The following is a 57,671-nucleotide window of genomic DNA, read 5'->3' as shown; positions in this document are numbered from 1 at the left end:
GGGGACAGTACGGTCCGCTGGGCGGGGAGAACCCGATCGGGTTCACCCCCAACGGAATCAGCGACACCCTCGAGCCGGCCGAGCCGTTCGTCGCCAACCCCGGCACCGTCAACTCCGACGGCTCGCCGAACAAGCCGAATGTCGGCATCGCCTACGCGGCGGGAACCGGCGGCGGTTACGGCCCCGTCGGTGTCAACGGATCGCGGGTGTTCCTGCCGTTCGGCCTGGACCCCAAGACCACCCCGGTGATGGGCTCCTACAAGGAGAACACCGTCGCCGCCAAAGCCACCTCGGCGTGGTACCAGTTGCCGCCGCGGACCTCCGACCGCCCACTGGTCACTGTCGCCGCCGCAGGTGCCATCTGGTTCTACGACGAAGAGGGCCAGTTCAACTACGGCCAGTCGCTGAAACTGCAGTGGGGTGTGGCGCGGCCCGACGGCAGCTTCCAGGCGCTGAACTCGGTGCAGCCCATCGACGTCATCGCCCAAAAGGCTTGGCGCAACCTGCGTTTCCCGCTGGCGTGGGCGCCGCCGGAGGCCAATGTGGCGCGCATCGTGGCCGACGATCCGAACCTGAGCGACGACCAGTGGTTCGGGTTCACCCCGCCGCGGGTGCCGGTGCTGCAGACCGCGCAGCAGTTCCTGGGTTCGCAGACCCCGATCCTGATGGACATCGCCACCGCCGCGAACTTCCCGTGCCAGCGGCCGTTCGCCGAACACCTCGGCGTCGCCGAACTGCCCGAGTACCGGATCCTGCCCAACCTCAAACAGGTTGTGGTGTCGTCGAATATGTGGCAGTCGGCCCGCGCGGGTGGCCCGTTCCTGTTCATCCAGGCGCTGCTGACGACCGCGACCATCCCGACCTACCTGCGTAACGACTGGTACCGGGACTGGGGCGCCCTGGAGCGCTACATCCGCCTGGTGCCCGCCGACCAGGCGCCGACCGCCGTCATCGACCAAGGCTCGGTGAAGGTGTTCGGCTGGAGCCGCAACGGACCGATCAGGGCTTTGCCGTGACAGGGGCGCCATGACACAGACTCTCGCCGCCAACGCCCGAGACGCGGCCCACGACGTCAAGGTCACCCGCTGGGTGGCCACGATCTCTGGCCTGGTGGGGTTCGTGCTGGCGGTATTGACGCCGCTGCTGCCGGTGGTGCAGACCACCGCCACGCTGAACTGGCCGCAAGGCGGGCAGTTCGGCAATGTCACCGCCCCGCTGATCTCACAGGCACCGGTGTCGCTGACCGCCACGATTCCGTGCGATGTCATCGGATCCATGCCGCCCCAGGGTGGTTTGGTGCTGGGCCTCGCGCCGGAGAAAGGCAAAGAGGCAGCGCTGAATTCGCTGTTCGTCAACGTCACCGCGCAGCGGGTCGACATCACCGACCGCAATGTGGTGATCGCCAGCGTGCCGCGCACGAAGCTCACCGGCTGCTCCCGCATCGAGATCAGCTCCAACGAGGCGGGGACGTTCGCAACCTTCGTGGGACTGACCGACCCCACGACCGGCAAGGAGATGCGCAGCGGGTTCCCCGACCCGAACCTGCGGCCCGCGATCGTGGGGGTTTTCACCGACCTGACCGGGCCGGCTCCCCCGGGCCTGACGTTCTCGGCCACCGTCGACACCCGGTTCTCCACCAAGCCGACAGCGCTGAAGCTGGCCGCGATGCTGCTGGCGATCGCCGCCACAGCCGTCGCGCTGGGCGCACTGTGGCGGCTGGACCGGCTCGACGGCCACCGCATGCACTCGTGGATTCCGCAGCGCTGGCGCACGTTCACCGCCGTCGACGCCACCGTGGTGACCGGGTTCCTGGTATGGCACGTCATCGGTGCGAACTCCTCGGACGACGGCTACATCCTCGGCATGGCCCGGGTGGCCGACCACGCCGGCTACATGTCGAACTACTTCCGCTGGTTCGGCAGTCCCGAGGACCCGTTCGGCTGGTTCTACAACGTGCTGGCCCTGATGACGCACGTCAGCGATGCCAGCATCTGGATGCGCCTGCCGGACCTGCTCTGTGCACTGCTGTGCTGGCTGCTGCTGTCGCGGGAAGTGTTGCCCCGCTTGGGTCCCGCCGTCGAGCGCAGCAGACCCGCACTGTGGGCGGCCGGCCTGGTGCTGATGGCGGCCTGGATGCCGTTCAACAACGGTCTTCGCCCCGAAGGTCAGATCGCCACCGGCGCCCTGATCACCTACGTGCTCATCGAACGCGCGATCATCTCCGGCCGGCTGACCCCGTTCGCGCTGGCGATCATCAGCGCCGCCTTCACCCTCGGCATCCAGCCCACCGGGCTGATCGCCGTGGCGGCGCTGATCGCCGGTGGCCGCCCGATTCTACGAATCCTGGTGCGCCGCCGCGCCATCGTGGGCACCTGGCCACTGGTACTTCCGCTGCTCGCCGCCGGCACGGTCATCCTGACTGTCGTCTTCGCCGATCAGACGCTGGCAACGGTGTTGGAAGCGACCAGGATTCGCACCGACATCGGGCCCAGCCAAGCTTGGTACACCGAGAACCTGCGCTACTACTACCTGATCCTGCCGACCGTCGACGGCTCGCTGTCGCGCCGGTTCGGCTTCCTGATCACCGCGCTGTCGCTGTTCGTCTCGATGTTCATCATGTTGCGCCGCAAGCGGGTTCCAGGCGTGGCCCGGGGACCGGTGTGGCGGCTGATCGGTGTCATCTTCGCGACGATGTTCTTCCTGATGTTCACCCCGACCAAGTGGGTGCATCACTTCGGCTTGTTCGCCGCGGTGGGTGCGGCGATGGCCGCGCTGGCCACCGTGCTGGTCTCGCCCAAGGTGCTGCGCTGGTCGCGCAACCGGATGACTGTGGTCACCGCGGTGCTCTTCGTGCTGGCACTGTGCTTCGCAACCACCAACGGCTGGTGGTACGTCTCGAGCTACGGTGTGCCGTTCAACAACGCGATGCCGCGGATCGCCGGAATCACGGTCAGCACAATCTTTTTCTTCCTGTTCGTCGTCTCCGCCCTCTACACGGTGTGGCTGCACTTCAACTCGCGTGACCACGGTGAGGGCCGCATTGCGCGCGCCGTCACCGCCGCGCCGATCCCGGTGGCGGCCGGACTCATGGTGGTGGTCTTCGTCGGCTCCATGACGGCGGGAATCGTGCGCCAGTACCCGACGTACTCCAACGCGTGGGCGAACCTGCGGTCGTTCTCCGGCGGCTGCGGTCTGGCCGATGACGTGCTCGTCGAACCCGACCCCAACGCGGGCTTCCTCAGCCCGCTGCCCGGCGATTACGGCCCGCTCGGCCCGTTGGGCGGCACCAAGCCCGTCGGCTTCACACCCAGCGGCGTGCCGGAACACATTGTCGCCGAATCGATTCGGATGACCAACCCACAGCCAGGCACCGACTACGACTGGGACCAGCCGATCAAGTTGGACACCCCCGGAGTCAACGGCTCGACGGTGCCGCTGCCATACGGCCTCGACCCCGCACGGGTGGCGCTGGCGGGCAGCTATGTCGTGGGGCCGCAGCAGGAAGCCACCCTCAACTCGGCCTGGTACACGTTGCCGCCCAACGACAGCGGCCATCCGCTGGTGGTCGTCACGGCCGCGGGCACCATCGCCGGCCGCAGCGTGCTCAACGGTCTGACCGACGGACAGCTCGTGGAGCTGGAGTACGGCAGGCTCGGTCCCGACGGTGCGCCGGTGCCTGCGGGCCGGGTGACGCCCTACGACCTCGGGCCCGCGCCGTCGTGGCGCAATCTGCGATTCGCCCGCTCGGAGATGCCCGCCGACGCCACCGTCGTACGCATCGTGGCCCAGGACCGCTCGCTGTCACAGGGCGACTGGATCGCCGTGACGCCGCCACGTGTTCCGGAGTTGCGCTCCGTCCAGGAGTACGTCGGGTCCACACAGCCGGTGTTGATGGACTGGGCCGTGGGCCTGGCCTTCCCTTGCCAGCAGCCGATGCTGCACGCCAACGGTGTCACCGAGGTGCCGAAGTTCCGCATCACACCGGACTACACCGCCAAGAAGCAGGACACCGACACCTGGGAGGACGGCCGCAACGGCGGTCTGCTCGGCATCAGCGACCTGTTACTGCGCCAGAACGTGATGGCCACCTACCTGTCCCACGACTGGGGCCGCGACTGGGGCTCGCTGCGTAAGTTCGCGACGATCGTCGACGCCGAGCCGGCACAGATCGAACTGGGCACCGCCACACACAGCGGCCTGTGGAAGCCGGGACGAATCAGGATCAAGGCTTAGTCGGATCAAGGCGTAGTCGGTTCAAGGCGTAGCGACGCCCGGAAGCCGTTCGCGGTGAAACAATCCCAAGATGGCTGACGACGCGGCAACCATCGACCCTTTGATGCACGGCCTGCGATCCAAAGGCCTCAAGAAGGGCTCGGTCTCCCTGGTCGGCGCGGTGGCGATCGGCCTTGCCGCCACCGCACCGGCCTACTCGCTGACCGGCGCGCTGGGTCATGGCGCGGCGGAGTCGGGTTACCAGTTGCCCATCGTGTTCATCATCGCGGTCATCCCGATGTACTTCGTCGCCCTGGCCTACAAGCACCTCACTGACGCCGCCCCGGACGCGGGCACGGTGTTCACCTGGGGATCCAAGGCGATCGCGCCGCACATCGGCTGGATCGGCGGCTACGCGCTGGTGCTCTCCAGCATCCTCGCCGGCGTCGGTGCCGCGGGAATACTGGTCAATGCCACCGCGGTCGTGCTCGGCATCGACGATCCGCCGTCCTGGTTCAACGTGCTGGTGGCCGCGGTGTTCATTCTGACGACGACCTGGCTGGTGGCGCGCGGCGCCGAGGAGTCGTCTCGGACCACGCTGATCCTGACCATCGTGCAGTACGGCGGCCTGGCACTGTTCGCGGGCATCATGATCATTGCCGCGTTCCGTGGCCACCAGAGCCCGACCGCCGAGCCGTTCTCCGTCGAATGGTTCAATCCCTTCGCCATCGCGAGCCCCGGTGCGTTGCTCGGCGGGTTCTTGGTCGCCATCTTCATCTTCTGGGGCTTCGACGCTTCACTGGCGATGTCCGAGGAGACTACCGGCACTCCTGAGCAGGCCGGCCGCAGCGGCGTGACGGCCATCATCATCACCGTCGTCACCTACGTCGTATTCAGCGTCGCCGCACTGGCTTTCGCGGGCATCGACGAAACCAGTCCGACAAGCCTGACCAATCCCACCAACATCGACGACGTCTTCACCACGCTGGCCGGTGCGGCCATCGGCACCCGGGGCGCGGTGATCGCCGCGCTGATCGTCGGTATCTCGGCGTTCTCGGCCACGATGTCCACGGTGATGCCGACGGCACGTGGCCTGCTGTCGATGGCGACGTACAAGGCGCTGCCGAACCGGTTCGCCTCGGTCGACGAGGTGAGCCAGACGCCGAAGTTCGCCACCTGGGTGATCGGCCTGACCAGCCTGGCCATCTACGGCGGGCTCACGCTGGTCAGCGAATCCATCGTGGAGGACTCCGTCTACAGCGTCGGCATCGCCATCATGACCTACTACTCGGTGGTCGCGGTGTCGTCGGTGGTGTACTTCTGGCGCAGCGCATTTCGATCGGTGAAGACCGCACTGGAGCAGGTCATCCTGCCGGGTATCGGTGCCCTGATCCTCATCCCGGTGGGCATCACCGAGGCCTATCACATGATCGACCCGGCGTACGGTTCGGGCGGCTCGGTGGCCGGTATCGGCACTGTGTTCGTCGTCGGAGTGCTCAGCCTGGCATTCGGCGTCGTGCTTATGATCCTGTGGAACATCAAGGCACCGGCATTCTTCCGCGGCGACACACTGCCCACCGAACGGACTTGACACCAGCGTCAAATACCTTGTGTCCGGAGCGTTTTCGTTCCGTTACCGAATGCCTAGCGCGAGCCCATGAACGCCACAGGCGGTACCCATCGGTACTTCATAACGTTGCAGAGGCAAGCAGAAGTACACAAAGGGAGACGACGATGAACTTCAAGCGCATGCTCTACACCTCGGCGGTGGCGACCGGTATCGGCGCGGCCGGCCTATTCGGACTCGGTATCGGCACCGCGAGCGCGGACCCCGGCCAGCCATGTGGCGGGCCGAATCCGGCTGCCTGCCAACAGGGTCCGGGCGGACCAGGCGGACAGAACAACTGGAATAACGGCCCCGGCGGCCCCGGCGGCCCGGGTGGCCCCGGCGGCCCCGGTCCGGTCGACTGGCAGAACCGCGGTATGGACCAGGGCCGCCAGGACCATCAGCCGTTCAACTTCAACGGCCAGTGGGTACAGCCGATGCAGGCCGGCGACGGCCACGGCTGGGGCTTCTGGTTCCTCGGCCAGTGGATCGGCCTGTAATCACCCGCCCGGTGACTGACGGTCGCGCAGCAGCTGTTCGGGCTGCAGCGACCACACCGTGTTGGGCGCCCCCGGCGCGGCGTGCGCGCAGTAGGCAGGCGCGCCCGTCTCACTGACGGCCGCCGCCCCCATCACCCCGCAGTTGGCGCCGATCACCACGATCGGCAGGTCCATTCGGCTCGACACCGCCGGTGGCGGGGGCGGTGCCGCCACGGGCGACTGGGTGGTGGCCGTGTTGTGCACGCCGTGGTGGCCGAACAGCAGGCTGATCCCGGCGGCCGCACCGGCCACAACGATCACCGCGCCCAGGATCGCCGGGATCAACCGGCGCCGCCGGGAGCGAGCCGACTCCGGTTTAGCGTGCCGGGCGCGGGAACCCACGGGCTTCTTCGCCCGGCCCGCCGTCGCTGACTGGGCAGTCAGCGCCACCGCACCGGACTCGAATTCGGCCGCCCCCAGACAACGACGCAGATCATGGGCGAAGTCGACGCACCGCGCATACCGGGCGTCGGCATTCTTGGCCAGCGCCTTGGCGAACACCGGGCCCAGCCCGGCGAGTTCCGGGCGCTTGGCGCCGATCGCGGGGGGATCCGAACTCAGATGCTGGCTGATGACGATGGCCGGGTTGGTGTGCTGAAACGGCGGCATACCGGTCAGCAGGTGATAGGCGGTGGCGGCCAGGGCGTACTGGTCGGCGTGACCGTCGATCTCCTCACCTTTGAGTTGTTCGGGGGCGGCGTAGGCCACCGTCCCTACCGTCATGTTGGTTCCGGTGAGCCCACTGGCCTGCCCCATCCAGCGGGCGATGCCGAAGTCGGCCAGAGCGACCCGCCGGTCGCCGGAGTCGGGATGACCCAGAAGAATGTTGGCGGGCTTGATGTCTCGGTGCAGCAGCCCACGACTGTGCGCGTAGTCGAGGGCCTCGGCCACCGCGGTGACGATGCGCACCACCTCGTCGGGCGGCATGCCGTAGGGGTAGCGGTCGGCGAGCAGATGCGAGGCGTCGGTGCCGTCGATGAACTCCATCGCGATCCACAGCTTGTCCTCGAACTCGCCGCGGTCGTAGATCGTCACGATGTGCGGATGCGACAGGGTGGCGACCATATCGGCTTCCAGGCTGAACCGCTGCCGGTACTCCTCGTCACGGCTGACCGCCGACCCGAGCACCTTCAACGCGTCGTGTCGGGGCAGTCGCGGGTGCTGGACGAGGTAGACCTCACCCATTCCGCCGGCACCCAAGGTCCGAACGATGGTGTAACCAGCAACAACCTGGCCGTCCGCTAACGGCATTGGGGCATCCTAGTCAGGCCGGCCGGTCATAGACGACACGGCTGCCCAGCACGAGGTCCTGCACCGAGCGCCGTTGCTTGTCGACGGCGACCCAGGCCAGCCCGATGGGAAACAGCACACACGCCACCGCCCGGACCGCGGCGACGGCCAGCGGCAGGCGGTCGGTGCGCCGCCCCAGGACACGCACGCCCAACAGCACCGCACCCACGGTCCGGCCGGACAGCGCCCAGCAGACGGTCAGGTACAGCACCGACACGACGAACGTGGCGGCGGTGGAGAAGATCAGGTTCGGCGCCGGGAACCGGAACGCCGCCGGGTTCACGATCAGGGTGATGAGCACCTGCCCGAGATAGAGCAGACCCATGGTGACGACGACGACCAACATGTCGACGAGGGCGGCCGCACCACGCGAGACGATGCCAGCGTTGGTCACTGCCCGTCCCGAGGATCCTGGTTGCGGCCCAGTACCCGGTCGACGAATCCGGCGACGACGTCGTCGGCCCTGGCGGTCTGGGTGCGGACGTCGGTCATCACCTCGGCGGTCACGGTGCCGGTGGACTCCCGGATGATCGCGGGCAGGTCGACCCCGTCGATGATCTGGTCGGCCAGCCCGATCAGATCAATCCGGGCGATGATGGCGTCGATATCGACGTCGGCCACGATCGCGTCGATGTCGACGCGCTCACGGACCAGGGCGGTCAGGTCGATCTGGTCGAGAACCAACTCGGCGATCCTGGTGACGGCCGCGACGGTGGCCCGGGTCGCTTCGACACGCGTGGTACGAAGCCACCCGCCGATCAGCGGCAGTTGTTCCCAGGGCACCCCGGCATCGTAGCCACGCACCTGGTCGGTCGGATCAGTTCATGTTCCAGGGTTCGCCGTAGGTGGTGACGCTGTCGCCGGCCTTGGAGATCAGCCGGGCGAACGGGCGCAGCAGCACACCGCCGGCCGCACCGGTGACGGTGCCGTGGGCGTTGGCCACCGCGACCGCGCCGTTCGGACCTTCGACGTCGACCGAGAAGGTGGCGACTTCCTGGATGCCCGGGCCGTTGCCCAGGTCGGCACTGATCGACACACCGGGGAACAGGTTCGGGGTGATGATCGAGCCCAGCGGGTTGAAACCGGTGGGTGAGAGGTTCACATCGTCGAGCAGGATGTTGGGGGTGGTGTAGCTGAAGTTGATACCCACACCCAGTGACCACGGGAAGCCCACCTGGTAGCCCAGCTCCAAGGTGCCCGCGAACTCGTCGGCACCGGAGCCCACGACGCTGTAGACAGCCTTGCCGGAGTGGAACCACTCACGGGTCAGCCGGTTGCGGTCCAAGGGGAACACGCCGTCCAGGAAGGTGTCCCACTGCTGGATCGTCAACGTACGGCCACCGCCGTCGACCAGGCTCAGCTGATTGTCCAGACCCGCGTTCGAGGTCCCCGTACCCACGAACAATGCCGCGACAGCGGCGATCATCGCTACCAGCAGCCGACCGAAAATCCTCATGTTCTCCCTTTGTGACGAGCGGTTCCTGGCAGTTGACTGTGAAATTCGTACCCGGAGGGTGTCACATCAGGAATCGCTTCGCCACAACCGCCCGGGCGTCCCGGCGGGGCGGACGGCAAGGCAGGCAACCGCTCAAACTGAGCGCCAGCTGCACCTTTGTTGTGATCGCAACCGAAAATCACACTGCTGAAAAAACTTTGACGCCATCATCGACGGCCAAGAATCGCAGCGATCCGATCTAGCCCTGGGCGGGTTGCTTGAGCCTGGCCAGCGCGGCGACGGACAGCCGCGCCAAGTCCTCGATCTCCGCAGGCGTCAGGGCCGCGTCGACGATCTCGGCCATCCGGCGGTTCGTCAGGCCCTCGACCTCGGTATAGCGGTCTTTCTTCGCCGGATCGACATCGACGTAGGGCGGCTGCCAGCCCATGAATGCGGCGTATTCGGGTCCTTTGTTGAGCAGGTGCGCCTCGACCGGGCTGATCCCGGAGATCGTCAGCGCATTGAAGTGCACGGCGGCCCGCAGCTCGCGCAGCACGAACATCACCTGGAACGCCCGCGCCGCGGGGTCGTCGGCAAGCGGCATGGCGCGCCAGCCGGCGTAGAGCGGCAGTCCCGGCTCCGGCGCTGCCGCGATCACCTTCTCGCCCAGCTCGGCGATCCGGTCCAGGCCCTCGGCTCCGGCCAGGTGCTCCCGGCCATACTCGGCAGCCTGCTCCCAATACAGTTGAGCGCTCTCGGGCGCGTCGCGTACGGCCACACCGGCCTGCCAGCACGCGCGGACGACGTTCGGCTCGAACACGGCGAACACCGCGTTGACGGTGGTGTCGGTGGCGCGGCCGAGTACCCCGCCGCGACCGGCGAAGTAGGCGGCGAACGGGTCCGGATAGCCGGCCTCCAGGCTCTTCTGCACGGTCTCCGGGCTGAGCATGAAGATGCTGACGGCTTCGCCGATGGCCGCCCCTGCGGTGCGGACGGCGGCGGTGTCGGTGTCGGTGTGCGGCATAGGTGGAGTGTAGGGATGTCGTCGCCGGGGCCGGGTCGCTATGGCTTCAGCGGGGCCGTCAGATCGTAGACGGTGGCCGAACCGACAGCCTTGGCTGCAAAGTTCGCCGCGACCCACGCAGTGATGTCGGCGTGCTGGTTTCCGCGGCCGGGTCCCTGCTGGCTGCCGGGAGAGGTGACGTAGTAACCGATCTCATGATTGGCGACATAAGCCTGAAACTGGGTGAGCGAGGGAACGGGGTCGTTCCCACCGAATCCACCGATCGCCATCACCGAGGTGTTGGTGGCGAGTTCCAGGGCGGCCGCTGCCGATGACCCGTTGACGGCTGCCGACCATTTCGTGTCGGTGCCCGCCAAGAGGCCGTCGAGCTGCGCATTGGACTCCTGGCCGCCGCGATCCGGCCGGTCACCGCCGTCGTGGGCCGGTTGCGCGGGACCCACCTGGGCCATCCCTCCGGTGTGCGGCACTTCGATGGTCGCTAAAGCATAAGCGGCCGAACCCATTCCGCTGGCAATGATGCCGAGGGTCAGTGCCGCGGCGGCGAGCCGTCCACGGTTCGCACGCGGCGCCGCAAGTAGCATGACGGCGGCGGCGACCCCTGCAATCACGACGACCCAGCGCATAACCGACGCCCAGTGCAGATTGCCGTCCAGCAGTCGCCAACTCCAGAGCGCCGTCAGCAGCACGTTCGCCGCCAGGCTGATTCGACCGAACAGCCGGTCGCGGGTGCGCCACATCTCGCCCCCACCGATGGCGGCGAGCGCGGCCACCGCAGGCACCACTGACAGGCAGTAGTAGGGGTGCGCCATCCCCTTCATGTAGCTCAGGACGAGCCCGTCGACCAGCAGCCAGCCACCGAACAACAGGGCCCCTCCCCGGAGCAGGTCGGTACGTGGCGCATGCGCACGCACCACGAGGACGAAGATCAGACCGAGCAGCGCGGCCGGAAGTAGCCAGCTCATCTCGATGCCGAATTCACCACTGAAAAGCCTTGTCAGACCAGGATTCTGGTGTCCGGAGCCGGTAATTCCGGCGGCACCGGAGTGCTGGTCGAAGCCGGCAGGAGGTCCGGCGTGAGCATCGGTGGCACCGGCGTTACCGCGGCCCAGGACCCGGGCCAGGCCGTTGTACCCGATTACCAGGTTCATGAAGTTGTTGTCCGTCGAGCCGGCCAAATACGGACGCGACGAGGCGGGCCACAGCAGCGTCACTGCGACGAACCAACCAGCAGACAGCAGGCAAGCGCCGACTGCGGCTGCCAGATGTGCCAGCCGGCGCCGAACCGACGTCGGTGCGACCAGCAGATAGGCCAGTCCGATCGCCGGCGCAACCATCAGGCCTTCCAGCATCTTGGCCAGGAAGGCAAACCCGAGGGCGGAACCGGCCAACATCATCCACTTGAGGCTGCCGCGTTCGAGGGCCCGCACCCCGCAGTAGGCGGCTGCCAGCATCAGCAGGACCATCACCGCGTCCGGGTTGTTGTAGCGAAACATCAACGCCACCACGGGTGTCAACGCGAACGCCGCACCCGCCAAGAAACCTGCACCGGTCCCCGCGATACGGCGCACTGCGCCATATAGCAGGGCAACCGCAGCCACCGCCATCAGCGCTTCGGGTACCAGCATGCTGGCGCTACTGAATCCGAAGATCTGCCCGGACAGGCCCATCACCCATTGGGACACCGGTGGCTTGTCGACCGTGATGAAGTTGCCGGGATCGACCGACCCGAACAACAGTGCTTCCCAGTTCTTGGAACCAGCCTGCGCGGCACCGGCATAGAACGCATTGCCCATGCCGTTGATGGTGATGTTAAAGAGATAGGTGACGGCAGTGGCGATCAGCAAGCCAGCCAGGCCGATGCGCCGCCACGCGGTGCGCGAGAGCCTGAACCGGTGTGGTTTCGGCATATCGGCAACACTGTGTGGGCCTTCAAGAACTGCGGTCATACCGTCTATTTCGACAGCCGAAGAATGGTCGAGGCTTGGTTTTTCTTGTGCGTGGCCTATGAGCCGAAGGACACCTCAGCGTCAGGTCCATGCAGCCGCTCGGCGAGCCAGGGCAGTGAATCGGCGAACGCGCGCTGCGCGAACTGCCAGGTGTGATAGCCGACGTAAATCCTTAGGGTGCAGTCGATGTGCACCGCCACCGCCGCCGCACACAGGTCCGGGAGGGCACCCTTTTCCCGGAACTGATCCTCGTCACCATGACCGCCGTATCCCACCGGAGCCAGCCGGTCGTCGTGCCGATCCGGGAGATCCTTGGTCTTGTCGTCGGGCGGTTCCTGCGAGTCGTTGAACAGGCCCGCGACGCCGGCATACGGTCCATGTCTGGTCATCACCGTGCGGGTGTCGAAGGCATCCCACATCGCGGGGTTGCCGCCGTAGAGGCGTTCGATGGTCTGTTCCTTGGTGCCGGAATTCGGCCCACGATCGCCACCGATGTCGACGAATGTGGCGAAGAGGTCCGGATGCATGACGGCCAGGTTCATCGCACAGGTCCCGCCGGCCGACCAACCCACCGCAGCCCAGTCTGCCGGCTCAGCCGAAGCACCGAATCGGGAGATGACGTAGGGGCGAACCTCCTCGGTGAGGTGGTCGGCGGCATTGCCGCGCGGCCCGTTCACACATTCGGTGTCATTGTTGAAGCTGCCGCTGGAATCGACGAAGACCACCACCGGGGCCCACCCACGATGTGCGCGGGCAAACGCGTCGAGGGTGGCCACAGCGTTGCCGGTCCGGATCCAGTTCGACGGGTTGCCGAATTCGCCGCCGATCATCATCATCGCCGGCAACCGGGTCGGCGCCGAGCCGGAGAACCACACCGGCGGCAGGTAGACGTACTCGCTGCGGTGCTTGAATCCGCTTCTGACTTCAGGAGTATCGACGACGAGCAGCTTGCCCGTCGACGGAAAGGTGTTGCGCAATCCGGCCAGATCGCTGTCCCTGATCTGGTCAGGCAGCGGGCCCGAGGTCAGATCGCCCCACGCACGCTGCACCGTGGAGTAGTAGCCGACCCATTGGTTGAGCACCACCAGTGTGCTCAGCAGCGTCAACGGAATCGCGAGCAGCGATAGCGTTCGGCGCCACGGTGCGGCGCTGCGCCATCCGAGCACCGCCACCGCGAGCGTTGCCGCCCCGAGACCCGTCCACACCCACAATCGAAGCGGTGCCGGGTTCGACGCCAAGCCTTCGGACTCCATCCAGGCTCGAGCAGTGCAGGCGGCGCCCGCGCCCACCGCCGCGACGATCGGGAGCCACACCAGCCGCCACCGCCGGGACCGCCAACCGACGGCCACGATCACAGCGACGAATGTCCCGATCTGGACGGTGATCGGCAGCCAGCCGCCCAGCAACGACACACCGTGCCCGAGCTTGTTGAAGTCCGGATCGGGCAGCCGGGGCATGACAACGGGCTGCGGGACCGGTGTCGGGGTGGGGCCGTTCGGCGGCACTGCACCAGGATGCGGCACCGTCCTGTACAGATCATGTCAACCAGCTGAACTCACTCGCGACACCGCGAATTCGTAGCGGCCACATAGCAACCGCTCACCTCGGCGCCGTTGACTGACGTCATGACATCGATCCCGACACCTGTCGACGAATCCCCCGTCGTGCTCGTCCCTGATGCCGGGACCGAGCGCGGATACATCGTTGCCCGCACCCTGCTCCGCGCCGGCTACCGCGTGGTCGCCACAGACAGAAATCCTGTGAAGTTGGTGCGAATAGGCCACGGCTACAGCAGCAATCGATTCCTGCTGGTTGCCGCCGACCCCACCGACGAACGGCAAGCCGAACGTATCGTCAGCCTGGCGCACACCCGTTTCGGTGAGTCACACCCTAGTGTTGCGCCATGCGCCGAACCCCGTCGATTCTCTGCTGCCTAGCCATCCTGGGCTCCGCCGTCGCAGGGTGCGGAGGCTCACCCACCGCGGGCCGCATGGCGCCGACCATCTCGACACCACCGATGGGGTGGAATTCGTGGAACTCGGGGATCGCGCTGTCCGAACAGAACGTCGAGGAGACTATCGATGCCATGGTGTCCTCGGGGATGCGAGACGCCGGCTACCGCTACGTCAATCTGGATGCAGGCTGGGCCGCCGCCGACCGGGACGCCGACGGCGACCTTCAGGCTGATCCCACGCGGTTTCCCCACGGCATCGCCGCGCTGGCCGGATATGCCCACGATCACGGGATGCTGCTGGGCCTCTACGCCAGCCCCAGTTACCAACTGTGCGGGATCGGTGAACACAATGCCAGCGCCGGACACGAGTCGGCCGACGCGCGTACCTTCGCCCGGTGGGGTGTCGACTTCCTGAAGTACGACTGGTGCAGTACCGATCAGAGCCGGGCCGATCAGATCAATCGGTTCACCGCGATGCGCGACGCCCTCCGTGCGACCGGACGGTCCATCGTCTACAGCATCAACCCCAACACCTCCGGTGACCCCGGCGCCGGGGCGGCATTCGACTGGTCCTCCGTCGCCGACATGACGCGCAACACCATAGATTTGGTTCCGCTGTGGCGCACTGAATTCGCCTCCGAAGAACCGGTTCTCGGGGTGCGCGAACAAGTGCAGGTGGCCGGCCCGCTGGCAGCGCGCAGCCGACCCGGCTACGTCAACGATCCCGACATGCTCGTCGCTGGAATATCATGGCCCGAGTTCGTGGCCAGCCACAGCGGCATGTCGCAGACGCTGGCCGACGAACACGGGCCCAGCATGACCGAAGACGAGCAGCGGACCCATGTGTCACTGTGGGCGATGATGGCCGCACCCCTATTGGCAGGCAACGATATTCGCTCGATGACGGCACAAACCCGCGACATCCTCACCAATCACGACATCATCGCGGTCGACCAGGATCCGTTGGTCCGCCAAGCCCGCCCGCTGGCCCAAGATCCCCGCATCATGGTCAAGCCTCTCACCGGGGGCGCGGTCGCCGTGGCGATCGTCAACCCAGACCCGCAGTCGGCTTCGATCGCCACGACTACAGCGGCCGTGGGCCTGCCAGCTGTGGCCTGCTACCGGGTACGGGACCTGTGGACGCACACCGAACACTCCACGACCGGCGACTTGGCGGCCGAGCAGCTGGCTCCCCATGCAACGGATGTACTGCGGGTCGATCCACGCTGCAGCTAACCCACCGGGGCGACATCCACCGGGATGCCGTTGAGCGCGCCGTTGCCCGACGGTTCATCGAGAAATGTTGGGGGAGAAAGGATGTTGGTGTTCACCCCGGGTGAGCCGTTGGCCACCGACAGCCGGGTTCCCGGCTGACCGTGACCCCAGCCGTGCGGCATCGAGACCACGCCGGGCTTGATGGCATCGGTGACCTCCACGGCGACCTCGATGCGCCCCGCCGAGGAGGCAACGCTGACGGTCGTGCCGTCGGCCACCCCGCGGCGGGCGGCGTCGGCCGGGTGCATCAGCAGCGTGCACCGGTCGCGGCCCTTCATCAGCGCCGGAACATTGTGCAGCCACGTGTTATTCGAGCGCAGGTGCCGACGGCTGACCAAAACCAGGTCCTCAGGTGCACGCTCCAACCGGCCCGCCAGCCGGGGCAGGTCGTCGAGCAGATACAGCGGGGCCAGCCGGATCTTCTTGTCCGTGGTGTTCAGGATCTCGGGCACCTGCGGCACCATCGGCCCGAAGTTGATGCCATTCGGGTTGTCCTTCAACAGGTCCAGGCTCAGGCCGCCCGGATTCTCGCCGTAGCGGTCGCCGAACGGGCCGGTGCGCAGCGTCAGGTCCAGGATGCGTTCGGGTCCGCCGTGCTCGTAGTGGCTGCGGATCTGCGCGCCGTCGAGCCCCTGGGTGAAGCAGAGGTAGTCGAAGAAGCCGTCGTCGATGGCGGCGACGTCGACGTCCTCAGCGGGTGTTCCGGCGCACAGACCGGTCAGGCGGACCAGGATCTCCCACTCCTGCGGCCGATCCGGGTCCTCAGGTGCGAACACCGGCGCCGAGTAGTTGGCGATGCTGCCGATCGCGAACGCCAGGATCAGGTCGTCATGATGCGGCTGCTCCAGCGGGGACAGCCCCGGCAGGATCACGTCGGCGTGCCGGGTGGTCTCGTTGAGCCACAGGTCGACGGCGATCATCGCGTCGAGTTGCGGCAGCACCGCGTCGAGGCGGTGCCCACCGGGTGTGGACAGCACCGGGTTTCCCGCGACGGTGATCAGTGCCTTGATCTGGCCCTCGCCGGGGGTCTCGATCTCCTCGGCCAGACATGACACCGGCACCTGGCCGAGCACTTCCTTGGCGCCGCGCACCCGGGTCTTCCAGCGGCCGAACTCGGGCAGTCCGCCTTCCAGGCCGGGCTGCGGCTGGGAGGTGACGGTCCAGACCGCCGGGCGCGGGAACATCGCGCCGCCCGCCGTGTCGAAGTGTCCGGTGAGAATGTTGACAACGTCGACCAGCCAGCTGGCCAGGCTGCCGAACTCCTGATTGCACAAGCCGATTCGGCCGTAGACGACGGCTCTTTCCGTCTCCGCCAGTTGGCGGGCCAGGTGGCGCGTCCGTTCGGCGTCGATGCCGGTGACGCCTGCCACGCGCTCGGGGGTCCAATCCGCCGCCGCCGCGCGCAAGACGTCGACGCCGTCGATGTGGTCGCCGAGCCGGCCGAGGTTCACCAGGTTCTCGTCGAACAAGGTGTGCACGACTGCGAGCAGCAGGGCGGCGTCGGTGCCCGGGGTGATGGGCAGCCATTCGTCGGCCTTGGCCGCGGTGGGCGTGCGCACCGGGTCGATGACGATCACCGTGTCGATACCGGCGATGATGCCCATGACGTCGGGGGCGGCCAGCAGCGAACCCTGCGATGCCGCCGGGTTGGCACCCATGATCACCAGCAGGTCGGTGCGCTCGATATCGGGCACCGGGAAGCCCCACCAGTTGCCGTACATCAGATGCGAGGACAGGTTCTTGGGCCACTGGTCGACCGTGCCCGGCGAGTAGCTGACCGGGATGCCGGACATGCCCAGCAGCACCCCGGTGTAGCGGCCCAGCGAGAACGAGTGCGCCAGCGGATTGCCGGTGTAGCAGGTGACCGCACCGATACCGTGCTCGGCGATGACCGGCGCCAGCAGTTCGGTGCAACGCCGGAACGCCTCGTCCCAGCTGACCTCGCGCCACTGGCCGTCAACCTTGATCATCGGTGCCCGGATGCGGTCCGGGTCGTGATGAATGGCGCCCAGCGAGGTGCCCTTGGGGCACAGGTGCCCGCGGCTCCACACGTCGTCGGGGTTGCCGCGGACGCCGGCCACGCGGCCGCGCTCGACCTGAATCTCCAAGCCGCACATGGCTTCACACAGCGGGCACGTGTAGAGGTGGCGGCCGTCCCGGCCGGTGGGGGCAAGCGGCTCGGAGGTCACCTCGTCACGGTAGTTCGGCCGTGCCGGCCGGACTGTTGTTTCGTCAAAAATGACAGCGCGGGCTAAATTACTTCGAATTACACAGGTGTGAGTAACTTCTGTGGATGGTTGGAAACTAGCTGGTCCGGCTGATTTCCAGCAGCTCGTCCACCGACCACTGGTCGTCGGCGTGGCTGCCATAATGCACGGCGACCAGAGTGCCGTCGGTGTCGATCAGGAAGTCCGCGGGCAGCCCCAGATGCGTGGTCCCGTCATTCTCCCCCACCCCGGCCCAGTCCGGTTCGCCGCGATGAGCCATCCACTGCCGGCCGCCGCGGACGGCCGCGGCCAGCGCCCGCGGGTCGGCCAGTGACCGCACGCCCTTTCCATGCCGAACCTGTGGTAGTACACCCGGTCCGGGTCGGCGATGACGGCGAACGGCAGGTCGGCCTGATACCCGCGCAGATGCTCGGCAGCGGAGTGGAAGAACGTCACCTCGGTGATGCCGGCGGCCGCGATCTCGGCGTGCCGGCCGGGACCCGGCACGGCGACGACCGATCCGTCCAGCGCGGTGAGCGTGAACGGTGCGAGCACCGAACCGGCGGCCAGCCTGGGCATCGGCTTAGATCGGGATCAAACCGTGCTTGCGCAGCACGCGGTTGATCTGCTTGTCGCGCAACAACTTCAGCGACTTACGCAGCAGCAGCCGGGTCTGGTGCGGCTCGATCACCGCGTCGACATAACCGCGTTCGGCCGCGATGTAGGGGGTGGCCATATTGAGGTTGTATCCCTCGATGAAGTCGGCCTTGATCTTCTGCACCTCGGGCGCAGTGGGATCGGGGAATCGCTTCACCAACAGCTGCGCGGCGCCCTCGGCACCGATCACCGCGATGCGCGCGGTCGGCCACACGAAGTTCATGTCCGCGGTCAGCTGCTTGCTGCCCATCACCGCGTACGCGCCGCCATAGGACTTGCGGATGGTGATGGTCACCTTCGGCACATCGGCCTCCACCACCGAGTACAGGAATCGGCCACCGCGCTTGATGATGCCGTTCTTCTCCTGCTGCACCCCGGGCATGAACCCCGGGGTGTCGACGACAAACACGAGCGGGATGTTGAAAGAGTCGTTGAACCGCACGAAGCGGGCCGCCTTGTCGGACTCCTCGTTGTCGATCGCGCCCGCGTTGTGCATCGGCTGGTTGGCGATCACCGCTACCGGGCGGCCGTCGACCCGCGCGTAGCCGGTGATGATCGCCTGGCCGGCCTGGGCGCCGACGTCGAGGAAATCGCCGTCGTCGAAGATCCGCAGCAGGATCTCATGCATGTCGTAGGCGGTGTTGTCGGCATCCGGGACGAGGCTGTCGAGCTCGAGGTCGTGCGGGGTGATCTCCGGCTCCAGACCAGGGTTGACGATCGGTGCATCGTCAAAGGTGTTGGACGGCAGGAAGTCCAGGTAGTCGCGGACGAACTGGAACGCGGCCTTCTCCGAGTCCACGACCTGGTGGATGTTGCCGTAGCGGGCCTGGTAGTCGGCGCCACCGAGTTCGTCGAGGCTGACTTCCTCGCCGGTGACGTCCTTGATGACATCGGGTCCGGTGACGAACATGTAGCCCTGATCACGCACCGCGACAACCAGATCGGTCTGGATCGGCGAGTACACCGCACCACCCGCGCACTTGCCGAGGATGATCGAGATCTGCGGCACGATGCCGGACAGCAATTCGTGTCTGCGACCCAACTCGGCGTACCAGGCCAGCGAAGTCGCCGCGTCCTGGATGCGGGCGCCGCCGGAGTCGTTGATCCCGATGATCGGGCAGCCCACCATGGCGACCCACTCCATCAGGCGGGCGACCTTGCGGCCGAACATCTCGCCGACGGTGCCCTGGAACACCGTCTGGTCGTGGCTGAATACCCCGACGGGGCGGCCGTTGATGGTGCCGTGCCCCGTCACCACGCCGTCGCCGAAGAGCGCGTCGGGATCGCCGGGCGTTTTGGCAAGCGCGCCGATCTCCAGGAAGCTGCCCGGGTCGACCAGATCGAGGATGCGCGCGCGGGCACTGGGGATGCCCTTCTTCTCGCGCTTTGCCACGGCCTTCGCACCGCCGGGTTCCTTGGCCAGCTCCAGCTTCGCGCGGAGTTCGGCTAGCTTCTCGGCAGTTGTGCTGGCGGTCACTGGTTCTCCTCAGCATCAATGCGGCTGATCGCCGCGCTCATGTGGGCACCGACCTTCGCAATGTACGGCTCGTCGATCGCCTGGATGTGCTCGCCCCCGATGGGCACGACTTCGAGCTCGGACACGAACTCACCCCACCCGCCGTCGGGCTGGCGAATCGCATAGCGCGGCTCGAACATGATCGCGTCATCGTGGTAGCGCTCGGCCATGTACAGCGTGACGTGACCGTCGTACTGCTCGATGTTGGCGGTGTCCAGTGCCCGGTTGTCCAGATACGACGTCCGCTGATGCTCGATGATGCCGCCCGGGATGTCGACCCCGGCGTCCTTGACGGCGTCGAGCACGAAACGCACCTGACCCTCGTCGTCGAGCTGCTCGAGCTGCTCGTAGGGGATCTCCGGAATCTCCACGTTGAACGTCCGTTGCGCGAACAGCGCGTAGCGGTCCCAGCGGGCCCGGATCTCCTCCTTGGTCTGCGGCACCTCCTCGCCGGCGCGCACCGTGTCGATGAGTCCCACGAAGCGGACGTCGCAACCGTTGCGCTTCAGGCCGACCGCGCAGGCGTAGGCCAATGCGCCACCCAGCGACCAGCCGGCCAGGATGTACGGGCCCTTGCCGTTGATCTCCATCAGCTTGGGCACGTACTCGGCGGCCCGCTCCTCGATGGAGCCCTCGACGCGCTCGAGTCCGTAGACCGGGGTTTCCGGCGGCAGACGCTTGAGCAGCGGCTCGTAGACCACCGTCGACCCGCCCGCCGGATGGAACACGAACACCGGGACGTGCGTGCTGCTCTCTTTGGGGGCGCGCAGAGTGCGTACGAAACCTTCGAGCTCACCGGCCTCGAGGTACTGCCGCACCGTGGTGGCCAATTCCTCGATGGTCCTGGCGGCCCGGACGTCCTCGACGGTGATGGTTCCCTCGGCACGCTCGGAGAGCCGTTCGGCGAGCTTCGCGGCCGTGTCATCGTCGACGGCGGGCAACTCGTTGAAGATGCCGCCCGGCGACTTGCCGGTGACGATCGCCCACGTCGCGAACGTGACCCGCTCGGCGGCCTCACGCGGCGGGACGTCGGCACCCAGCGCCTCTGTGACCGCCTCCTGGGTGAGTACCTTGGCAGCCACTGCGGCGGCCGTGGACTTAGCGGGGCCCGACGGATCGGTGGGCGGCGGCGGGACGTTCGGCCCGGCCGGGTTTGTCGGCGGCGGCGGAACCGCTGCCGGCTCCGACTCGGTGGCCAGCGGGTGACCGGCCTCGGCCAGCTTGGCCTCGAGCTCGGCGACCGTGGAGGCCCCGCCCATCAGCTCAGCCTGTGCCGCGGCGATCTCCTCGGCCGTCTTACCCTTCTGCGCCTCGGCCAGTGCCTCGACCTCGTCGCGGTGCTCGATCGCGTACTCGATGAGCTTCTCGACGGCGTAGAGGTTGGCGTCGCGTACCGCGGTCAACTGGATCGGTGGCATGTCGAAGTCGTACTCGACGCGGTTCTTGATCCGCACCGCCATCAGCGAGTCCAAACCCAGCTCGATCAGCGGCACCTCCCACGGCAGGTCCTCGGGCTCGTACCCCATGGCGCTGCCGACGATCGTCGACAGCCGGTCGTGCACGGTCTCACCGGAATCCGGGGACCACTTGCCCAGTGACGCAGCGACTCCGGCGCCGGCAGCGAGATTGTCGGACAGGATGTCCGGAGCGTCGTCCTCGGGTTCCGCTGCGACGGGGGTCGCGACCGGTTCGCTCACCGCAACGCCGGTGGCCACCGCCGCGGGCAGTGCCGAGGCAGTACCTGCACGGGTAACGATGGCGTCGTAGACCAGGGTGAAGGACTCGTCAATCCGGGCGTGCACCTGCACCGAGGCGCCACCGGGATGCCGGGTCAGCGTGGTCACCAGCCGGGCACCGTCACCGGGTACCGCGCGCTGCTCCGAGGCGGCCAGCGTCGCATCCGGAAGTACCTGTACCGCAGCGGCTTTCACCAGCGCGGCCAGATCGGTCTGGCCCTGCGCGGCGAACTCCCAGACATGCTTGCCGTCGGGGGTGGCCACGTGGGTGCCCGGGATCATCGTCGACCCGTCGGCGGAGAACTGCGCGTTGAGCCAGTGCTCCTTGCGCTTGAACCGGGTCGGCGGGATGGCGGCGAAGTCGCCGGGTCCGAAGAGCGTCCGGATGTCGAGGTCGTGACCGTACACATAGAGCTGTGCCATCGCCGCGATCATCGACTCGACTTCGTCCTGCTTGCGGGCCAGGGTCGCGATGAGCTGCGCGTCGTGCAGCCCGGCCGACGCGGTCGTCAAGCCAACCTGCATGAGCGCCACCGGATTCGGCGCCAGCTCTAGGAACGTGGTGTGCCCATTGTCGACGGCGTTGCGGATGCCCTGGGTGAAGTAGACGCTGTGGCGCAGACCCTTCTTCCAGTACTCGACGTCGTGGATCGGCTCACCGCCGGCCCGGATCAGGCTGCCCTCGTGCACCGTCGAGTAGTACGGGATCCGCAGCGGGTGCGGTTCGATCCCGGTGATCTCGGCGGACAGCTCACCGAGCAGCGGGTCCATCTGCTGAGTGTGGCTGGCGCCCTTGGTCTGCAGCTTGCGCGCAAACTTGCCCTCGGCTTCGGCGCGGGCGACGATCGCGTCGATCTGCTCCGGGGGACCGCCGATGACGGTCTGGGTCGGTGCGGCGTAGACGCACACCTCCAGGTCGGGGTAGTCGGAGAACACCGTCTTGACCTCGTCGGCGGAGTACTCCACCAGAGCCATCAGCCGGATGTACTCGCCGAACAGCATCGCCTCGCCCTCACCCATGAGGTGCGCGCGCGAACAGATGGTGCGGGTGGCGTCCGCCAGCGACAGGCCACCGGCGAAATACGCTGCGGCAGCCTCACCGAGCGACTGCCCGATCACCGCGCCGGGGGTGGCGCCGTGGTGGCGCAGCAGTTCACCGAGCGCGATCTGCAGGGCGAAGATGACGGTCTGCACGACCTCGATCGGGTACTCGCAGGTCTCGTTGGTGTAGTCGATCGCGTCGTCGAGGATCAACTCGACGATCGAGTAACCGCGCTCGTCCTGGATCAACGCGTCGACCTTGTTGATCCACTCCGCGAACACGTCGTCGCGCAGGTAGAGCTCCTTGCCCATCTTGCGGTGCTGCGCACCGAATCCCGCCAGCACCCACACCGGGCCGTTGGTGACCGGGCCGTCGGCGCTGTACACCAGCGGGCTCTGCTTGCCGTCGGCGATCGCGCGCAGACCCTTGACGGCCTCGTCGTGGTCGTGGGCCATGACGACCGCCCGGGAGCGGCCGTGGTTGCGCCGCGACAGCGCACGCCCGATGGACTCCAGCGACGACTCCCGGCCCTCCGGGCTGTCGATCCAGTCCGCCAACTCGGCGGCGGCAGCACGCTTGCGGGAGGTCAAGAAACCTGAAATGGCAATGGGAACAACGGGAACCGGCTTGTCCTCGCGGGCTTCCCACTCCGCGCGGGCGGCTTCGATGAGCTCGAGCGCCTCCTCGGTGAGGCCGGGCAGCTCGAGTTCGTGGTCCTCGGCGTCGTACCGCGGCTCACCGAAGTCCTCGGCTTCTTCATCGTCAATGAACTCGCCGTACTCGTCCATCCGCACCCCGCCGACATAGACAGCGGCGGCGTCGGAGGTGTCCGGCTTGTCGGCCGGAGCCGCCTGCGGCTCGGGTTCGATCAGATCGGTGGGCAGCACCTCGCGCAGCACCAGGTGCGCGTTGGCACCGCCGAAGCCGAAGCCCGAGACACCGGCAATGGCATGGCCGCTGTAGCGGGGCCAGTCGGTCGCGGTGTCGGCCACCTTGAGATGTATGCCGTCGAAGTCGATGTAGGGGTTGGGCCCCGCGTAGTTGATCGATGCCGGAATCTTGTTGCGGCTCAACGCTAGTGCCACCTTGGCCAGGCTGGCCGCACCGGCGGCCGACTCCAGGTGTCCGACGTTGGACTTGACCGCGCCCAGCAGCGCGGGCTGCTCGGCGGTCCGGCCGCGACCGACGATACGGCCCAGCGCGTCGGCCTCGATCGGGTCACCGAGAATCGTTCCGGTGCCGTGCGCCTCGATGTAGTCGACGGTGCGCGGGTTGATACCGGCGTCCTTGTAGGCCTTGCGCAGCACCTCGGCCTGCGCATCCGGGTTCGGTGCCAGCAGGCCGTTGGAGCGCCCGTCGTGGTTGATCGCACCGCCGGCGATCACCGCCAGGATCTCGTCGCCGTCGCGGCGGGCGTCGGCGAGGCGCTTGAGCACCAGGATGCCGCCACCCTCGGACCGGGCGTAGCCGTCGGCGTCGGACGAGAACGACTTGATCCGGCCGTCAGCGGCGAGCACGCCACCGACCTCGTCGAAGCCCAGCGTCACCGCCGGGGTCACCAGTGCGTTGACCCCGCCCGCGACGACGACGTCGGCCTCACCGGTCCGCAGCGCCTGCATGCCCTGGTGAACAGCCACCAGCGAGCTGGAGCAGGCGGTGTCGACGGCGACCGACGGGCCGCGGAAGTCGTAGAAGTAGGACACCCGGTTGGCGATGATGGAGCTCGCCGTGCCGGTGATGGCGTAGGGATGCGCGGTACGCGGATCCATCATCGCCAGGTAGCTGTAGTCGTTGGTGGAACTGCCGATGAAGACGCCGACACTCTCGCCGCGCAGGCTGGAGGCCGGGATGCGGGCGTTTTCCAGTGCTTCCCAAGTGAGTTCGAGCACCATCCGCTGCTGCGGATCCATGTTGTCGGCTTCCATCTTCGACAGCGCGAAGAACTCGGCGTCGAAACCTTTGAGGTCGTGGATGTAGCCGCCGCGGGTGCGGGCCTTGGCGATCCGCTCGGCCAGCCGGGGCTCGGTCATGAACTCAGCCCAGCGGCCGTCCGGCAGATCGGTGATGGCGTCGCGACCCTCGAGCAGCGCCTGCCACATCTCGTCGGGAGTGTTCATATCGCCCGGGAAGCGGGTGGCCAGGCCGACAATCGCGATGTTGGCGATGCCTTCGTCGACGCTGCGGGCCCAGTCCTGCCCGTCGTCGCTGTACTCGACCTCCGGCTCACCCTCGATGATAACGGTGGCCAGCGCCTCGATCGTCGGGTGGCGGAAGGCCACCGTGGCGGTCAGCGTGACACCGGTGAGGTCCTCGATATCGGAGGCCATCGCCACCGCGTCACGGGAGGACAGGCCGAGCTCGACCATCGGGGTGGACTCGTCGATCTTGTCGGGCGACTGTGCGGTGGCGTTGGCCACCCAGTTGCGCAGCCACTCGCGCATCTCCGCCACGGTCATGTCGGTGCGGGCCGGGGTCAGTTCGGCCGACTCGGGGGTACTGGTCGTGAAATCTTCTGGGGGCGTGTTTGATTCAGACATGAGGCCTCACCTCGTGCGAGGGAGCGTCCGACCACGGTCTCGTGCCGCACGCCCCTTCGTCCACTTAGGAACTTCTTTCAGTCGTCATTCGGTCTCGTCCGGGAAGGCGTTGGCCACCTTCCCGCTACGCAGGCTGCCGTCCAGGTAGGCCGACCGGCAGGCGCGCCGGCCGATCTTGCCGCTCGAGGTCCGCGGGATCGCACCGGCCGGCGTCAACAGCACGTCACGCACGGTGACACCGTGACGCACGGCGACCGCCGCGCGGATGTCGTCGACGACCGGCCCCAGCTCCAGCTTGTGCGACCCGGGTGCCCGTTCGGCGACGATCACCAACTGCTCGGAGGTGTCGTCGGGATCGCGCTTGAGACCCGCGTGGGCGTTCTCGAACACCTCGTCGGGAAGCCGGTTGGCCGGTACCGAGAACGCCGCGACGAACCCGGTGCGCACTGCCTTGGTGGCCTCCTGCGCGGAGTACTCCAGGTCCTGCGGGTAGTGGTTACGGCCGTCGATGATCACCAGGTCCTTGGTGCGGCCGGTGATGTAGAGCTCGCCGTCGTGATACGCACCTAGGTCGCCGGTGCGCACCCACGTGGCGTCGTCAGCCGCGCCTTCGGCGTGCGACGGGTTGGTCCGCGACTTCAGGATGTTCTGGAAGGTGGCGTGAGTCTCTTCGGGCTTGTTCCAGTACCCGGTGCCCATGTTCTGGCCGCTGATCCAGATCTCGCCGATCTGGCCGTCGGCGAGCTCGGTGGCCGAGTCGTTGTCGACGATCACCGCCCACTCGTCGACGCCGATCTTGCCGGCGCCGGCCTGTGCGACGGCCTTGGGAGAGTCGTCCGGCACCGCGACGAAGCGGCCCGCGTTCAGTTCGTCGCGGTCCACCGAGATTATCGTCGGCTCCTCGGACGACGGGGTGGTCGAAACGAACAGCGTGGCCTCGGCCAGACCGTAGGACGGTTTGATGGCCTTGGGCTGGAAGCCGAACGGGCCGAAGGCCTCGTTGAAGCGGCGCACGGTGGCCGCTGAGATCGGCTCGCTGCCGTTGAGGATCGCCTTGACGTTGGACAGGTCCAGCGGCTCCTCGTCGTCCTTGGGGACACCACGCGCCGCGGCGTGGTCGAACGCGAAGTTCGGCGCCACCGAGATGGTGCCGCCGGTGTCACCGGGTTTGCGGGCCAGCTCACGAATCCAGCGGCCGGGGCGGCGGACGAACGCGGCCGGGGTCATGAAGGTGAAGTAGTGGCCGATCATCGGCGACAACAGAGCGGTGATCAGGCCCATGTCGTGGAAGAACGGCAGCCACGAGACACCGCGGTCGCCCTCCTCACCCTCGAGGGCCTCGATGACCTGAACGATGTTGGTTCCCAGGTTCAGATGGGTGATCTGCACGCCGGTCGGGATCCGGGTCGAGCCGGACGTGTACTGCAGATAAGCGACGGTGTTCTCGTCAATGTCGTCGTAGTGCTCCCACGTCGCGCCGACCTCGTCGGGCACGGCGTCGACCGCGATGACGCGGGGCCGGTCCTTGGCCGGGCGGCTGCGGAAGAACTTGCGCACACCTTCGGCGGCATCGGTGGTGGTCAGGATCGCCGAGGGTGAGCAGTCATCGAGCACCGCGTGCAGACGGCCGACATGGCCCGGTTCGGAGGGGTCGAACAGCGGCACCGCGATTCGGCCCGAGTACATCGTGCCGAACATGGCGATGAGGTACTCGAGGTTCTGCGGGCACAGGATGGCCACCCGGTCGCCGGGCTGGGTCACCTGCTGCAACCGGGCCGCCACAGCACGGTTGCGGACGCTGAAGTCCGCCCAGCGCAGTTCACGCACGACACCGTCGCGCTCGGTGGAGAAGTCGAGAAAGCGGTAGGCGAGCTTGTCCCCGCGCACCTTGGCCCAGCGTTCAACGTGCTTGACCACGCTGGCGCCCTCAGGGAAGGTGATGCGGCCGTTCTTGATGAACGGGTTATGGAACGGCATACCACTCTCCTGTCACAACACTTCTGTGTCGGGTCCTTCGGCGGCCGCGCGTAGGTCGCGCCACCGGTCACCCTGCGTCGCGGGCCCCAAACCTCACAGATGGTACAGAGAACACCTAAGTCCCGGCTGAACCGTGATCGTGGATGCCCCCGCCAGTTCGGACGTGTCATCACGTCCTCGCCGACGGCTGACGCCGTAGCTCTTATTTTCTTCTTAATGTTAGGCGCAGTAGCGGCGGCGGCCAAATCGGATCAGGTGTCGTTACCGCATCATCCGTGTTTCGGTGCGGGTGCGTTCTGGATCACGTCACGCGCCCAATTCAGTGTCCACGCCGTCGCCGGTTGACCGTCGAGGTTCCAAAACTGCGGCGTGTTGTACATCGCATGCACCGGCTGGCCGGCGCCCCCGGCGAGCACATCGAGGGTCTCGGGCAGGTTGGTGATGTTGAACGCCTGCTCGGGTGCGGCGCAGATCAGGTCACCCGGCGCGCAGATCTGGTTGGTCCGGTTGTTCAGCGCGCCGAACCCGCCCGGGCGTTCGCCGCTCATGGTCAGGCCCATCGCCGAGAGCACCGGCACCTCGTGCAGCGTGATCTCCGCGCCCTGCCCCGGCGGGTTGGGCCCGATGTCCTGACCGACGCCGAGCTGGCGGCGCCCGTCGGCGATCAACGTCACACCCAGCACCAGGTCCTCGTCGACCGGACCGCGGCCATTACCGATGTCGCTGGCCAGATCGCCGCCGATCACCGCGCCCTGGGAGAAGCCGACAATCACATACGACGTCAGCGGGCACCGCTCGTTCATCTCCGTCATGGCCTTGACCGCGGCGCGGGTCCCCTCGGTGCGGCTGTCGTTGTAGGACATCTGCTTGTCAGCCGACAACGGATTGTGGAACTGCGCGGTATAGGGAACGGTGTACAGCTCGACGCGGTCGCGCCCGAACTGCTGGGCGAGCGGCCCGGTGACATTGCGCAGCAACGCAATGGGGAACTGCGTCGGGTTCAGCGGATCGTCGGTCGGCGAGGACTCCCACGTGCCGGGGATGGCGACTAGCTGCACGTCCGGGCAGCTGGCGTCCTGGAACTCCGGACGCGGCTTCTTGCCGGGCTGGGCCGTGGTCGGCGGGACCGCCGTCGGAGGCACCGCGCTCGGCGGTGACTCCGGCTTGCGCACCACGATCACGATGATCGCAACGATCAGTGCCACCGCCACCGCCATCGCGCCCGCCGCGATCAGGGCGAGGATGCGGTGCCTGCGACGCCGGGCATTAGTCCGGGTTTTTCGAGCCATGGAAAGGGGAGCTGTCTTCCTGCTAGCAGAGGCGTTGGGTCGCGATGCGGATGTAATCCGCGGTGACCGCGTTCACCTGGATGTCGGAAGCCGTCTGCGCTGACGACGAAGGGGCATCGGCGACGTCGCTGCGCACCATCGGCGCGATGTAGTCCCACACCGCCTGGTCACTTTGGCCGGCCGCGTGGGCCTGGCACACCGAGGAGCCGATGGACAACGCCTGCAACTCGCTCGAGGGTTTGACGCCAGCGGCGGACAGCGCGTCGAGGAAGGACCGCTGCACCGGGGTGACGTCCAGCTTCGCCGACTGCATCTCGTTGTCCGGCGACAACGACGCGCCCTGCCCGTGCACCGGTCCCAGCACCTGCTCCGCCGGGGCGGCGGTGGTGACCAGATCCTCCCCGGAGCTGCAGCCGATCAACAGCCAGGCCGCCGGAACCAGAAGACCGGCTGTCACCAGGACGTGCCGCGACGAACCGGTGGGCGCCGTCGCATCACCGGCAGCGTTGCCGGTAACCCGGGCGTCCGTGGGCTGCACGCCTCCACGGTACCGGGTCAACACATGCACTCAGGATCGCCGAGTGGTTGCGGATGGCTAACGGTTCGTGCGCTATTTGATGGCTGCCGCAACGTCGTTCGCCATCGCGGCCAGCTGAGCCGACCAGCTGCCCCAGTCGTGCTGACCGTCGACAGGGAAGTCGAAGTGGCCGTTGCGGCCGCCCAGTGCGCGGTAGTGCGCGTAGAACGTGCGGTTGCCGCCCTGGGCCTGGTCGCAGTAGCCCAGCATCGCCGGAACGTCGGAGCACGTCGTGGTCTGCGGGCTGAACACCCACAGCCGGGTGTTGTTGTCGACCAGCAGCTGGGCGTGCACGTCGGGGTCGTGCCACTTCCACCGGCCGAGCTGAGCGGCACCCCACATGGCCTGGGTGTTGACACCGCCGAACTCGTTCATCCCCGCGGTCAGCGCGCCGTTGACGAAGGTGTTCGACGGATTGGGGAAGCCCGACAGCGAGCCGGCGTAGCGGTAGCGGTCCGGATGGAAGGTGGCCTCCATCAGGGCGCCGGTGCCGCCTTGCGAGGCGCCGACGATGGCGTGGCCGCTGGGAGCGAGGCCCTTGTTGGCCGCCAGCCAGTTGGGCAGTTCGTCGGACAGGAAGGTCTCCCACTGCCGGGTGCCGTCCTGCTCCCAGTTGGTGTAGAGGGTGAACGCGCCGCTGGCCGGCGCGACCACCGAGACGCCCTTACCGGCAAGGGTGTTCATCGCGTTGCCTGCGGTCACCCAGTTGCTGACGGGATCACCGGCGTTGAACGCGTCGAGCAGGACCACGGCGTGTGGACCGCCGGCCTGGAAGGCAACCGGGATGTCGCGGCCCATCGCCGGGGACGGAACCATCAGGTACTCGACGCCGGCGGCATGGCCCGTCGGGGCGGTCGCGCCCCAGACACCAAGAGCCAGGGCTGTCGCGCACACTCCGCCGAACAGCCTCGACAACACCTTCATGGTCACCTCACGTCGACTCGTCGCGATAAATAAGACCCCGGCCACCCGCTCGTAGTGAATCACATGCCGAGGTGGCGGGGGCATCGATCCCTGAACGCCAACGGCGACGACCCGAACGAATCGGATCGTCGCCGTTGAGCGGATGTCGTTGCCGACGGATCAGGCGGTCGGGGTGGCCCCGAGGACGCGCTGGATGTCCGGCTTCATCTGCTGCAGCTGCTGGCCCCAGTAGTTCCACTGGTGGGTGCCGTTGGCCGGGAAGTTGAAGACCCCGTTGGTGCCACCGTCGGCCAGATAGGTGTCGCGGAACGTCTTGTTCGTCCGCAGGGTGAACCCTTCGAGGAACTTCGCGTTGAACAGGTTGCCGCTGCTGGTGCCCGCGTCGAGGTCGGACGGCTTGCCGTCACCGCAGTAGATCCAGATGCGGGTGTTGTTGTCGATCAGCTTCTGGATGTTGACCAACGGGTCGTTGCGCTTCCAGGCGTTGTTCGGATCGCCCGTCGAGCCCCACATGTCGTCGGCCTTGAAGCCACCGGCGTCGCCCATCGAGATGTTCACCAGGAAGGGCCACCAGCCCTCGGAGAGGTTCAGGAAGCCCGACAGGGCAGCGGCGTACGGGAACTGCTCGGGGTGCCAGATCGCCAGGGTCAGCGCGGCCGAACCGGCCATCGACAGACCGACGGCGGCGCTACCGGTCGGCTTGACCTGCTTGTTGGCGGCCAAGTACGCGGGCAGTTCCTGGGTCAGGAAGGTCTCCCACTTGTAGGTCTGGCAGCCGGCCTTGCCGCATGCCGGCTTGTACCAGTCGCTGTAGAAGCTGGACTGGCCGCCGACGGGCATGATCACCGACAGGCCCGAGCCGTAGTACCACTCGAAGGCGGGAGTGTTGATGTCCCAGCCGTTGAAGTCGTCCTGCGCACGCAGACCGTCGAGCAGGTAGACCGCAGGCGAGTTGGCGCCACCGCTTTGGAACTGCACCCGGATATCGCGGCCCATACCGGCCGACGGCACATCCAGGTACTCCACCGGAAGGCCCGGCTTGGAGAACGCTCCGGCCGTTGCGGAGCCGCCGACGACGCCGATCAGGCCGGGCAGCACGGCGGCGGCCGCGGCAGCGACCGTCAGCCGGCGCAGCCATGCGCCACGCAACTTCTCAACGAACTTCATGCAACTATTCCCATCCTTTTTGTGTGTGCTGCACCGCATGCGACTCGGCGCGGCAGTGCCTTGTCAGTCAACCACATGTGATGTGGTCGTTCCTCTTCAGAGATCTGCTCGTGATCGCCTTTCACCGGTTGATTGTGCTGATCAGGTCGGGTTTCAAAGCGGCCAACTGAGCTCCCCAATAAGGCCAGGAATGGTTGCCCGACGGCGGGAAGCTGAACGTCGCATTGGTGCCGCCGGCCTGGGTGTAGGCGGCCTGGAAATCCTTGTTGCTCGTGATCGCCATGGACTCCAGGCTGGTGGCGCTCAGTGCGACGCCGGGGTCGGCGGCCTGATCGAGATCGGTCTGCCCGCCGGGTGCGCAGTAGATCCACAGCCGGGTGCCGTTACGGGCCAGCGTGGCAGCCTGTTTGACCGGATCGTTGCGCTTCCAGGCCGGATCCCAGGGGGCGCCCCACATGTTGTCGACGTTGTAGCCGCCGGCGTCGAGCATGGCCACCCGGATGGCCTGCTGCATGAGCACCGCCGACGGATTGAGGAAACCCGACAGCGACGCCCCGTAGACGAACTGCTGCGGGTGATAGGCCGCCAGGATCAGGGCGGCCCCGCCGGACATCGACAGCCCGACGACGCCGTTGCCGGTCCGGGAGACCTGCCTGTTGGTGGCCAGCCACTCCGGCAACTCGGTGGTGAGGAATGTCTCCCACTTATAGGTGTAGGGCTGCTTATTGAAGCTCGACGGCGAATACCAGTCGGAGTAGAAGCTGGACTGCCCGCCGACGGGCATCGCCACCGAGACACCCGAGCCGTAGAACCACTCGAAGGCCGGGGTGTTGATGTCCCAGCCGCTGTAGTCGTCCTGGGCGCGCAGCCCGTCGAGCAGGTAAACGGCCTTGGTCGGGGCGAGGGGTGCCGGGGACTCAGGTGCAGGTGCCGGCCCTGCGGCTCCGGCCTGAAACTGGACGCGGATGTTCCGCCCCATCGACGCCGAATAGACGTCGAGGTACTCCACCGGCAGACCGTCGCGGGAGAACGCGGTGGCAGTCGGTGTGGTGCCGGTGATCGCCGCGACGCCCGACATCATCAGGACGGCGGCCACCGCGGCGGTCAGTCGGTGGCCCATGGCGCGCACGCCTGAACCACTCACTGCACGAAGCATCGGTTGCTCTGTTATCCGTTCCACGGCATGCGTCTGCCGCCATATCCCGACATTGGTCTGGCCAAGCGTTTTCACACTTGCGCTGTGTATCGCCGCGATCTGACCGCAGCGTTACCGGCCGGAGCCCTCCCAGCTAACGTCGTCCGACGGCTAGGGCCCAGTGGCCGGTAACCCAGTGTACGGGGTGCCGTCCAACGCAGGCTCATCGAGCCCACAGCGCAACAGCTCGTACTGAGGCACCCGATTGATCCGATATCCGGTGTAGTCCAGCGAGTGGACCACGTTGGACAGGAAGCGACGGATGCCCAACGGTGCGCGAATGGACTCCAGCTTGCGGGCGGTCTCGGGGCACTGCAACGCCACCCCGGCCTCCTTGATCCACCCCTCGTCGAGGTAGGGCGGAACGTAGGGATGTTCCTTGAGCCACGGCCCCTCGGCGACCGCCCAGTCCGGGAAGAGGTTCTTGTCGTGACCGATGCGGCCGTCCTCGAGCCGCGCGGTGTGGGCGGCCAGCGGATTGGCCAGGCCGATCTGATCGATCACCCTGGTATTAAGTCCGACGTTCATGCCGACCATGCCCAGGTTGGTGAAAAAGACTGTGTGCGGCGCGATTTGACGACGCCAGCTGTCCATCGACATTCCTGGCGGAGGCGGCGGCGGCGGGAACGCGGGCACGACGTCCCATACGTCGTAGTTGCCCGACGGCAGCAACAGCGCACCGTCGGGAGTGTTGTTGATGGCTACCACCACCGCGCGCATCCGCGGATAGTCCAGATAGTCGGCCGCGGTGAGCGGGTGCGCGTGGCCGGTGGCCTGGGAGTAGAACCGCCGCTCGTCGACGATCCCGGAGTAGGTGACGCGGGTGGCGTCCGAACCCAGCCCCGGTGAGTTGGCCGCCCACAACGACCACCCGATGACCGCGAGCCACAGCGCTGCCGCCGCGCCGCTGAGTAACAGGCCTTTGTCCCGGGAGAAGCGGGTGCCGTCCGGCAGCGCAAGGGGGATCACCGCGATCGGGGCCACCAGGCAGAACACCGGAGTCAGCAAAACCCGGCCGTGCATGAAATCGCCGCCTTGGCGGATCCAGTACAGCGCCTGCAGCAGCCCGCTGAGGAGCATGAAGATCACTACGGCAGTGGGGCTTTGGATCCGGCGGGCCAGCCGGCCGGGACCGCCGGGCGCCTCGGGGCTCGGGACCCACCACGGTGTGCCGCGACCGGTGAGCAGCACGGCGGCCAGCGCGATGAGCAGCAGCGCCGGGATCCACAGCGCATAGGGCTTGTTGAAGTTGGCCAGATAGATCAGCCCCTGGCCCCACTTGTCGCCGGTGGCGTCCTTGGCCAGCGCGGTCTGCGGGACCAGCAGGGCGTAGTAGCCCATCCGGAAGATCTGATACGCGACCGGCAGCAGGCCGCCTGCGACCACGATGAGCGCGCGGGTGCGCCAGTCGCGGGCGCTGATGACCATCATCACCAACGCCAGCCCGCCCATGAGGGCCAGTTCGGGGCGGACCAGCACGCTCAGCCCGGCAACCACGGCCAGTGCGGCGGTGAACCAGAGTGTGGCGGGCTGTGAGCGCGACCGCTGAGACCAGCAGACCAGCATCCACCACAGCAGGCCGATCCAGGCGAGCACGAGCCCGTTCTCCAGGCCCGAGGTGGCGAAGTCCCGGGCGGGCGGGATCGCGATGTAGACCACCGCGCCGGCCGGAACCAGCAGGGCACTTCGGCCGCGCAGGCTCGGCGCGTAGAGCCGGGCGGTGCCCAGCATGACGAGAACCGCCCCGGCCACCGACAGCGTCAGCGCCAGGGTCAGTGCGACGTACTCCAGGCGCACCGGGCCGCCGATGACCGCACCCAGGTAGTTGAGATAGGTCCACAGCGTCGAGGTGTTGGACTCGACCCGCTCGCCGGCGTTGAACACCGGGCCGTTGCCGGCCAGCAGGTTGCGCACGGTGCGCAACACGATGAGGCCGTCGTCGGCGATCCAGCGGCGTTGCCAGGCACCCCAGCCGAACAGCCCGGCGACAACCACCACGCTGACCCACAGGCTGATCCGGGTGACCGGTGTGTACGGGAAGGACGGGGCCCAAAGCACTTTGGGCCCTTCGGGTTTGACCCCGTCGGATTCAGGAGTCAGCAGCTCAACTGAAGACGATCGCTGCAACTACTGTTCCGATCCACAAGAGCCCCAACAGCTGCAACACCCGGTCGCGCAGTGCGATCTCCTCGGGCTCCCCCGCCAGCCCACCGTCGACGTCGACGGCGTAGCGAAGGATCGCGATGGTGAACGGCACGATCGACACCGCCCACCAGGACCCGGTGCTGCCGTCGCGCTCGAAGGCGAACAGGCCGTAGCAGAGCACCACGGCCGTCGCCGACAGAGTCCACACGAACCGCAGGTAGGTACTGGTGTAGCTCTCCAGTGACTTACGGATCTTGGCCCCGGTGCGCTCGGCGAGTTGCAGTTCGGCATAACGCTTTCCGGCCGCCATGAACAGCGAGCCGAATGCCATCACCAGCAGGAACCACTGCGACAGCGGGATACCCGCCGCCACACCACCGGCGATGGCGCGGATCAGGAAGCCCGAGGAAACGATGCAGATGTCAAGCACCGCTTGATGTTTGAGCCCGAAGCAGTAGGCCAGCTGGATCGCGATGTAGACCGCCATCACCAGCGCAAGCTGCGGGGTGAGCCACCAGGCGATGCCCAGCGACGCCACCCCGAGCACGGTCGCGATGCCGTAGGCCAGCCCGACGGGCAGCACACCGGCGGCGATCGGCCGGAACCGCTTGGTCGGGTGGGCACGATCAGCTTCCACGTCGCGGGCGTCGTTCACCAGGTATATCGACGACGCCGCCAGGCAGAACACCACGAAGGCGATCGACACCTTGAACAACACGTCGCCGTAGTCGTAGTGGACGTCGCGACCCAGTGCCGCCAGCGGAGCCGCCAGCACCAGCAGATTCTTGACCCATTGCCGCGGGCGGATCGCCTTGACGATGCCGGTGGCCAGATTGCTCGGGGGCCCGGTGACCGGTGCGGCTTCCTCACTCACTTCTGCGTCTCCTTCTGCGGTGAGGCGAGGTGGGCGGCCGCACGCGCGACCACCGCGCCCACAGCTGCCCCGGCGAGCACATCGGTCGGGTAGTGCACACCGAGCACCAGCCGCGACACGGCCATCGCAGGCACCACAACCAGCGGAAGCGGTGAGCGAGTGGCCCGGCACAGCAGCATAGCCGCGGCGGTCGAGGAGGTGGCGTGCGCCGACGGGAAGCTCAGCGCGCTCGGCGTGCCCACGTTGACCGCGATCGCCGGGTGATGCGGGCGCTTGCGGCGCACCACCAGCTTGATCGCGATCGCGGCGGCATGTGCGGCGACGGCGCCGACGCCGACCAGCAGCCAGTCCCGGCGCCGCTTGCGGGACAGCAGCGCACCGACCGCCGACAGTGCCACCCAGCCCTGGGCATGCTCACCGAAGTGCGACATGGCCCGGGCGACGCCGAGCACCGGCGGGGTGGCCAGCCGGGACTGCACCGCCACCAGCACGGCGACCTCGCCGCTGGGCGGCGGCGCGACCGGCTCGCGGCCGTCAGGCATTGACTGCGGCCTTGTCGAACAGCACCGTCTCCCACTTCTCCTTGCTGGAGAGCACCGGCAGCGCCCGGCGGTACACCTTGCGCATCCGGTTGTACTTACGGGCCAGCCTGACGTGCTGACGCATCGATTCACGCAGTAGGGCGAACATCTTGGCTCGGTCGCGCTGGCGGAAGACCACACCCCGCCCGTCCGCGGTGGTGACGGTGACGCCGTCGACCTTGCACAGCAGGAACCAGCGGGCATCCTGGGTGGGCACGTTGAGCTGGGGGCGTTCGTGGTGGTCCGGATTCTCCTTGCGCAGCTGGTGGAGCACACCCCGGGTCAGCCGAAATCCGATGGCGGGCAACGACACCGGCGGCTTGTGCACTTTGGTGCGACCACTGGGCTTGGGCAACGAGGTGGCACCCGGCCGGACGACGGCGTCCGGGTACTGCGCACGCATGCTGCGGACCTCCGGGAGCGCCGACTCCAGGATGGAGAAGATGTGCTCGGGGCCGGCCAGGAAGTCGGCGATCGCCTTGTTCTGGATCGCGACAGTCGAATATTCAAGGCACAGAAGGTGTTTGAATGTCGCCTTCAGCGAGCTACCCAGCAATCCGCGCACCGGGCCGTCCCAGTGCAGGGCCGAGACCACCAGCCGGTTACGCAGGTGGAAGTAGGCCTGCCAGTCGATCGCGTCGTCCTTGTCGCTCCAGGCCATGTGCCAGATCGCGGTGCCGGGCATCGTCACCGTGCCGTAGCCGTGCTCACCGGCGCGCAGCCCGTAGTCGGCGTCATCCCACTTGATGAACAGCGGCAGCGGCTGGCCGAGTTCCTCGGCGACCTGGCGCGGGATCATGCACATCCACCAGCCGTTGTAGTCGACGTCGATACGGCGGTGCAGGGCAAGGCTGCGCTCGTCGTCGTCGCTGAGCGGATGCTTGGCGAAGTTGTGGTCGTACTGGGTGAAAGGCGCGTTGGTCCACATGAAGTTGGACCGGTCGACAACCTCGCCCATGACGTGCAGGTGCGACGGCTCCTGCAGGTTGAGCATCTGCCCGCCGATAAGGGTGGGCGTCTTGGCGAAGCGGTTGAGCGCGAGGGCTCGCAGCACCGAGTCGGGCTCGATGCGGATGTCGTCGTCCATGAACAGGATCTGTTCACAGTCGGTGTTCTTCAGCGCCTCGTACATGACGCGGCTGTAGCCACCGGAGCCACCGAGGTTGGGCTGGTTGTGGATCGTGAGCCGATCACCCAAAAGTGCTGCCGCGGCTGGGAAGTCAGGATGAGCGCAGGCTTTGTCGGCACCCTGGTCGGCGACGATCACCGCGCCGATGACCTCGTCCACCAACGGATCCGACGTCAGTGCCTTGAGGGCGTTGACGCAGTCGGCCGGGCGGTTGAAGGTCGGGATGCCGACGGTGATATTGGCCCGGCCGGGTGCGGGCACCGGCGCGTACCAGGCGGCCCTGTGCAACGTCACCTTGGTGTCGGTGGTGATGTCGAACCAGATCCAGCCGCCGTCCTCGAACGGGTCCAGGCCGATCTCGAACTCGGCGGCCGTGGGTGTGTCGGCGTCCGGGCTGGTGACCTCGGTGCCACCGACGGTGATGCGGGCACCGGTGGCCTTGGAGCGGTAGACGTCCACCCGGGCCGATCCGGTCAGTTCGACGCGCAGCACCACCGAGTCCAGCGTCGACCACCGGCGCCAGTAGCTCGCCGGGAACGCGTTGAAGTAGGTGGCGAACGAAACCTCCGACTCCGAGCCGATCTCCAGCGTGGTGCGAGTGGGTGCGTGTGCGCGCCGGGAATTGGTCTCGGACTCTTCGATATAGAGCTTGCGGACGTCCAGCGGTTCACCGGGGCGCGGCAGGATCACCCGGGCGAGCAGGCTCACCGCTTTGGTCTCGCCGGCCGCGATGGGCCCGGACGGGATGTCGCTCATTCTGTGCTGCTTTCCGTAAGCGGGGTCCCGTCGCGCAGATGGGGCGCCAGGACGTTGTCGTACATGCTCAGCGCGCTGGCGATCGCCATGTGCATGTCCAGGTACTGGTACGTGCCCAGCCTGCCACCAAAGAGGACTTTCGCCGAGGCGGTCTCCTCCTTGGCCCTGGCCCGATAGGCGGCCAGCAACGCGCGGTCGGACTCGGTGTTGATCGGGTAGTACGGCTCGTCGTCGGCATCGGCGAAGCGCGAGTACTCCCGCATGATGACGGTCTTGTCGGTGGGGTACTGCCGCTCGGGATGGAAGTGCCGGAACTCGTGGATCCGGGTGTAGGGCACGTCGAGGTCGTTGTAGTTCATCACCGGTGTGCCCTGGAAATCCCCGGTCGGCAGGACTTCGACCTCGAAGTCCAGGGTGCGCCAGCCCAGCCGGCCCTCGGTGTAGTCGAAGTAGCGGTCCAGCGGGCCGGTATACACGACCGGGGCATCCGGGTTGGCGGCCCGCAGCTCGGCGCGGACGTCGAACCAGTCGGTGTCGGTGCGCACCTCGATGCGCTCGTCGGCGGCCATGTTCTCCAGCCACTTCGTGTAGCCGTCGACGGGCAGTCCCTCGTAGGTGTCGTTGAAGTAGCGGTTGTCGAAGGTGTAGCGGACCGGCAACCGGGTGATGTTGGCCGCGGGCAGGTCCTTGGGGTCGGTCTGCCACTGCTTGGCGGTGTAATCCCGGACGAACGCCTCGTAGAGCGGCCGGCCGATCAGCGAGATGGCCTTCTCTTCGAGGTTCTGCGCGTCGGCGGTGTCGATCTCGGCGGACTGCTCGGCGATCAGGGCCCGCGCCTCGGCCGGGCTGTAGTACCGGCCGAAGAACTGCGCCACCAAACCCAGGCCCATCGGGAACTGGTAGGCCTGGCCGTTGTGCATGGCGAACACCCGGTGCTGGTAGCCGGTGAAGTCGGTGAACTGGCGGACGTAATCCCACACCCGGGTGTTCGACGTGTGGAACAGGTGGGCGCCGTACTTGTGGATCTCGATGCCGGTCTGCGGCTCGGGCTCGGAATAGGCATTGCCGCCGATGTGGCTGCGGCGCTCGACGACCAGGACACGCTTGCCCAGTTGGGTGGCCGCGCGTTCGGCGATCGTCAGGCCGAAGAAGCCGGAGCCGACGACGAAAAGATCGGGGGGGCCGGCGGGCAGGAGCGGAGCGACCCGGGAATCAGGAAAGGTCATCGGCGCCTAGGGTATCCGACCCGGCCTATGTGACCCGCATCTCAAGGCGGGGTGCCACGAGTAGATCTAGTGGCGCTACGTATCAATCAAGGTCGCGATTGGCTCACGATTCCGCATCGTCACTCTAGACACAGCAGTCACAGCCGTACCATCGATCACGTGGGCTTCGGTCTCGGCGCACGGCCGAATTTCGGGGCTCACGAATGAAGTTCAGACATGAACTGATGTCTAGATTGAGGAGACTTCCGTGCCGAACCGTCGTCGACGCAAGCTCTCGACAGCCATGAGCGCAGTCGCCGCCTTGGCCGTCGCAAGTCCGTTTGCAGCCGTTGGTGTCATTGAACTGACGTCCAGCACCGCGGCACCACAGCACCATGATTTCGTCCAGGCCGCTGTCGTCACCGACCTGCCCAACGAGTTGCTGTCCGCCCTCCAGCAGGGTCTGTCGCAGTTCGGGATCAACATCCCGCCGCTGCCGACAGGCTTGAGCCCGGCAGGCGCGCAGCCCGTTCAGGCCGGCCCGGCTCTGACCACGCCGGGGCTCACCGCTCCCGGCCTCACGACCCCGAGCCTGACCACACCCGGTCTGACCACGCCGAGCCTGACCACACCCGGTCTGACCACGCCCGGTCTGACCACGCCCGGGCTGACCACGCCGAGCGTCGGCACCCCCGGTCTGACCACCCCGAGCCTGACCACACCCGGTCTGACCACACCCGGTCTGACCACGCCCGGCTTGACGACGCCGAGTGCGACGCTGCCGGGCGGCGCGGCGGCGACGACGCCGTCGCTGACCAACCCGGGCCTGACCACGCCTGGTCTGACGACGCCCCAGTTGGGCACCCCGTCACTCACCAGCCCGTCGGCCACCGGTATCGGACTGCCCAACGAGCAGCCGATCAGCGCGCCCGTGGGGCCGGTCGCCGGGACCTACCCGATCCTCGGTGATCCCTCGCTGGGGGTGCCGACCGCGCCGACCAGCTCGGGCGGGATCATCAGCGATCTCAGCAGCGCAGCCAACCAGCTTGGTGTAGGGCAGGCCGTTGACCTGCTCAAAGGTGTCCTGATGCCGTCGATCACGCAGGCGGTTCAAGGCGCCTCGTCGGCGGCCGCGGCGGCACCTGCAGCGGCGGCTCCGGCCGGATAAAAAGCCTGCATCGGAACGGCACCGCAGGGTGGGGCCGACCGGAAGGTCTGTGCACCCGGAGAGGCCCCTGCGGTGCCGTTGCAGGAACGAATAGTCACTTTCTCCACACTGGCCCGTGTCGAAACACTGGCATCAGATGGCACATACGTAACATCGCTGTGTGCCGTCTCGACGACCCACACCGACGATCCTGTTCACCGCACTCGCGGCGACTGTCGTCATCCTGCCGTGGGCGATCAACGGCGTGCCCGGAACCCACCACCGCGACGGGCCCAACGCGGCTGACACCGTGCTCAATCAGCAACCTCTGACGGGGCTCGGCGGCGGGCAGACGATCCGCGAGATCAGCCAGTCCACGCCGTTTTCCTTGGTGGCGCTCACCGGCACCGACCTGACCGGAACCACCGCCGAAGTCCGCGCCAAGCGTCCCGACGGCTCATGGGGCCCGTGGTACAAGGCCGACACCCTCGAATCGAACGCCGACGACCGCCAGGCCGGCGGACCCCGCGGCACCGACCCGGTGTTCGTCGGCACCACCACCGCCGTGCAGATCGCCGTCAGCAGGCCCAAAGACGCTCCCGTCACCACCGCACCCCCCGAACACGGCCTGGATGCCGGCAAGCAACTGGGCTACGTCCCGGCCAACGTCGAACAGCCCTTCGCCCAGAACATCTCGGCCGTTCTCATCACCCCGCCGAAAGCACCCGTCGACTCGCAGTGGAACCCGCCGACCGCCGCGCTCGGGCCGGGTCAACCGCCGAACATCATCAGTCGGTCCCAATGGGGTGCCGACGACAGCATGCGGTGCGGAGGTCCGGCGTACGGCAACGGCATTCGCGCGGCCGTCGTGCATCACACCGCGGGCAGCAACGACTACGCGCCGGAGGATTCCGCGGCGATCGTCCGCTCGATCTACGCGTACCACACCAGAACGCTGGGTTGGTGCGACATCGCCTACAACGCACTGGTCGACAAGTACGGTCAGGTATTCGAGGGCCGGGCAGGCGGAATCACCAAGGACGTCCTGGGATCTCACACCGGCGGGTTCAACCGCGACGTGTGGGGGGTGTCGATGATCGGCGACTTCGAAACCGTCCCCCCGACCGACATCCAGATCCGGACCGTCGGCCGGCTACTCGGCTGGCGGATGGGACTTGATCACGTAAACCCAATGGGTACAGTGCAATTGACGTCGGCCGGCGGTGAGTACACGTTCTATCCTGCGGGCGCGACACCCACCCTTCCGGAGATCTTCGCCCACCGCGACGTCGGTAACACCGAATGCCCGGGCAATGCCGGCTATGCGGCACTGCCGATGATCCGCGACATCGCGGCGCGATTCAACCGGCCGCCCGACATCGTCGACTCACTGCGCGGCGGAGCGATCTTCGACCGCTGGGAAGCCATGGGCGGCAAGGACGGTCCCCTGGGCGCACCCTCGAGCCCGGAAGCCGCCGGCGACGGCGACGCACGGTATGCGACATTCGAACACGGCGCCATCTACTGGTCGCCGTCGAGCGGGGCGCAGCCGTTGACCGGCGCGATCTACGAAGCCTGGGCGTCACTGGGGTACGAGCGCGGCGCGCTGGGCCTGCCAACCAGCGGCGAGATTCAGGAACCCGAGTGGATCGTGCAGAACTTCCAGCACGGCACCCTCAACTTCGACCGGCAGACGCACAACGTGCTGCGGGTGATCGACGGGTTGACCCTCGTGATGCCGCCACCGCCGGTGGACGGTCCGCCGGTTCAGCTCGAACGCTTCAGCCGGATCGCCAATCCCATCCTGGAGCCGGCCGGCTAGAGCCACCAGCGCTCGAGGACCCGCGCCAGCCCGTCGTCGGTGTTGGGTGCGGTGACCTCGTTGGCGGCCGCGATCGCCTCCGGGTGAGCATTGCCCATCGCCACACCGAGACCCGCCCAGCGCAGCATCGGCACATCGTTGGGCATGTCACCGAACGCCACCACGTCCTCGGCGGTGATCTCCAGCGGCCTGGCCACCTCTTCGACCCCGGTGGCCTTGCTCGTCCCGATCGGATTGACCTCGATGAGGCCATTGTTCGTCGAGTAGGTGATATCACCCTGAATACCAATGTGTTTGAGCAACACCTCGGCCATATCGGAGCTGCGCGCCCCGGCCTTGCGGATCAACAGTTTGACCGCCGGGGCGCTCAGCAGGTCCTCGAAGGACACCTCGGTGTTGTCCGGATTGAGCCAGGCATGTTCGTAACCGGGGGAACTGACGAACTGTGGTGTCGCCGAGTCGTGCGCACTGCGGCCCACCCGCTCGACTGCGAGCCCCACACCGGGGATGACGCGGGTCGCGATCTCGGCGAGCTCGCCGAGCAGGTCGACCGACAATGTGCGCGCGGAGATGACCCGGTCCTGCTCGGGGTCATAGAGCACCGCACCGTTGGCGCACACCGCCATCGGCGCGAACCCCAGGGCCTCCACGATCGGCGGGATCCAGCGCGGCGGGCGCCCCGTCGCCAGGACGAAGTGCGCACCGGATTCCACCGCGGCCCGGATGACCTCGCGGGTGCGGTCGGTGACCCGCTCCTCGTCGTCGAGCAGCGTGCCGTCCACATCGGTGGCGATCAGGGCGGGCAACATCACCGGCGCTCCGAGGCTCGGCGCGTCCGCTCGGCGAGTTCGGCTTGGTCGAGCTTGCGGGCCTCCTCGAGGGTGGGCGCACTGCCGCCCAGCCTCTGCGGCACCCACCATGCGCCGGCCGGATGCGGGTAGACCAACTGCACCTCGCGCAGCATAGTCGTCATCCGGTCGCGAAGCACGGCATCGAGCTGAGGTGCCGTCCCGGCGGGCGGCAACGGTTCGCCATACCGAACGGCGAAGGGAATCTTTTTGCGGCCCAACTGCTTTGGATGGTCCTTCGTCCAAACCCGCTGCGCGCCCCACACGATGCAGGGAATGATCGGGACGTGCGCCTCAAGCGCCATGCGTGCCGCTCCGTTCTTGAAGTCCTTCAACTCGAAGGCGCGGCTGATCGTCGCCTCGGGGTAGACGCCGACGAGTTCACCGGACCGGAGCTCGCGAACCGCCTGCGCGTAGGCCTCTCCGCCGGCCCGCCGGTTGACCGGGACGGCGCCGGTCCTGCCGATCAGATAGTCGACGACGCGGACCTCCTGCATCTCGGCCTTGATCATGAACCGGATCCGGCGCTTGCGCGGCCTGGTGCCCAGCGCGGCCGGAAGGAAGTCGACGTAGCTGGTGTGGTTGATCGCGATGACCGCCCCACCACGCAACGGGATGTGCTCCAAGCCTTCGTAGGTGATCTTGGTCCCGGCTGCCCTGACCGCGATCGAGGCGGCAATCTCCAGAGTGCGGAAGACGGGTTCCATAGCCGCTTATCCCGGCGGTCCTGTCCCGTCGCGCTGCGCCCTGCGGGCCGCCTTCTCCGCGGCCTCGGCGGCTTCCAGCTCGGCCGCCTGCGCCGGCGTCGGCGCTCCCCCACCCAGCTTGTGCGGCACCCAGAATTCGCCTGGCGGATAGGGGCCGTAGGCATCCTGAACGTGTTCGAGCAGGTGCTGCATGCGCGAGCGCAGCAGCGCGGTCAGCTCGGTGGGCGGCAGGGTCGGCAGAATCGGCTCGCCGACGGCGATCGCGATCGGCACCTTGGGCCGCCACATCTTCTTCGGATGGTCCTTGGTCCAGATGCGCTGGGCACCCCACACGATGTGCGGGATGATCGGCACGTCGGCGGCGATCGCCATCCGCGCGGCGCCGGACTTGAACTCCTTGAGTTCGAAACTGCGGCTGATCGTCGCCTCGGGATAGACGCCGACCAGCTCGCCGGCCTTCAGCGCCAGGCAGGCCGCGTCGAACGAGGCGGCGCCGCTGTCCCGGTCGACGGGGATGTGGCGAAGGCTGCGCATGATCGGCCCGGTGATCTTGTGATCAAAGACCTCCTGCTTGGCCATGAAGCGGACCTTGCGGCCGCGGTGCTGCAGATAGGCGGGCAATCCGGCGAAGGTGAAGTCGAAATAGCCGGTGTGGTTTATCGCGACGACGGCACCGCCGGTGACGGGCAGGTTTTCCACGCCGGTCACGGTGAACTTCAGTCCCTGCGCGCGCCAGACCAGGCGGGCAAGCTGGATGACTGTCCCGTACACCGGCTCCACAGCGCAAGCCTAGCCGTAGCGGACTCTGGGGCTAAGCTCGTGTCGGGTGCCACGACCACTGGAGAGGGAATACGTGCAGGTCACATGCATCGGCCACGCCGGCTTTCGGATCGACACCCCGGCGGGAAGCATCCTGTGCGACCCCTGGCTGAACCCCGCCTACTTCGGCTCGTGGTTCGTCTTCCCGGACAACAGCGGCCTGGACTGGGCGGCCATCGGCGACTGCGACTACCTCTACGTATCGCACCTGCACAAGGACCACTTCGATCCCAAACTGCTCGCCGAACACGTGAACAAGGACGCGGTGGTGCTGCTGCCGGACTTCCCCGTCCCGGACCTCAGGCGCGAGTTCGAGAAGCTGGGATTCCACCGGTTCTACGAGACCACCAATGGTGTCAAGCATCGGGTCAGCGGGCCCAAGGGCGACCTCGACGTGATGATCATCGCGCTGCGGGCGCCGGCGGACGGGCCGATCGGCGACTCGGGGCTCATCGTCTCCGACGGCACCACCACGGTGTTCAACATGAACGACTCGCGCCCGCTGGCCGTCGACGTCCTGGCCGAGGAGTTCGGCCACATCGACGTGCACATGCTGCAGTACTCCGGGGCGATCTGGTACCCGATGGTCTACGACATGCCCGAGCGTGCCAAGGCATCCTTCGGCAGCCAGAAGCGCCAGCGCGGGATGGACCGCTGCCGGCAGTACATCGCCGATACGGGCGCGACGTGGGTGATTCCGTCGGCCGGGCCGCCGTGTTTCCTGGATCCCGAACTGCGCGATCTCAATGACGACCACGGCGATCCGTCGAACATCTTCCCCGACGAGATGGTCTTCCTCGACCAGATGCGCCAGCACGGGCACAACGGCGGCCTGCTGATGATCCCCGGCTCGGTCGCCGAATTTACTGGCTCCCAACTGAATTCACTGACCCACCCGTTGCCAACCGACGAGGTCGAGGCGATCTTCACCACCGGCAAGGCCGACTATATCGCCGCCTACGCCGAGCGGATGGCGCCGGTGCTGGCCGCCGAGAAGGCCGGCTGGGCGCCTGCCACCGGGGAACCGTTCCTCGAGCCGCTGCGGGCACTGTTCGAGCCGATCATGCTGCAGAGCGACCAGATCTGTGACGGCATCGGCTACCCGGTGGAACTGCGCATCGGCGCCGAGACCGTGGTGCTGGACTTCCCGAAACGCGCTGTGCGCGAACCCATCGCGGATGAGAAGTTTCGCTACGGCTTCGGGATAGCCCCGGAGTTGGTCCGCACGGTGTTGCGGGACAACGAACCCGACTGGGTCAACACCATCTTCTTGTCGACGCGGTTCCGGGCGTGGCGGGTCGGCGGGTACAACGAGTACCTGTACACCTTCTTCAAGTGCCTGACCGACGAACGCATCGCCTACGCCGACGGCTGGTTCGCCGAAACACACGACGACACCACCGATATCACGTTGGACGGCTGGAACATTCAGCGTCGCTGCCCGCACCTCAAGGCGGATCTGTCGAAGTTCGGCGTCGTCGAAGGCTCGACGCTGACCTGCAATCTGCACGGCTGGCAATGGAACCTGGAGAACGGAAAATGCCTGACGACCAAGGGCCACGAGATTCGGTGTTCACGAACATGAGTGCCCCGCCGCAGCAGTACTACGACGACGGTCTGGTTCAGCTGGACCGCCACGCCCTGACTCTGCGGCGCTACCACTTCCCGTCGGGAACATCGAAAATCATTCCGCTGCAGTCGATCCGGAGCTACAAGGCCGAGCCGCTCGGGATGTGGATGCAGCGGTTCCGGCTCTGGGGCAGTTCGGACCTGCGGCGCTGGCTGCCGCTGGACATGTACCGGCCGATGAAGTCGACGCTGGTGACCCTCGACGTACCGGGGGCCTACCCCGCCCCGGCGTTCACTCCGGTCAGGCCGCGGGAGTTCCTCGCAGTGTTCGACGAAGTGCTGGGCTAGGGCTCCCAGACCAGCTGACGTAGTTCGGATGCGGCATCGCTATCGGTGTCGTACACCCGCACGATGGCCTCGTCACCGGTCTTGAGATAGGTGGTCTCGCCGAGCTTGGTGTACTTGGTGGCGCCGATGCCGATCAATACGTTCGCCGGCCGCCCGCACGCGACCATCAGTGCGCCGACATCCTCCAAAGGCGTTTCAGGCGAACCCTTCTGGTTGGCCAGCCGCTCGACGATCCAGTCCAGCAGCACCTCGCCGTAGTAGGAGTAGCCCAGCAGTGGGCTGTCCACGCCGTACTCGTGGTGCACGCCGTCTGCGGTGCGCAGGTGGCACAGCAGCCGCAGTGTCGCGGTGGGCCCGTCCGGAGTCAGGTCGCTGATGTCGAAGAATTCGTGCGCAACACCTTTGGAGGCCGGGCCCCAGTTCTTCTTGTAGCTGATCTTCGGCGCGTTGGGCCGGCGGATCGAGCAGTCGTTGAACGCGCCGAGCGCGAAGGGCCGCAACGTGACCACTGTGTCGCCCTGCCAGACCACCTCGCACGCCAGACCGACCTCGGGCTCGATCTGCAGGTTCAGCGGACCGTCCGCCTCGGTGGTCTGCGGAACGATGAGCGCGTCGTGCGACAGCGGGAACTCGCCTAGGAAGCTGTCGTAGCCCGGTGCATACCAAGGGAAGATTCCCTTCGGCGCGGCGCCCACGCTGGTGACATTTGCGAAATCGACTGCCTCACCGGCCTGTTCGAGGTGACCGGCGAAGTTGCCCGCCACACCGAAGCCGAACCAGTCACGCAACTCGTCGAGGTCGAGTTCGATCACGGTTGCAGGACCTCCGTCCCCACATAGGGCACCAGGGCGGCGGGCACCCGCACGCTGCCATCTGGCTGCTGATGGTTTTCCAGGATTGCGACCAGCCACCGGGTGGTGCCCAGGGTGCCGTTGAGCGTCGCGGCGATCTGCGGCTTGCCGTTCTCGTCGCGGTAGCGGGTCGCCAGGCGTCGGGCCTGGAACGTCGTGCAGTTCGACGTCGAGGTCAGCTCGCGGTAGGTCTGCTGAGTGGGAACCCAGGCTTCGCAGTCGAACTTGCGCGCCGCCGAGGAACCCAGGTCACCGGCGGCGACGTCGATCACCCGGTAGGGGACGTCGATGAGCGCCAGCATCTCCCGCTGCCAGCCCAGCAGCCGCTGATGCTCGGCCTCGGCCTCCTCTGGCCTGCAATAGACGAAGCCCTCGACCTTGTCGAACTGATGCACCCGGATGATGCCCCGGGTGTCCTTGCCGTAGCTGCCCGCTTCGCGGCGGAAGCACGACGACCAGCCCGCGTAGCGCAACGGGCCGCCGGACAAGTCCAGGATCTCGTCGGCGTGGTAGCCGGCCAGCGGCACCTCTGAGGTGCCCACCAGATACAGGTCGTCATCCTCTAGGTGGTAGATCTCGTCGGCGTGGGCGCCCAGGAAACCGGTGCCTGCCATCACCTCGGGGCGCACCAGTACCGGCGGGATCATCAGCGTGAAACCGTTTTCTCCTGCCACCCGCACCGCCAGTTGCAGCAGGCCCAGTTGCAGCAGCGCGCCGCGGCCGGTCAGGAAGTAGAACCGGGAGCCCGACACCTTGGCGCCACGCTCCATGTCGATGAGCCCGAGGTTCTCCCCCAGTTCCAGGTGGTCCTTAGGGTTCTCGATCACCGGCGGCTCACCGACAACGTCGAGGACGACGAAGTCGTCCTCACCACCGGCCGGGACGCCCTCGATGATGACGTTGCCGATCGCCAGGTGCGCAGCGGAGAACGCCGCTTCGGCCTGGGCCTGCTCGGCCTCGGCCGACTTGACCGCAGCGGCAAGCTCTTTGGCGCTCTCCAGGAGGGCGGGCCGGTCTTCGGGCGAGGCGCTGCCGACCTTCTTGCTGGCGGCTTTCTGCTCGGCTCGCAAGTTGTCGGCGGCGGAGATCGCAGCGCGGCGTGCTGTGTCGGCGTCCAGCAGAGCGTCGACGAGACCCGGGTCCTCGCCACGGCTGAGCTGGGACCGCCGTACCGCATCGGGGTCGTCGCGCAGCAGTTTCAGGTCGATCACGACCTGAACCCTACTTTTGTCTGTGGGGCCGCGCGTCAGCCCCTCCGGCAGATGACGGCCCGTTGGCACAGCACAACCCCATAACATTACTTCTGTATCACTTGTCACATCGCTCGGCGCGCCTGACACAATGGACGCGATGTTGCAGTTGACCGAGCGTGCGGACACACCCACGACGGAGGCCGAAGCGGCCCCGTCGCGGCGGACGTTTCTCGGCACCCTGCAAGCCACCTCGACCCGGCGTGCGCTGCTGCTGACTGCCCTCGGCGGCCTGTTGATCGCCGGCGTGCTTACCGCCCTGCCGGTCAGCATGAGCAACCGGCTGACCGGATATGTCGGCAGCGACCCGTTCGTCGGCTCCAAGGGCACCGCGGCGTTCGCCAACGCCAAAGCCGGTAGCTGCCTGACCTGGCCGGACAAGAACCCCGACGCGGCGACCATCGTCGACTGCAAGGACGACCATCGCTTCGAGGTCGCCGAGTCCGTCGACATGCGGGCCTACCCGGGCACCGAATACGGGCCCGATGCCGCACCGCCATCGCCCGCGCGGATCCAGCAGATCAGTCTCGAGCAGTGCCAGCCGGCCGTGGAGCGCTATCTCGGCGCCAAGTACGACCCGAACAGCCGCTTCACCGTCAGCATGCTGTGGTCCGGCGACAAGGCCTGGAAGCAGTCCGGCGAGCGCCGGATGCTGTGCGGCCTGCAGCTGGCCGGCGCCGACAACCAGCAGATCGCATTCAAGGGCAAGGTGGCCGACCTCGACCAGTCCAAGGTGTGGGCCGCGGGCACCTGCCTGGGCATCGACCCGTCGACCAACCAGCCGACCGACGTTCCGGTCGACTGCGGAGCACCGCACGCCATGGAGGTCACCGGCACGGTGAACCTGGCCGAGAAGTTCCCCGGCGCACTGCCGCCGGACGCCGACCAGGACGCGTTCATCAAGGACGCCTGCACCCGACTGACGGATGCCTACCTGGCCCCGCTGCAACTGCGGACCACCACGCTGACGCTCATCTACAGCACGATCTCCCTGCCGAGCTGGACCGCGGGCAGCCACCAGGTGTCCTGCAGCATTGGAGCAACCTTGGGCAACGGCGGCTGGGCCACCCTGATCAACCCGGCCAAGGGGCCGCTGCTGATCAACGGGTTGCCGCCGGTCCCGCCGCCGGACATTCCCGAGGAGCGGTTGAACATGCCGCCGATCCCGCTGTTGCCCGACTCGCCGTCGACCACCTATTCACCGTCGACGACAGACAGCTCCAGCAGCTCCGGCAGCTCCCAGTCCACGGGCAGCCAGCAGCAGGGGCCGACCCAGCACCTGCCGCAGCAGTCCACAGCGCCGACCAGTCAGTCGCCGGCGCCCACCTCGGCGGCGACACCGGTTTCGCCAGCTGCTCCTCCGCCGCAGGGCAACGTCATCAACGGCGAGCCCGGACCGGCACCCGGACCGCAGAACGAGGCACCGCCGATGGAAGGGGGCGCCCCCGCCGGAGCGCCGCCGGGACCGGTCGAGCCCGTCATCCCGCCGGCGGCTTAGTGCCCGCAGAGATGAGCCCGCAGCGGTTCGAGGAACTGGTTTCCGACGCGCTGGACCTGATCCCGCCCGAACTGGCCGCAGCCATCGACAACGTGGTGGTGCTCGTCGATGGACGCCATCCTGAGGAGCCCGATCTGCTCGGGCTCTACGAGGGCATCGCGCTGACCGAGCGGGACTCGACCTATGCCGGCGCCCTGCCCGACACCATCACCATCTATCGCGACAGCCTGCTGGAGATCTGCGACACCGAAGCCGACGTCGTCGAGGAGGTGGCGATCACGGTGATCCACGAGATCGCCCACCACTTCGGCATCGACGACGACCGGCTTCACGAGCTTGGCTGGGGCTGAACGCTTTTCAGCGCTTATCAGCGCGCCGGGTCACCCTTCCAGGTGAAGCTGTTGACGTACTTGCCCATGTCCTGCGCGATCTGCAGGTTGACCCCGGAGGGCAGGCCGGGCCCGAAGTCGGGCCCGAAGGCGTGATACGGGCCGACCGCGCCGGCCACCAGTGCCAGGTCGTTCTTGACGGCGACCAGTAGAACGGTGCGGATCCGGATGTAGCTGCTCGAGGTGCCCTGCGGCCAGCTGTCGGCCACCTCGCCGTAGCCGGGCTGGTAGCCGACCATCGCGTTGGGGATCTCGTAGGCGATCTTGGCGTCCGGGAACTTCTGCTTGAGCAGGTCCAGCGCGATCTGGCGAGGCTCGCGGCCCCGGGCAGGCTCGGAGAACAGTTGCAGGACGCCGGTGTCACCGGCGGTGAACTTCGCGGTGATGCCTCGCTTGTCCTGGGAGATCTCGTAGGCCGACTCCGGCGAGGGATACGACACCGAGAACGAACCATCCGGCGAGGTGTAGCGGGGCAGCGCCGCTACCGGAGTGCCGGTGGGCGGCCGGCCGCAGTCCGGCGGGCACATGAACCGCGGGGCCTTCTTGGTGACCGACAGTGAGACCCCGACCAGAACCGCAGCGACGACGACGATGCCCGCCGTCCACAACCCGACCGTGCGAGACATCCGGGTGCGCTTGATCTCGGGAGCGACGTAGGTCCCCGCCGGCACCGCGTACCCGGGGTAGAGCTCCTCGTCCGAGTCGGCCGTCTTCGCAGCGCTCACGAACCCTCCGCCGCGACCTGGCGCACCGGCCGTGAATCCCGGCGGTCCTGACGTGAGGAACGCGACGACGCACGGGTGGCGACCCCGCAGGCGGGGCAGAACGCCATGTCAGGAACGACGTGCTCGCAGTGCACACACAGCAGTGGCTCGCCCTCCAGAATCGGGTCCTTGGCCTCGCGTAACAGTGCCATTTGCAACGCAATCCGCAGCAGGATCAGGACGACGATCGTCATCACGATGTGAATCACCAGCATCTGGATCTGCGGCATCCCGACGATGTCGGTGATGGCGACACCGGTGTGGATCAGCACCACCAGGATCGCCAGCAGCCACAGGGCAGCACGGGTGCGTGCCGGGTGCTCGTGCGGATTCTCGGTCTGGCCCTTGAACCACAACGCAATACCGACCATGCCGCCGGCCACCGCGGCGGTCAGCGGGATCGTCACCCCGCAGATGACTGCCTCGACGAGCAGACTTATGAAGGGGCGGGCGTGCGCCAGTAGACCGGTGGCGAACTGCGGTGCCAGCCGGGTCAGCGTTGCGGCGGCGGCGAACATCAGCGCCGCCAGCGCACCGATCACGAACCCGTCCAACGACTCTCGGGACCGGCGTTCGATCAGCCGGACGACGACGGTCGGCACCAGCATGAGGATCATCCCACCCGCCGGGATCAGGACGCCCTCGCGCACCAGATGATGAATGGCCAGGCCGGCCGCCATCGGGACACCGTAGGCGCGGGCCACCATCTCGCCGGTCAGCAGCACCCAGCCGACACCGAGACCGGCACCCATGATGCCGGCAACCGCCAGCGACACCGCGGACACGTCGCGGTAGACGTTGGACTCGCTGAGGTAGAGCACGAAGAGCAGCGGGAGACCCAGTGCCGCAACGGTTATCAGCGCGGCCGGCAGTTTGAGGACCGCGAAGCCGACCAGGCCGATCAGGACCAGCGCCAGGCCGACCCGGAACGGGGTGCGCGACTGGTTGGGCAGGTGCGGGAACAACGAACTAGCGATCGACGGCCGCAGCACACTCTCGTTGGGCGCGGCCCCGAAGGTGTCCTGCCGCAACCACTTCGGGCCCCGACGGGGTTCTGATGTCAAGTGTCCGCCGCAGTAGCCACAGAATGCGCCTGCCGGCACATCGATCTCGCAGACGGCGCATTCGACCCGCGGCACGCCGTTCGCGCCGGTGTCACTGTCGGTAGTCATGGGTGGTTCCCCCTGGTCAATCGATCACCTTCTGCGTCACCAGAATGTTTTGCGCGAGATTCTCGATATCGGGTGTACCCAGTCCGGTCACCAGGTCGTACCCCGGGCCGGCGATGGCGACGGCGTTGCCGCCGAGCGTGACATCGCGGAACGCAGGAAATGGTGCACCTTCGGCGATGTGGTAGAGCAGCGGATTCAGATCACCGATGAGGCGCCCACTGCGGCTGATCAGGAACTGGTTCATCAGCGCGGTCAGTCCGGCCCAGATCGGCGCTGACAGCGACGTGCCGCCGCCGACCACAACCTGCTGGTTGAAAACGATCTTGACGCCGGTGAACGGGTCGGCGACCGCGGCGATATCGGGCGTCAGGCGCTGCCCGGCACCCGTTGTCACGGTGACGTTCTGCTGCCAGTCTGGCCGCTCGAACAAGGTGGACACCCCACCGCCGGAGCCCTGCGACAGCGGCGCGTCGAACCAGGCCTGCTCGGCCAGCCACCGGCCGTCGGCGTCCGTCGACAACGTGGTGCCGCCGACGTCGGTCATCTCCGGCATCGAGGCCACCGCGTCGAGTCCGACGTCGTTGGTGCTCGGCGGTGACGACCACTCCTGGCCGCCCTTGCATTCCAAGCCCGCGAGGTCGCCGCTGGCGTTGAACGCCGTGGTACCGGACTTGTGTGCCTTGGCCAGCGCGGCACGCACCGGCGCGAGATCGGCGGCGGTGATGAGCTTGTCGCAGCCCCAGCCGATCGAAAAACTCCACACCGCACCGGGGTAACGCTTCTCGGTGTCCTCCATCAGCGTGGCGATCTTCTCGTAGGAGCCGTCGCCTTCAACGGTGGACCGCGCGTTGACAAGAACCTTCTTGGCGTCGGGAGCGATCGCGTGGATCGCCTCGAGGTCCATCGTCGCCTCACCGCGCCGGGAGTCCGGCTGGCCGCCGACGACCTCCGGGGTGAACTTGGGCAGGTTGAACGTCGTGGCGAACATATCGAGGTCAGCCTGGTCGAATCCGTCGAACGCGAACACCACGACGGTCTGGCCCTTGCCGCTGAAACCCTTGTCGCGCAACGGTGTTGCGTCGTAGGTGTTCAGTATGCCGCTGGGCGTCAGGCCCTGGTCGGGCACTTCCAGGGGCAGCACCCACGGCGTGGACTCGTGGTGGGGTGTGTAGCCAAGAATCCGTCCGAATTCGGCCACCTCGACGCGGAGAACGGAAGGGACCACCGACTGCTGCGGGGAAGCATAGAACACCTGGCCGCGCTTACCGCGGTAGTCGTGGACGTCGACGTCGAAGGCCCCCGCCACCGCGGTGGGTTCGCCTTCGACGATGGCCCAGGCGTCACCCGGGCGCCAGCGCACCGAAAGGCCCTGCTGCTGCGCCCACCCCATCAATAGATCGGGTCGGTCGGCAGCCCGCAGGGCCACAGTGAGCTGGACGTGGTTCGTCCGAGCCGGACCGAGGTCCGTCGAACTCGCCAGCAGAGACGCATACGGGCCGCTGATCGTGCCTGCCGCCTGGGCCGGGGGATGACGGAGATCAGCGACCAGCGCCGCGCCGATGGCCAGCACCGTCAGCAGTCCCACCATGGACAGCGTTCGTGAACGATGCCTTCGGTTCACTGTCGGTCAGTGGGAGCTGCGGACGGTTGCCGGCGTAGCGGCTCAGTTACCGCCGGTGATGACGTTGCCGGGAAGCGCGGTCGGCGCCGGCGGAGCCTTGACCGTGGGGGTGAAGGAGTTGGCGCCACCAGGCGTGAGGGCCTTCTCGGTCGGCGACGGCGCGGGAGCAGAGGTGCTGGTGGGCGACGTGGTCTCCGGGGCCTTCTCCTTTTCCTTACCGCAGGCGGTAAGGGTCCCCATACCGACGATCGCGAGACCGCCAGCAAAAAGTGCGATCTGGCGCGTCAGACGACGTGACATCATGGTCAGTCCTAACTTCTAGGCCGTGTACTTTGAAGAACGATGGCTGGCCCGGCAGTTAACCAGCCCACCCCCGAAGGGCTGAGGGCACTAAACATAACTCACCTCGCCAGCAATTGCATCCCGCTTTCGCCCGCGGCGTAAAGCCCAGCCGGCGACTCCCGCGCGGCAACGCTGCTTTGTCAGAGCCGGATGTTATGAACGAACTATGGGGATGAACTGCCGAGACTGTGCCGCAGGGCTCGGCCACTGTCATGGCACTCTGATTCGTCATTCCCGGTATCGGGCGGAATGCACGGAGGACGGCTGCGAGGCTCCGGAGCTAATTCTGCACGGGCTGGCAATTGACTGCGAAACCGTCGGCTGCGACTGCGCCCAGCAAACCTTCGAGCGGGCCGCTGTGTGAGGTGGGCGCTCAGCCCATCGGATCAGCTGATTCCAGCGCGTCCTCGACGGGGTGGACGTCCGGCTCGGGGTAGAACGGCGGCTTCTTCGAACCCCATTGCACGCAGCTCCAGCGGCCGTCGGTGATGGGGGCCAAGATCACCGACTCGGTGTTGGCCAGATGGTTGTCGAGGACGAAGCTGTGCTCCACGCCAGCGAGGGTCGCCGCGGTCAACCGGATCGCCGCGCCGTGGCTGACCACCACTATGTCGTCGTGCCAGTCGTGGTCGTCGAGGTAGCGCAGACGCAGGTCGGTGATCACCGGTAGGTAGCGGTCGAGCACATCGCGCGCGGATTCCCCACCCGGCATCGCGAGATCAAGATCGCCTTCATGCCAGCGCTGGTAGATCGCGTTGAACTCGGCGATCGCATCCTCGTCGTTGCGGTTCTCCAAGTCACCGGCCTGCACCTCGTGGATGCCCTCGAACTCCGCGGGAGCCACCCGCAGTTCGGCACCGATCTCGGCGGCGGTCTGCGCCGCGCGCAGCGCAACCGAGTGGATCAGCAGGCCGGGCGGCCGCTCACTGTCGCGGGCGAACGCACGGGCCTGGTCACGGCCGAGATCGGTGAGGTCGGCACCCGGGGGCCGGGTGTCCAGGCGCCGCTCGACGTTGGCGTGGGACTGGCCGTGACGGACCAGGATCAGCCGTCCGCTCATGTCGGGTCTCCCTGACGCAGCCGTGCCAGCCAGCGGTCGGAGTCGTCGAGCTGCGGCGGCACCGCTCCGGCGGCGGACTCGGTCGGCCAGGAGCCGAGGAAACGCACGCCGGCGCAGCGCCGGTGCAGAGCTTTGAGCGCCTCGGCCACCGCGCTGTCGTCGATGTGTCCGACACAGTCCAGGAAGAAGATGTAGGTGCCCAGTTCGGTGCGAGTCGGCCGGGACTCGATGCGGGTGAGGTCGATGTCGCGGATTCCGAACTCGTTCATCGCCGACACCAGCGCGCCCGGGGCGCTGTCGATGCTCAGGACCACCGACGTCCGGTCCGCTCCGGTGCGGGCCGGCGGTGGGCCCGGGGTCCCGACGAGGACGAACCGGGTTCGGGCGTTGGGCTCGTCGACGACGCCGTCGGCCAGGGTGGACAGGCCGAACCGCTGGGCGGCCAGCGCGGTGCTGACACCGGCGTCGGCACGGCCGGCGGCCACGTCCTGGGCCGCGGCGGCGTTGGAGTTGGCCGGAACGACCTGCGCGCCCGGCAGGTTGTCGGCCAGCCATCGCCGCACCTGGGCGGCGGCCACCGGGAAGGCTGCCACGGTGCGCACGCTCTCGGCGCGGACGCCGTCGGCCACGACGATGCTGAACGCGACGTCGAGGGTCAGCTCGGCGTAGATCTGCAGCGGCGAACCGGTGGCGAGGCTGTCGAGGGTCGGCAGCACGCTGCCCTCGATGGAGTTCTCGATCGGCACGCACGCGAAATCCGCCGCGCCGGAACGGACCGCCGCCAGCGCTGCGGGTGTGCTGTCCTCGGGTTGCGGCTGAACGTCACTGCCACCCGGAACCACGCCGGTGGCGATCATCTTCAGCAGCGCCGCTTCGGTGAACGTCCCCTCGGGACCGAGGAAGGCGATGCGCACCACGCCTCAACCCTATCCGGTCACAGCGCGGGTAGGCCTTGCGCCGCTCGCGCGTCGAAGTTAACTTAGGCTTACCTCACTATCGGAAGGTGCTCGATGACCTCAGCGACGCTCTCAATACCGTCCACCGCCGAACGGGTGCGCAGCGCCTGCGCGCGTGCCGCCGGCGCGATGCTGGCCTCCGACTCGGTGCCGCCGACTGCCGCGCCGATCCATCACTTGCTGGCCGACGGATCCTTCGCGCTGAGCGTGCCCAGTGACTCTGCGATGGCCCACGCCGCCTGCAACGCCCGCACCGACGGGGTGGCCGCCGTCCTCGAACTCACCGACTATGCGCCCCTACCGCTTCGCGAGCCGGTGCGGTCGCTGGTCTGGGTGAGCGGCCGCGTCCACCCGGTACCGGCACACGCCGTGCGGGAGCTCGTCGACGTGATCGCCAGCGCGCACCCCGACCCCGCCCTGCTCGACATCGGTTCCGGGCAGACCCTGCTGCTGCTCGGCGTGGAATCGGTCGTCGTCGCCGACGCCACCGGCGCCGAACCGGTCGGCGTCGCTGACCTGCTGGCCGCCCGGCCCGACCCGTTCTGCGAGTTCGAGGCGGCGTGGCTGCAGCACCTGGACAACGACCATCCCGAGGTACTCGCCCGGCTGGCAGGCAAGTTGCCCGCGCCGTTGCGCCGCGGCCAGGTCCGCCCCCTCGGCCTGGACCGGTACGGCGTGCGGCTGCGGGTGGAAAGCGCCGACGGCGACCACGACGTGCGCCTGCCGTTTCCCGCTCCGGTGCACGACGTCGGCGGGCTGGGGCGGGCGATCCGCCTCCTGATGGGCTGCCCGTTCGGCAACGGGCTGAGGGCACGCCGCATCTAGGGCCGTTACCGTGACGGGGTGAGCGCGCCCCCCGACGAATCGGACGAGAGCCGGCGGCGGGGGCTCAAGATCGAGGTCGGCGTCATGCTGGCCGTCAGCTTCGGGGTGAGCGCGGCGATCGCGGTCCTGCAACTGATTGACGCGGTGCTGTCGGGTCTGGCTGGGCGCCGGGTCCGGCTCAACGAGAACCTGTCCCGCTACGACCTGATCAACCTCGGACTGAACCTCGCGACGATCGCCCAGCTCGTCGCCTGGGGAGCGCTGGCCCTGTATCTGCTGTGGCGCGGGGGCATCACCCCGGCCCGGCTCGGGCTCGGCAGGCTGCGCTGGCGCGCCGACGTTCTCGGCGGCCTCGGTCTGGCCGCCCTGATCGGTATACCGGGGCTGCTGTTCTACCTCGCGGCGCGCTGGCTGGGGATGAACGCCGAGGTGGAGCCCTCAGCACTGCACAGCAGCTGGTGGCGCATCCCGGTCCTGATCCTGGCTGCGTTCGCCAACGGATTCGCCGAGGAAGTCGTGGTCGTCGGCTACCTCATCACGCGGCTCAAGCAACTGGGCCTGACCGAGAACCGGGCGATCCTGGCCACCAGCGTGCTGCGCGGGACCTACCACCTCTACCAGGGCTTCGGCGCAGGACTCGGCAATCTCGTGATGGGTCTGGTGTTCGGCTACACCTGGACCCGCACCGGGCGGCTGTGGCCGCTGGTCATCGCCCACGGCGTCATCGACACCGTCGCATTCGTCGGCTACGCCCTGTTGGCCGGCCAGCTTGGCTGGTTGAAGTAGACCAGCCACGTAAATTGACAGCGGTGAGCGACGACTGGCCGAACCGGCCCGTGCCGGATCAGCCCACCACGCCCATCCCACGGCCCGCGCCGCCACCGCCGC

The 57,671-nt window shown here is 67.3% G+C and carries 46 protein-coding genes and 1 pseudogene (1 of these 47 running past the window's edge); 14 read left to right on the top strand and 33 right to left on the bottom strand.

Annotated elements, in window-relative coordinates:
- The 4 genes from HBE64_RS00400 to HBE64_RS00385 all read left to right on the top strand — a co-directional run.
- On the top strand, window positions 1-1,016 hold the end of the coding sequence (locus HBE64_RS00400) for an arabinosyltransferase domain-containing protein (RefSeq protein ID WP_167096728.1). It extends 2,242 nt beyond the left edge of the window; 1,016 of the gene's 3,258 nt are visible here — the last part of the coding sequence; its start codon lies beyond the left edge, outside the window; the stop codon is at window positions 1,014-1,016.
- 10 nt (window positions 1,017-1,026) lie between these two features.
- On the top strand, window positions 1,027-4,233 hold the full coding sequence (locus HBE64_RS00395) for an arabinosyltransferase domain-containing protein (protein WP_167096726.1): 3,207 nt from the start codon (window positions 1,027-1,029) through the stop codon (window positions 4,231-4,233).
- Window positions 4,234-4,303: 70 nt separating this feature from the next.
- Window positions 4,304-5,803 (top strand): APC family permease, encoded by a 1,500-nt coding sequence (locus HBE64_RS00390; protein WP_167096724.1) that lies wholly within the window; start codon window positions 4,304-4,306, stop codon window positions 5,801-5,803.
- 143 nt (window positions 5,804-5,946) lie between these two features.
- A complete protein-coding gene (locus HBE64_RS00385; protein WP_167096722.1) occupies window positions 5,947-6,318 on the top strand; it encodes a hypothetical protein in 372 nt (123 codons plus the stop codon).
- Here the strand turns inward: HBE64_RS00385 and HBE64_RS00380 are convergent, their stop codons facing one another.
- From HBE64_RS00380 to HBE64_RS00350, 7 genes are all read right to left on the bottom strand, one after another.
- Window positions 6,319-7,608 (bottom strand): serine/threonine-protein kinase, encoded by a 1,290-nt coding sequence (locus HBE64_RS00380; RefSeq protein ID WP_167096720.1) that lies wholly within the window; start codon window positions 7,606-7,608, stop codon window positions 6,319-6,321.
- A 13-nt stretch (window positions 7,609-7,621) separates the two neighbouring features.
- Window positions 7,622-8,041: an RDD family protein gene (locus tag HBE64_RS00375; protein ID WP_167096718.1), complete on the bottom strand. Its 420-nt coding sequence runs from the start codon at window positions 8,039-8,041 to the stop codon at window positions 7,622-7,624.
- The gene (locus tag HBE64_RS00370) at window positions 8,038-8,430 is read right to left on the bottom strand and encodes a hypothetical protein (protein ID WP_167096716.1); all 393 of its coding nucleotides are present in this window, start codon (window positions 8,428-8,430) and stop codon (window positions 8,038-8,040) included. The genes HBE64_RS00375 and HBE64_RS00370 overlap by 4 nt, the downstream gene beginning before the upstream one ends.
- A 34-nt stretch (window positions 8,431-8,464) precedes the next feature.
- Window positions 8,465-9,103: an MspA family porin gene (locus HBE64_RS00365; protein WP_167096714.1), complete on the bottom strand. Its 639-nt coding sequence runs from the start codon at window positions 9,101-9,103 to the stop codon at window positions 8,465-8,467.
- 238 nt (window positions 9,104-9,341) lie between these two features.
- The gene (locus HBE64_RS00360) at window positions 9,342-10,106 is read right to left on the bottom strand and encodes an evbL (RefSeq protein ID WP_167096712.1); all 765 of its coding nucleotides are present in this window, start codon (window positions 10,104-10,106) and stop codon (window positions 9,342-9,344) included.
- 38 nt (window positions 10,107-10,144) lie between these two features.
- Window positions 10,145-12,013, bottom strand: coding sequence for a glycosyltransferase family 39 protein (locus tag HBE64_RS00355; protein ID WP_243841451.1), 1,869 nt, complete (start codon window positions 12,011-12,013; stop codon window positions 10,145-10,147).
- Window positions 12,014-12,108: 95 nt separating this feature from the next.
- Window positions 12,109-13,557, bottom strand: coding sequence for an alpha/beta hydrolase family protein (locus HBE64_RS00350; protein WP_208300540.1), 1,449 nt, complete (start codon window positions 13,555-13,557; stop codon window positions 12,109-12,111).
- Between the two features lie 120 nt (window positions 13,558-13,677).
- Here HBE64_RS00350 and HBE64_RS00345 point away from each other — a divergent pair, with 120 nt between their 5' ends.
- Together HBE64_RS00345 and HBE64_RS00340 are read left to right on the top strand one after the other, a co-directional pair.
- Window positions 13,678-13,989, top strand: a complete 312-nt coding sequence (locus HBE64_RS00345; RefSeq protein WP_167096708.1) for a hypothetical protein — start codon at window positions 13,678-13,680, stop codon at window positions 13,987-13,989.
- 53 nt (window positions 13,990-14,042) lie between these two features.
- On the top strand, window positions 14,043-15,242 hold the full coding sequence (locus HBE64_RS00340) for a glycoside hydrolase family 27 protein (RefSeq protein WP_243841450.1): 1,200 nt from the start codon (window positions 14,043-14,045) through the stop codon (window positions 15,240-15,242).
- Here the strand turns inward: HBE64_RS00340 and HBE64_RS00335 are convergent.
- From HBE64_RS00335 to glf, 15 genes and pseudogenes are all read right to left on the bottom strand, one after another.
- Complete coding sequence (locus HBE64_RS00335; protein ID WP_243841590.1) at window positions 15,239-17,398, bottom strand: molybdopterin oxidoreductase family protein; 2,160 nt, start codon at window positions 17,396-17,398, stop codon at window positions 15,239-15,241. The two genes, HBE64_RS00340 and HBE64_RS00335, sit on opposite strands and share 4 nt — an antisense overlap.
- Before the next feature lie 187 nt (window positions 17,399-17,585).
- A pseudogene (locus tag HBE64_RS00330) lies at window positions 17,586-17,980 on the bottom strand (AhpC/TSA family protein); the annotation flags it as partial.
- Window positions 17,981-18,071: 91 nt separating this feature from the next.
- The gene (locus HBE64_RS00325; RefSeq protein WP_167096702.1) at window positions 18,072-19,622 is read right to left on the bottom strand and encodes an acyl-CoA carboxylase subunit beta; all 1,551 of its coding nucleotides are present in this window, start codon (window positions 19,620-19,622) and stop codon (window positions 18,072-18,074) included.
- Window positions 19,619-24,976: a polyketide synthase Pks13 gene (pks13, locus tag HBE64_RS00320; RefSeq protein WP_167096700.1), complete on the bottom strand. Its 5,358-nt coding sequence runs from the start codon at window positions 24,974-24,976 to the stop codon at window positions 19,619-19,621. Before pks13 ends, HBE64_RS00325 begins: the two co-directional genes overlap by 4 nt.
- Before the next feature lie 84 nt (window positions 24,977-25,060).
- The gene (gene fadD32 / locus HBE64_RS00315) at window positions 25,061-26,953 is read right to left on the bottom strand and encodes a long-chain-fatty-acid--AMP ligase FadD32 (protein WP_167096698.1); all 1,893 of its coding nucleotides are present in this window, start codon (window positions 26,951-26,953) and stop codon (window positions 25,061-25,063) included.
- 269 nt (window positions 26,954-27,222) lie between these two features.
- A complete protein-coding gene (locus HBE64_RS00310) occupies window positions 27,223-28,242 on the bottom strand; it encodes a cutinase family protein (protein WP_167096696.1) in 1,020 nt (339 codons plus the stop codon).
- Between the two features lie 22 nt (window positions 28,243-28,264).
- Window positions 28,265-28,780 (bottom strand): DUF732 domain-containing protein, encoded by a 516-nt coding sequence (locus HBE64_RS00305; RefSeq protein ID WP_243841448.1) that lies wholly within the window; start codon window positions 28,778-28,780, stop codon window positions 28,265-28,267.
- Between the two features lie 72 nt (window positions 28,781-28,852).
- Complete coding sequence (locus HBE64_RS00300) at window positions 28,853-29,743, bottom strand: alpha/beta hydrolase-fold protein (RefSeq protein WP_167108395.1); 891 nt, start codon at window positions 29,741-29,743, stop codon at window positions 28,853-28,855.
- Window positions 29,744-29,902: 159 nt separating this feature from the next.
- A complete protein-coding gene (locus HBE64_RS00295; protein WP_167096694.1) occupies window positions 29,903-30,910 on the bottom strand; it encodes an esterase family protein in 1,008 nt (335 codons plus the stop codon).
- A gap of 121 nt (window positions 30,911-31,031) precedes the next feature.
- Window positions 31,032-32,066 (bottom strand): alpha/beta hydrolase family protein, encoded by a 1,035-nt coding sequence (locus tag HBE64_RS00290; protein ID WP_167096692.1) that lies wholly within the window; start codon window positions 32,064-32,066, stop codon window positions 31,032-31,034.
- Window positions 32,067-32,216: 150 nt separating this feature from the next.
- Window positions 32,217-34,232 (bottom strand): flagellar motor control protein ZomB, encoded by a 2,016-nt coding sequence (zomB, locus tag HBE64_RS00285; RefSeq protein WP_371744052.1) that lies wholly within the window; start codon window positions 34,230-34,232, stop codon window positions 32,217-32,219.
- Window positions 34,210-35,124: a decaprenyl-phosphate phosphoribosyltransferase gene (locus HBE64_RS00280; protein WP_167096688.1), complete on the bottom strand. Its 915-nt coding sequence runs from the start codon at window positions 35,122-35,124 to the stop codon at window positions 34,210-34,212. The genes zomB and HBE64_RS00280 overlap by 23 nt, the downstream gene beginning before the upstream one ends.
- Entirely contained in the window at window positions 35,121-35,666 is a 546-nt protein-coding gene (locus HBE64_RS00275; protein ID WP_167096686.1) for a phosphatase PAP2 family protein, read from the bottom strand. Before HBE64_RS00275 ends, HBE64_RS00280 begins: the two co-directional genes overlap by 4 nt.
- Window positions 35,659-37,590, bottom strand: coding sequence for a glycosyltransferase (locus HBE64_RS00270; protein WP_167096684.1), 1,932 nt, complete (start codon window positions 37,588-37,590; stop codon window positions 35,659-35,661). Before HBE64_RS00270 ends, HBE64_RS00275 begins: the two co-directional genes overlap by 8 nt.
- A complete protein-coding gene (gene glf / locus HBE64_RS00265) occupies window positions 37,587-38,816 on the bottom strand; it encodes a UDP-galactopyranose mutase (protein WP_167096682.1) in 1,230 nt (409 codons plus the stop codon). Before glf ends, HBE64_RS00270 begins: the two co-directional genes overlap by 4 nt.
- A gap of 247 nt (window positions 38,817-39,063) precedes the next feature.
- Here glf and HBE64_RS00260 point away from each other — a divergent pair, with 247 nt between their 5' ends.
- Together HBE64_RS00260 and HBE64_RS00255 are read left to right on the top strand one after the other, a co-directional pair.
- Window positions 39,064-39,963: a hypothetical protein gene (locus HBE64_RS00260; protein ID WP_167096680.1), complete on the top strand. Its 900-nt coding sequence runs from the start codon at window positions 39,064-39,066 to the stop codon at window positions 39,961-39,963.
- A 160-nt stretch (window positions 39,964-40,123) separates the two neighbouring features.
- A complete protein-coding gene (locus tag HBE64_RS00255; protein WP_167096678.1) occupies window positions 40,124-41,764 on the top strand; it encodes an N-acetylmuramoyl-L-alanine amidase in 1,641 nt (546 codons plus the stop codon).
- Here the strand turns inward: HBE64_RS00255 and HBE64_RS00250 are convergent.
- Genes HBE64_RS00250 through HBE64_RS00240 form a run of 3 tightly spaced genes read right to left on the bottom strand, consistent with a single transcriptional unit; the run spans window position 41,761 to window position 44,099 of the window.
- Entirely contained in the window at window positions 41,761-42,573 is an 813-nt protein-coding gene (locus HBE64_RS00250; protein WP_167108392.1) for an HAD family hydrolase, read from the bottom strand. The two genes, HBE64_RS00255 and HBE64_RS00250, sit on opposite strands and share 4 nt — an antisense overlap.
- Complete coding sequence (locus HBE64_RS00245) at window positions 42,573-43,319, bottom strand: 1-acyl-sn-glycerol-3-phosphate acyltransferase (protein WP_167096676.1); 747 nt, start codon at window positions 43,317-43,319, stop codon at window positions 42,573-42,575. Before HBE64_RS00245 ends, HBE64_RS00250 begins: the two co-directional genes overlap by 1 nt.
- A 6-nt stretch (window positions 43,320-43,325) precedes the next feature.
- Complete coding sequence (locus HBE64_RS00240; protein WP_167096674.1) at window positions 43,326-44,099, bottom strand: 1-acyl-sn-glycerol-3-phosphate acyltransferase; 774 nt, start codon at window positions 44,097-44,099, stop codon at window positions 43,326-43,328.
- A 73-nt stretch (window positions 44,100-44,172) separates the two neighbouring features.
- Here HBE64_RS00240 and HBE64_RS00235 point away from each other — a divergent pair, with 73 nt between their 5' ends.
- Together HBE64_RS00235 and HBE64_RS00230 are read left to right on the top strand one after the other, a co-directional pair.
- On the top strand, window positions 44,173-45,723 hold the full coding sequence (locus HBE64_RS00235) for an MBL fold metallo-hydrolase (protein WP_167108389.1): 1,551 nt from the start codon (window positions 44,173-44,175) through the stop codon (window positions 45,721-45,723).
- On the top strand, window positions 45,720-46,055 hold the full coding sequence (locus HBE64_RS00230; protein WP_167096672.1) for a hypothetical protein: 336 nt from the start codon (window positions 45,720-45,722) through the stop codon (window positions 46,053-46,055). The genes HBE64_RS00235 and HBE64_RS00230 overlap by 4 nt, the downstream gene beginning before the upstream one ends.
- Here the strand turns inward: HBE64_RS00230 and HBE64_RS00225 are convergent.
- Window positions 46,052-46,867, bottom strand: a complete 816-nt coding sequence (locus tag HBE64_RS00225; RefSeq protein WP_167096670.1) for a DUF5718 family protein — start codon at window positions 46,865-46,867, stop codon at window positions 46,052-46,054. The genes HBE64_RS00230 and HBE64_RS00225 overlap by 4 nt on opposite strands.
- On the bottom strand, window positions 46,864-48,117 hold the full coding sequence (gene serS, locus HBE64_RS00220) for a serine--tRNA ligase (protein WP_167096668.1): 1,254 nt from the start codon (window positions 48,115-48,117) through the stop codon (window positions 46,864-46,866). The genes HBE64_RS00225 and serS overlap by 4 nt, the downstream gene beginning before the upstream one ends.
- A 130-nt stretch (window positions 48,118-48,247) precedes the next feature.
- Here serS and HBE64_RS00215 point away from each other — a divergent pair, with 130 nt between their 5' ends.
- Together HBE64_RS00215 and HBE64_RS00210 are read left to right on the top strand one after the other, a co-directional pair.
- On the top strand, window positions 48,248-49,654 hold the full coding sequence (locus HBE64_RS00215; protein ID WP_167096666.1) for a septum formation family protein: 1,407 nt from the start codon (window positions 48,248-48,250) through the stop codon (window positions 49,652-49,654).
- Window positions 49,655-49,665: 11 nt separating this feature from the next.
- Complete coding sequence (locus tag HBE64_RS00210; RefSeq protein WP_167096664.1) at window positions 49,666-50,004, top strand: metallopeptidase family protein; 339 nt, start codon at window positions 49,666-49,668, stop codon at window positions 50,002-50,004.
- A 17-nt stretch (window positions 50,005-50,021) separates the two neighbouring features.
- On the opposite strand, the gene HBE64_RS00205 is transcribed toward HBE64_RS00210, so the two are convergent.
- From HBE64_RS00205 to pheA, 6 genes are all read right to left on the bottom strand, one after another.
- On the bottom strand, window positions 50,022-50,768 hold the full coding sequence (locus HBE64_RS00205; RefSeq protein WP_167096662.1) for a hypothetical protein: 747 nt from the start codon (window positions 50,766-50,768) through the stop codon (window positions 50,022-50,024).
- Complete coding sequence (locus HBE64_RS00200; protein ID WP_167096660.1) at window positions 50,765-51,979, bottom strand: zinc ribbon domain-containing protein; 1,215 nt, start codon at window positions 51,977-51,979, stop codon at window positions 50,765-50,767. Before HBE64_RS00200 ends, HBE64_RS00205 begins: the two co-directional genes overlap by 4 nt.
- A 16-nt stretch (window positions 51,980-51,995) precedes the next feature.
- Window positions 51,996-53,567, bottom strand: a complete 1,572-nt coding sequence (locus tag HBE64_RS00195) for a S53 family peptidase (protein ID WP_167096658.1) — start codon at window positions 53,565-53,567, stop codon at window positions 51,996-51,998.
- A 75-nt stretch (window positions 53,568-53,642) separates the two neighbouring features.
- Window positions 53,643-53,903, bottom strand: a complete 261-nt coding sequence (locus HBE64_RS00190) for a hypothetical protein (protein WP_167096656.1) — start codon at window positions 53,901-53,903, stop codon at window positions 53,643-53,645.
- Window positions 53,904-54,315: 412 nt separating this feature from the next.
- The gene (locus tag HBE64_RS00180; RefSeq protein WP_167096652.1) at window positions 54,316-55,002 is read right to left on the bottom strand and encodes a histidine phosphatase family protein; all 687 of its coding nucleotides are present in this window, start codon (window positions 55,000-55,002) and stop codon (window positions 54,316-54,318) included.
- Complete coding sequence (gene pheA, locus HBE64_RS00175; RefSeq protein WP_167096650.1) at window positions 54,999-55,919, bottom strand: prephenate dehydratase; 921 nt, start codon at window positions 55,917-55,919, stop codon at window positions 54,999-55,001. The genes HBE64_RS00180 and pheA overlap by 4 nt, the downstream gene beginning before the upstream one ends.
- A 93-nt stretch (window positions 55,920-56,012) precedes the next feature.
- On the opposite strand from pheA, the gene HBE64_RS00170 reads away from it, so the two are divergent.
- Both HBE64_RS00170 and HBE64_RS00165 read left to right on the top strand, forming a co-directional pair.
- On the top strand, window positions 56,013-56,783 hold the full coding sequence (locus HBE64_RS00170) for a DUF2470 domain-containing protein (protein WP_167096648.1): 771 nt from the start codon (window positions 56,013-56,015) through the stop codon (window positions 56,781-56,783).
- Between the two features lie 18 nt (window positions 56,784-56,801).
- Window positions 56,802-57,569, top strand: a complete 768-nt coding sequence (locus tag HBE64_RS00165) for a CPBP family intramembrane glutamic endopeptidase (RefSeq protein ID WP_167096646.1) — start codon at window positions 56,802-56,804, stop codon at window positions 57,567-57,569.
- The last annotated feature ends 102 nt before the right edge of the window (window positions 57,570-57,671 follow it).

Source organism: Mycobacterium sp. DL592 (assembly GCF_011694515.1).
In the GTDB taxonomy this organism is placed as follows: domain Bacteria; phylum Actinomycetota; class Actinomycetes; order Mycobacteriales; family Mycobacteriaceae; genus Mycobacterium.
Note: the sequence above shows the minus strand (reverse complement) of the source record. Positions and strands in the feature narration are given on the sequence as shown.

Coding starts and splice junctions, on each gene's coding strand:
- HBE64_RS00390 (WP_167096724.1), top strand. CDS start 4,304: ATGGCTGACGACGCGGCAACCATCGACCCTTTGATGCACGGCCTGCGA.
- HBE64_RS00295 (WP_167096694.1), bottom strand. CDS start 30,910: ATGAAGTTCGTTGAGAAGTTGCGTGGCGCATGGCTGCGCCGGCTGACG.
- HBE64_RS00180 (WP_167096652.1), bottom strand. CDS start 55,002: ATGAGCGGACGGCTGATCCTGGTCCGTCACGGCCAGTCCCACGCCAAC.
- HBE64_RS00250 (WP_167108392.1), bottom strand. CDS start 42,573: ATGTTGCCCGCCCTGATCGCCACCGATGTGGACGGCACGCTGCTCGAC.
- HBE64_RS00310 (WP_167096696.1), bottom strand. CDS start 28,242: ATGGCTCGAAAAACCCGGACTAATGCCCGGCGTCGCAGGCACCGCATC.
- HBE64_RS00230 (WP_167096672.1), top strand. CDS start 45,720: ATGAGTGCCCCGCCGCAGCAGTACTACGACGACGGTCTGGTTCAGCTG.
- HBE64_RS00380 (WP_167096720.1), bottom strand. CDS start 7,608: ATGCCGTTAGCGGACGGCCAGGTTGTTGCTGGTTACACCATCGTTCGG.
- HBE64_RS00190 (WP_167096656.1), bottom strand. CDS start 53,903: ATGATGTCACGTCGTCTGACGCGCCAGATCGCACTTTTTGCTGGCGGT.
- HBE64_RS00335 (WP_243841590.1), bottom strand. CDS start 17,398: ATGTGCGGCTTGGAGATTCAGGTCGAGCGCGGCCGCGTGGCCGGCGTC.
- fadD32 (WP_167096698.1), bottom strand. CDS start 26,953: ATGCCGTTCCATAACCCGTTCATCAAGAACGGCCGCATCACCTTCCCT.
- HBE64_RS00290 (WP_167096692.1), bottom strand. CDS start 32,066: ATGCTTCGTGCAGTGAGTGGTTCAGGCGTGCGCGCCATGGGCCACCGA.
- HBE64_RS00200 (WP_167096660.1), bottom strand. CDS start 51,979: ATGACTACCGACAGTGACACCGGCGCGAACGGCGTGCCGCGGGTCGAA.
- HBE64_RS00355 (WP_243841451.1), bottom strand. CDS start 12,013: ATGCCGAAACCACACCGGTTCAGGCTCTCGCGCACCGCGTGGCGGCGC.
- HBE64_RS00275 (WP_167096686.1), bottom strand. CDS start 35,666: ATGCCTGACGGCCGCGAGCCGGTCGCGCCGCCGCCCAGCGGCGAGGTC.
- HBE64_RS00365 (WP_167096714.1), bottom strand. CDS start 9,103: ATGAGGATTTTCGGTCGGCTGCTGGTAGCGATGATCGCCGCTGTCGCG.
- HBE64_RS00270 (WP_167096684.1), bottom strand. CDS start 37,590: ATGAGCGACATCCCGTCCGGGCCCATCGCGGCCGGCGAGACCAAAGCG.
- pks13 (WP_167096700.1), bottom strand. CDS start 24,976: ATGTCTGAATCAAACACGCCCCCAGAAGATTTCACGACCAGTACCCCC.
- HBE64_RS00210 (WP_167096664.1), top strand. CDS start 49,666: ATGAGCCCGCAGCGGTTCGAGGAACTGGTTTCCGACGCGCTGGACCTG.
- HBE64_RS00170 (WP_167096648.1), top strand. CDS start 56,013: ATGACCTCAGCGACGCTCTCAATACCGTCCACCGCCGAACGGGTGCGC.
- HBE64_RS00395 (WP_167096726.1), top strand. CDS start 1,027: ATGACACAGACTCTCGCCGCCAACGCCCGAGACGCGGCCCACGACGTC.
- glf (WP_167096682.1), bottom strand. CDS start 38,816: ATGACCTTTCCTGATTCCCGGGTCGCTCCGCTCCTGCCCGCCGGCCCC.
- HBE64_RS00245 (WP_167096676.1), bottom strand. CDS start 43,319: ATGGAACCCGTCTTCCGCACTCTGGAGATTGCCGCCTCGATCGCGGTC.
- HBE64_RS00215 (WP_167096666.1), top strand. CDS start 48,248: ATGGACGCGATGTTGCAGTTGACCGAGCGTGCGGACACACCCACGACG.
- HBE64_RS00340 (WP_243841450.1), top strand. CDS start 14,043: ATGGCGCCGACCATCTCGACACCACCGATGGGGTGGAATTCGTGGAAC.
- HBE64_RS00345 (WP_167096708.1), top strand. CDS start 13,678: ATGACATCGATCCCGACACCTGTCGACGAATCCCCCGTCGTGCTCGTC.
- HBE64_RS00300 (WP_167108395.1), bottom strand. CDS start 29,743: ATGAAGGTGTTGTCGAGGCTGTTCGGCGGAGTGTGCGCGACAGCCCTG.
- HBE64_RS00360 (WP_167096712.1), bottom strand. CDS start 10,106: ATGCCGCACACCGACACCGACACCGCCGCCGTCCGCACCGCAGGGGCG.
- HBE64_RS00385 (WP_167096722.1), top strand. CDS start 5,947: ATGAACTTCAAGCGCATGCTCTACACCTCGGCGGTGGCGACCGGTATC.
- HBE64_RS00195 (WP_167096658.1), bottom strand. CDS start 53,567: ATGGTGGGACTGCTGACGGTGCTGGCCATCGGCGCGGCGCTGGTCGCT.